Here is a 57,671-nt window from a genome sequence, read left to right as displayed (position 1 = left end):
CGGCCCAGGACCGCTCGTCGAGTTGCAGCCTGGCGAACGTCTCGCCGTGCGCGTTGGGCACGACGACCCGGCCGCTCCAGTCCTGCAGCCGCACCGGCTCGTCGTGGAGGTCGACGAGCTCGCGTCCGACCTCGACCAGCGTGTCGTCGTACGCCGTGACCAGGAAGCGGTGCGGCCGGACACCGTCGCGCACCAGCACGGGCACGTCGCCGTCGCGCTCGACCCGGATCGTGTCGTGCCCCGACCGCCGCAGCCAGAGCTCTGCCCAGTGGCGGACGTCGCGGGGCGAGGCGTCGTCCAGGGCCGCGATCAGGTCGGCGAGCTGCGCGTTGCCCCAGCGGTGCCGCGTGAGGTGGGCGTTGACCCCGGAGAGGAAGTCGTCGTCTCCGGTCCAGGTCACGAGCTGGCGCAGCGCGGATGCACCCTTGACGTAGGAGATCGCGTCGAAGTTCGTCGAGGCGGTGTCGACGTCCGGCACGTCCTCCGGCAGTGGCGCCACCGGGTGCGTCGAGCGACGTCGGTCGGCGACCAGGGCGCGCGGCTTGTGGCTGACCTGGAAGCCCACCCACGAGCCGGCGAACCCGGCCGCCTCCTCGCTGACGCGGAACCCCATGTACTCGGCGAACGACTCGTTGAGCCAGATGTCCTCCCACCACGTCTGGGTCACGAGGTCGCCGAACCACATGTGCGACATCTCGTGCGCGATGACCATCGCCCGGTCGCGACGCTCGACCTCGGTGGTCCGGCCGCGTGGCAGGAGCTCGTCGCGGTAGGTCACGCAGCCGGGGTTCTCCATGGCGCCCCAGTTGAGCCCCGGCACGAAGACCTGGTCGTAGGTGTCGAAGGGAAACGGCTCGTCGAAGAGCCCTGCGTAGTGGTCGAAGCACTGCTCGGTGATCGTGCGCAGCTCGTCGAGCTCACGGTCCAGCTCGCCGGCCAGCGACGCCCGGGCATGCCAGCCCATCGGGATGCCCGCGTGCTCGAAGGTGCGCGAGTGCCAGGGGCCGGCGCACAGGACGAACAGGTCGATCGGGATCGGCGGCGTCGGGGCGAACTCCCAGGCGCCCCCCTGAGCCGCCACGAGGCGGCCGTTGGACACGACGGTCCAGGAGGGATCCGCCACGACCCGCAGCGCGATCGGCGCCTTGAGGTCGACCTGGTCGAAGCACGCGAAGACCCGCTGGGTGATGTCGATGCCGACGTAGGCCGACACGTACCGCTCGCCGTCGGCCGGGTCGGTGAAGGTGTGCATCCCGTCGCCGTCGGTGACGTAGGGGAGCCGCGCCTCCACGACCACCTCGTTGCGCTCGCCGGTGCCGGTCAGGAGGCCGTCGAGCGCGATCCGCGCTCCGTCGTACGCCGCAGCCACGACCGTGCCGTTGACCGTGACCATCACGTCCTGGCCGTGGTGCAGCTCCAGGAAGGTCTCGGGCGCGCTGGAGGCGAAGCGCACGACCGACCGGCTCGCGAACGTCGTGGTGTCGGTGAGGTCGATCTCGAGGTCGTAGGACACCTCGGAGAGCTGCGCGGCACGCGCCCGGGCTTCGGCGAGCGTCAGGGAGGGCACGCCGCCAAACTACGGCGGCGGCGCGAATTCGCAGGCGAAGGCCCGGTCTCGTTAGACTTCTGCGGTTGCCTCGGCGAGGGAGCCCGGACGTCCGGGTTCCGTGATCGACAGGGCGGGCGCTCCCACGGGTGGTGCCTCCGCGATCGCGTCGAGGCCCGAGACCCGAGCACAGAGGAGCAGCACCCCATGGCCACCGAGAAGATCACCGCCGAGACCCGCAACGAGTTCGGCAAGGGCGCCGCGCGGCGCATCCGCCGCGACGACAAGATCCCCGCGGTCCTCTACGGCCACGGCAACGACCCCGTGCACGTGACCCTGCCGGGCCACGACACGATGATGGCGCTCAAGCACGGCGGCTCCAACGCGCTGCTCGAGCTCCAGATCGACGGCAAGCCGCAGCTCGCGCTGACCAAGGCCGTCCAGATCGACCCGATCCGCCGGGTCATCGAGCACATCGACTTCGTGGCCGTCCGCCGCGGCGAGAAGGTCACCGTCGACGTGCCCGTCCACGTCGTCGGCGACGCCGCCTCCGAGACCGTGGTGGTCACCGAGAACACCACGGTGCAGATCGAGGCCGAGGCCACCCACATCCCCGAGAACATCGAGATCTCCATCGAGGGCCTCGAGGCCGGCACCCAGATCCTGGCCGGTCAGCTCGAGCTCCCCGAGGGCTCGACCCTGCTGGTCGACCCCGAGACGCTGATCGTCAACATCCGCGAGCAGCAGAGCGAGCAGGCCCTCGAGGCCGAGCTCGAGGAGGCCGAGGCCGAGGCCGGCATCGAGCGCGAGGAGTCCGACGAGGCCGCCGCCGAGTCCGCCGAGGGTGGCGAGTCCGCCGAGGGCGGCGAGGCTGCTGCCGAGGGCGACGCCGCGTCCGAGTGACGGAGACCGACCGGTCCGATCCCGGGGCAGAGCCCTGGGTCGTCGCGGGACTCGGCAACCCCGGCCCGACGTACGCCGGGCACCGGCACAACGTCGGCTACCTCGTCGCCGACGAGCTGGTGCACCGGATGGGTGCCTCGTTCAAGGCCCACAAGGCGAGCCGCTCGGAGGTCGCGGAGGGCCGCCTGGCCCCGGTGCCGGGCTCCGGCCGGCCGGGGCCGCGCGTCGTCGTGCTCCGGCCGCGCTCCTACATGAACGAGGTGGGCGGCCCGGTCAAGGCGCTGCTGTCCTTCTACAAGGTCGGCCCCGAGCGCCTGGTCGCCGTGCACGACGAGCTCGACATCGCCTTCGACACGATGCGGGTCAAGCTCGGTGGCGGCGACAACGGCCACAACGGCCTGCGGTCGATCCGCGGCTCGCTCGGCACCGGCGACTTCTACCGGGTCCGCGTCGGCATCGGCCGCCCGCCGGGCCGCCAGGACCCGGCCGACTTCGTGCTGTCGAACTACTCCAGCGCCGAGCGCAAGGTGTTGCCCTTCCAGGTCGACCGGGCCGCCGACGCCGTCGAGGCGCTGGTCACCCTCGGCCTCGCCGAGACCCAGCAGCGCTTCAACAGCTGACGGTCCGCCGGCGTGCTGCCGGGGGCTACAGCACCGGGGTCCGCCAGCCGATCTCGTGGGCCATGCCGACCGCGGCGAGCTGGGAGGACACCTCGAGCTTGGCGAGGATCGACTTCACCTGGGTGCGGACCGTCGCCTCGGAGACCACGCTGAGGCCGGCGATCTCACGGACCGCGCGGCCCTTCATCAGGTGGCCCAGCACCTCGCGCTCGCGCACGGTGAGCAGCTCGAGGCGCTCCTGCAGGCCCTGCGCCTCGAACCGGTGGCGGGTCCACTCCGCGACGAGCTCCTCGCGCTCCTCGCGGTCCATGACCGGCAACCCCGCAATGATCCGGCGCACCGCCGCGAGGATCTCGCTGAGCGGCTCGGACTTGGAGAGCACCTTGCGGGCGCCGGAGCGGATCGCGTCGCCCCAGCGGGCGCGGTCGGTCGAGCCGGTGACGACCACGACGCCGGCGCCGGATCCAGCGAGCGGCTCCACCAGGCGTACGCCGTCGCCGAAGCGGCCCAGGTCGAGGTCGAGCAGCACCACTCGCGGGCGCTGCTTCAGGATTGAGGCGACCAGCGTGCCGGGGCTCGACGGGTCGGCTGGCGCCTCGACCCTGCACACGTCGTAGCCCTCGGCGGTGAGGGCGAGGTCGACCGCCTCGGCGAACAGCCGGTGGTCCTCGACGATGAGGACGCGGTCGTCAGCTGGCTCGGGCGACTGAGGCATCGGCGATCACCTCCTGCACCGCCGCGGGGAGGTGGAACGCGAACGACGCGCCGGTCTCGCTCGGCACCAGCTCGAGCCGGCCGCCGAGCTCGCGGGCGAGGTCGGCGGCGACGTGGAGGCCGATGCCCTGGCCGGGTGAGCCCGGCCGGCTGACGCCCCAGTCGAAGAGCCGCGCGCGCACGTCGGGGGCGATGCCCGGACCCTGGTCGGCGACCGTCACGACCACCGCGTCGTGGTCGGGATCGCGGGTGACCCGGACCGTCGCGGCGTCAGGGCCGCCGTGCACGGCGGCGTTGTCGAGCAGCACGTTGACGACCTCGGCGATGTCGTCGGCGCGGCCGAGCGCGCGCAGCGAGGACGGCTGCCAGTCGACCACCCGGCCGCGCGCCAGGTGGGAGACCACGATCTGGCCGATCACCTCGTCGAGGTCGACGGCGCGCCGCGTGCGCACCCGGCCCCCGACGAGGCGCTGGAGCCGCTCCACCTCGGCCAGCATCATCGCGGAGAGCGCGTCGCTGCGCTCGCCGGAGATCCCGGTGGTCAGCAGCTCCTGGGCCGAGGCGATCCCGGCCACCGTCGCAGTGATCTCGTGCCGCCGGGCCTGGTCGGCGCGCAGGGCGTCCTCCGCGGTGGCCAGCCGTCGTTGCAGGTCAGCCTTCAGGTCGTGCTCGTGCTCCACGGCGTGGTGGACCGCCCTCGCCGAGGCGCCCAGCCCGAGCGCTGCGGCGACCACGCTTGCGCCCAGCGTCAGCACGCCCGCCCCCGACCAGTCCGGGATGACACTCGGCGCCCACGCGCCCAGCGACAGCGCCGCGAGCGCCGCGACCACCAGCACTGCGGCGGTCCGCCCGCCGCTGCCGGTGATCCGCCACCGCGTCCAGAGCAGGACGGCGCTCGTCAGCGCGGCCGACCCGAGGACCAAGCCGCACGCGCGCGACGACGGCCCGACCAGGCCCGCGGCCAGGACCGGTGCGAGCACGACGGCGGGCACGACGGCAAGCGCGACCGCCGGGATGTCCCGGTGTCGTGCCCACACTCGCGCGGACGCGCGTGACTGCTCCATCCGGATCCCCCCACAGGCTCCGTCGTTGGTCCTGCCCCGTCGTATGCCGTCCCCGTGCCTTCAGCGTGCGACTCCGGCACTCTAGTACCGAAATCTAGGTATGGGAACTAGTCCCGGGCGGGCCGAGGACTAGGCCGAACGGAGGACGGGCGCCAGGGCTGCCTGACGAGCCGCGCGCGTCACTAGGGTGGGCGGGTGACCTTCGACGCCGGTACGCCGCCTGCAGACGCCGACGACCACATGCTGTCCGGCTGGCTCGCGGACGCGGCCGGTCGCCGGCTCCTCGAGGTCCGGCAGGAGGGGCTGGAGGGCCGTGAGCTCAAGGACGCCGGCGACCGCGCCGCGCACGAGCTGTTGGTGGCGCTGCTCGCCGAGCACCGTCCCGGCGACGCGGTCCTCTCCGAGGAGGGCAAGGACGACAAGGTCCGGCTCACCTCCGACCGGGTCTGGATCGTCGACCCGCTCGACGGCACCCGGGAGTTCTCCGAGCCGCCACGCGACGACTGGGCGGTCCACGTCGCGCTCTGGGAGCGCAGCGCCGACGACCTGACCGTCGGGGCGGTGGCGCTGCCGGCGCTCGGGCAGACCTTCACGACCGGCGACGGTCTCGAGCTGGCTCCCGCCACGGCGACCAGGCCCAGGATCGCGGTCTCCCGGAGCCGCCCGCCGGCGTTCACCGACGGGCTCGTGGCCGCGCTGGGCGGCGAGACGGTCGCGATGGGTTCGGCCGGCTTCAAGGTGCTCTCGGTGGTCCGCGACGTCACGGATGCCTACGTGCACGCAGGCGGCCAGTACGAGTGGGACTCCGCCGCTCCCGTCGCGGTCGCTCGGGCCGCCGGGCTCTTCACCTCCCGCGTCGACGGCTCCCCGCTGCGCTACAACCAGGACGACGTCTACCTACCCGACCTCGTGGTCTGCCGACCCGAGCTGGCGGACCGGATCCTGGCCCACCTGGCCGAGCACGGCACCGACTGAGCCGTCGCACCGAGCGAGCCGCTCAGTAGGCACCGCGCCGACCGACCACGGCGACCGTGGTGCGCAGGGCGATGGCGAGATCCATCCGCCACGACCAGTTGTCGACGTACTGGAGGTCCAGCCGGACGGTGTCCTCCCACGGCAGGTCGGAGCGGCCGGAGACCTGCCAGAGCCCCGTCATCCCCGGCTTGATCGCCAGCCGGCGGAGGACGTCGGGGTGGTAGCCGCGGACCTCCGCGGGCAGCGCGGGCCGCGGACCGATGAGGGACATCTCGCCGCGCACCACGTTCCAGAGCTGGGGCAGCTCGTCGAGCGAGGAGGCCCGCAGGAACGAGCCGACCCGGGTGATCCGCGGGTCGCGCTTGATCTTGAAGAGGACACCGTTCTGGTCGGACTCGTTGGAGTCGGCGAGGTGCTCGCGCACCGCGTCGGCGTCGTTGCACATCGTGCGGAACTTGTAGACCATGAACAGCCGGCCGTCCCGGCCGACGCGGGTCTGCCGGAAGATCGCCGGGCCGGGCGAGTCGGTGCGCACGAGCAGGGCGATCACGCCGAGGACCGGGCTCAGCACGGCCAGCAGCGCGGCCGCCGCGAGCCGGTCCACGACTGCCTTGGCGCCTGCACCCAGGCCCGACAGCCGTGCCGGGCGCACGTGCACCAGCCCGGCGCCACCCACCCTGGTGGGCACCAGCCGTCCGGGAGCGACGTCGCGCAGCCCCGAGCTGACCAGGAGGTCGATCCCGGCGTCCTGGAGCCACGCCCCCCAGCGACGGAGCTCGGCGTGTCCGACGTCGGGTCCGGGGACCGCGAGGACCGCACGAGCCGCGTGGGTGCGCGCCGCGGCCATCAGGTGGTCCTCGATGCCGATCAGGACCGGCATGCTCCAGCTCTCGTTGAGGTGCTCGAGCTCGCGGTCGCTGCCGGGCTCCGGCAGGCAGACCGCCACGGGGGCGAACGCCGACCGGCCGCGCTCGCGCCCGAACTCGTGGAGCAGGGCACGGACGCCGTCCCCGTGCCCCACCAGGAGCACCGGGACCGGCTGCCACGGAGACGCGAGCGCCACGACCCAGCGCGCGAGGGCGGTCACCGCAGGCATCCCCGCCGCCAGGAGGAGGGCGGCGAGCGCCAGCTCTCGCATGCTGCCGGCGGTGGCAGCGCCGGGCGCCACGGCGACGACGACCCACAGGGCGAGCGCCAGCGAGACCGAGGCGCGGACCAGCGCCCGGACAGGAACGCCGCGTGAGCCCGAGCCCACGCGGTCGTGCCCACCCGAGACCGCCACGACCCACGGCCAGGCGAGGACCACGGCGACGCTCGTCTCCGGCAGCCACGCGGGCAGGGTCGCGTGCACGAGGGCGGCCGCAACGCCGGCGGACAGCGTGTCCAGGACCAGCGCCACGGCCGACAGGTGTCGGGAGGGGAGGGGGCGGGCGGACGGCTCGTGCGGGAGCGCGACGGCGACTGCTGTCGCGACCGGCGCCGGTCCCGTTGTGAGCGTCATGGCCCTCCACCCCCTGGAAGTCCGCTCAACCTAGGAAGGGGCCTGTGCCGGTTCATCACGCATATGAGGCATGTTCCGCGGCATTTCCCGGCAGGCCTCTCAGCGGCCGGCCGAGGGCGTCAGCGGGTCAGCTGTGGAGGCTTCCAGCCGACCCGGTGGGCCAGCCCGACGGCGGCCAGCTGAGAGGTCACCTGGAGCTTCGCGAGGATGGACTTCACCTGGGTGCGCACGGTCGCCTCGGCCACCACGCACTCGGTGGCGATCTCCCGGACCGTCTGGCCCCGCATCAGGTGGGCAAGCACCTCCCGCTCGCGGACGGTCAGCGCCTCGAGCCGCGCGGTGAGGTCCACGGTCGCGGCCCGCTCCTTCGACCACTCCCGCAGGAGGTCCTCCCGCTCCTCCAGCGTCATCACCTGGAGCCCCTGGTTGATGCGCCGGACGGTCGCCAGGATCTCGTTGAGCGGCCTGGACTTCGGGAGCACCTTGCGTGCACCGCACCGGACCGCCTCTCCCCAGCGGGCCCGGTCGACGGATGCGGTCACCACGATGACGTTGACGCCCGCCCTCGCGAGCGGTGCGATCAGCTGCTCGCCGTCGCCGAACTGCCCGAGGTCGAGGTCGACGAACACCACCCGGGGGCGACGCCGCAGGACGGCGGCGATCAGTGCGCCGGGCGACTGTCGCTTCTCGGGCACCGTCACCCGCCGCACGTCGTACCCCTCGACGGTGAGGGACAGCTCCAACGACTCCGCGAAGAGGACGTGGTCCTCGACGATGACGATGCGGAACTGGCTACGCGATGTTGCAGACGACATCGACCGCGCTCCTTCGCGGGAGGCGAGCGACGAACGTCGCACCGGCGTGGTGGTCCTCGACGAGCTCGATGCACCCGCCGCGGTCGGTCGCGAGGCGGTGCGCGATCGCGAGGCCCAGCCCCTGGCCCGGCGACGTCGAGCTGCGCACCTCGGACTCGAACAGGTGGTCGCGCACCTCGGGCGCCACTCCGGGGCCGCTGTCGGAGCACATCACCAGCGCACCGCCGTCCGCGGCGGTCACCGAGAGCCGGACGGGACCGCGCCCGCCGTGCCGGGCGGCGTTCTCGAGCAGGATGTTGACCAGCTCGGCGAGGTCGTCGGGGTCGGTGAACGCGCGCTCGTGGCTGGGGAACCAGCGGACGTCGCGGCCGCGTGCGTGGTGGCTGACGACGAGCGGCTCGATCACCTCGTCGAGCTCGACCTCGGCGTCGCCGGGCGTCCTCGGCCCGGACGCCCGCGCGTCCATCAGGCGCTCCAGGCGCTCGAGCTCGGCGTCCAGCATCGACTCGAGGCGGCGGCGACGGGAGGCAGGCACGGCCGTGCCCTGGCGCATCACCCGCGACGCGCTGGCGATGCCGGCCAAGGTCGAGCCGACCTCGTGGAGCAGCTCTCGGTCCTTGCCCTCCGCCTCACGCACCTCCGCGAGCGAGCGCTGGAGCCAGGTCACCTGCTCCTCGCGCTCGTTGATGGAGCCCCTCAACAGCCCCTGCGTCATCGAGCAGATCATCAACGCCGCGGCGACCTGGGCCGCGGTCGCGGCGGTGGTGACCATCACCGGCAGCAGGCCGGGCTCGAACGCCAGCTCGCCGGCGGTCAGCAGGGCGACGGCCGTGGCCAGCTGCCGACGGACCCGCGGGTCGACCGTCCGGCGCTGCAGAATGCTCCAGACCAGCGCACAGGCGGCCAGGACCACGGCGGTCACGGAGACCGCGACGCTGGTGGCGTCGCTCGGCGCCGGTGGCGCCAGCCTCGGGACCGCGGAGCTCGCGACGACCAGCAGGGATCCTGCCGCACCACCGAGGAGCGCGGGGTCGCCGGGCACGTCGACCCGCTCGGACACCAGCGTCATCAGGAACAGGACGCCCAGGATCACCAGCAGGGTCGCGTAGGGCCAGTGCGCCCGCTCGAGCTGCCACGACCCGTAGGCGGTGACGGTGAGGACCAGACCGTGGGAGGCCCCCAGCACCAGGCCGATCGTGAGCCAGCCGCTCAGTCGCACGTCGAGGTCGCCGGGGCGCTCGACGCTGGAGACGCGCCAGCTGAAGTAGTGCAGCACCGCGGCGCCCAGGATCAGCGTGAAGGCGATCATCTGCGCGACCGGCAGCATGGCGCTCGCACCGGCCGGTCCGTCGGAGTACGTCGCCAGCACCAGTGTGCAGACGATCGAGGCGGCGGCGACAAGAGCCGCCGTCCGTCCCGCGGGTCGCTCGTCCCGAGTGGCCATTTTCCCCCCAGATCCATGCATGGCCGCGCCCCGAGCGCTGCTGCCCGACGGGTCATCCGTCGCGATGTCTGTCTCTCAACTTGGCGTACTACCAGCCGTCCTCGGGATCAGGAGCCCACTGGTGTGAGAGCCCAGGAAGCCGGGGAAGGTGGCCGTCCATTGGGGGATCGAGACTCAACGTAGATACCCGATCAGGGGGACGGAATGACCCGATCAGGCCATTTGCACTACCGAGGGTGACCATATGGCCGTGCCGCCGTCCACCCCGGAACGTGTCACCAATTGCGGTGATCTCCGCCTCTCCGTGCTGGACGCTGCGGCCTTCCACCACAAACCTTGAGGAGCACGGACCGGGGCGACGGGTGCCGTCTCGCGGGGTCTGGCCGTGGTGAGGGAAGGGGTGATCCGTGCCGGGGCGTGGCGTGCGCGAACCAGGCCACGGGTATCCGCGAGTGGCGGTGGCGTCCGACCAGCGACTCGTCGCGGAGTCCGTGGCGGCCGCCCTGCGCGACCGCTCGTTCGACACGGTGGTGGTGCGGTGGCCGGAACCGGACTCGTTCGCAACGGGCGAACGACGTCCATCGCGACGAGGGCGCCGGCGTTCGGCGCCGTCGCCGGATGCCGGTCTGGTGCTGACCGACCTGAGCCGCATGGAACAGGTCCGCGCCGCGCGCATCCTCGTCGGCAGCCTGGACGTGCCCTGGCTGGTGCTGACCCACGCGTCGAGGGGGCCGGCGTGGGGGGCGATGTACGAGCGCGGCGCGACCCTGGTGCTGCCGGACAGCACCGGGCTGGACGCCACCGGTGAGCTGGTCGCCGACCTCGCCCGGGGCTGGCTGCCCGACCTGTCCCGCCGGGAGCGCCGGCAGCTCGTCCACGCGTGGCACAGGTTCGAGTCGGATCGCTCCGAGATGGAGGCACGGCTGCAGAAGCTCAGCGACCGCGAGGAGGAGGTCCTGCAGCAGCTCCACGACGGCGTTGCGGTGCGCGCCATCGCCGAGCAGTCCGAGGTCGCGGAGACCACGGTGCGCAGCCAGGTCAAGTCGATCCTGCGCAAGCTGGAGGTGAGCTCGCAGATGGCCGCGGTCCTGGCCTACGACGAGATCGTCACCGACAGCATCGACCCGGACCTGCACCGCGTCAGCTGACCCGGCCGGCCCGGCGTCCCCGAAATGGGTGATGGTGTCGCGCACCCGCCGACCGGGACCCGACACGTCACCATGCTCGCTGTCGTGGCAGTGGTGGCAGTCCTCCGGGTCGCCGGACCGGCGCGCCCCGAGGCGGCGTGACCGTGCACGCCGTCGTGGCCCCCGACGGCCTGACCGCCACCGCCGCGGTCCCGCACGACTGCGTGGTCGTGGTCGACGAGGCCGCGACACCGAGCGGCCGAGCCCTGGCCCGGGCGGCGGCCGTGCTCGAGCGAGAGCCGTCCGTCGGCACCGTCTTCATCGACGTCGACGGCAAGACCCGTGAGGGCGTCCAGCCCGGCGCGCGCTGGCTCCGCGAGGCTGCCGCGCGCGGCACCGACACGGTCGGCGCGCGCTGCGCGGTGCTGCGTCGAGCCACCTTCGAGGCCGCCGGCCAGCAGGGTCTGGGCACCCGGCGCGGTGAGCTCTCCTTGTGGCTGCGGGCCGCGGCCCTGGCGGACGTGGCCCACGTCGCCGAACCGCTGCCGCTGACGCAGCTCTCCTCGGCCGCCTCGCCGTCGGCCCACCGAGCCACCGGCGCGGTCGGTCAGATCACCGAGCTCCACGAGCGGGCTCGTGCGTTCCACGAGCTGTTCGAGGGCTTCGCCCCGCTGCGCGGCGAGCCACGGCTGCGCACCGCGACGTACCGAGCGCTGGCGCACAGCATCCGCAGTCGCGCGTGGGTGGCGGCGTACGAGGGCGACTCGGTCGAGGCGTCGCTCTGCCTGCACCTTGCGCGCGACGTGAACCGCTGGCGACGGCAGCGGCTGCCCTGATGGACGCGCTGCGGCTGCCTGAGGGACCGCTCGACGTGCTGTGCGTCGGCGCGCACCCCGACGACGTCGAGATCGGGTGCGGCGGCACCCTCCTGCGACTGGCCGAGCGCGCGGAGCTGACCGTGACGGTCGCGGTGTTGACCGGGACGCCGGAGCGGGCCGCCGAGTCGACGGGGGCGCTCCAGGAGCTGGTGCCGGGGGCCAAGACGCACTTCGCGGGACTGCCCGACGGCCGGCTGCCGACGCACTGGGAGGCGGCCAAGGAGCACCTCGAGGACCTGGCGCGGCACTGCCGGCCACAGCTGGTGCTGACCCATCGCGTCGACGACGCGCACCAGGACCACCGCACGCTGGGCGTCATGGTGACCACCGTCTGGCGCGACGCGCTGGTGCTGCACTACGAGATCCCGAAGTGGGACGGCGACATGGGTGCGCCCTCGCACTACATCGGGCTGACCCGCGAGCAGGCCCGCCGCAAGGTGGACGTCCTCAACCGGCACTTCCCGAGCCAGCACGCCCACGACTGGTGGGACGACGAGGTCTTCCTCGGGCTGATGCGCCTGCGCGGGATGGAGTGCCGGAGCCCGTACGCCGAGGCGTTCCACGTGGCCAAGGCGCTGGTGGAGGTCTGACCACGATGCAGGTCGACGCGGTCGGGCTGGCCGACGTGCTCCTGTTCCGCCCCGCGCCGCACCGGGACGATCGCGGGTTCTTCACGCGCACCTTCGACGCGGACGTGGCGAGGGCGCACGGGCTCGACCCGGCGTCGTTCGTGCAGGACTCGCAGTCACGCTCGGGCCACGCGACGCTGCGGGGCCTGCACGGACGGAGCGGTGCCGGCGAGGCCAAGCTGGTGCGGTGTGCCCGCGGGGCGATCCTCGACGTGGTCGTCGACGCGCGGCCGGGCTCGCCGACGTTCGGGCAGCACCAGGCCTTCCGCCTGGACGACGAGCAGTTCTGGATGCTCTACGTGCCGCGGGGGTTCCTGCACGGCTTCCAGGTGCTGAGCGAGGTCGCCGACATCTGCTACCGCATCGACCGCGCCCACGATCCCGCCGAGGACGTCTCGGTGCGGTACGACGACCCGGACCTCGCCATCGCCTGGCCGCTGCCGGCCGACACCCTCAGCCCCCGCGACCGGTCCGCGGGCTCGTGGCGCAACCTCACCGCGGTCGATGTCCACGGCTGAGTCCGCCTCCGACGCCCACCGCTGCCGGGGCTGTCGGTCGCCCCACGGCGAGGTCGTCCTCGACCTGGGTGAGCAGCCGGCCGCCGACCACTTCCCGCCCACCTCCGACCCCGGGCCGGACCCGCGCCACCCGCTCGCGATGTGGTGGTGCGCCGACTGCGGCCTGGCACAGCTGATGGCCGACGCCACCGTGGCCGAGGAGCCGCGAGCGATCGAGCCGCGCGCCGCCGTGCTGCAGGCGCACGAGGCCGTCGCCGACCTCCTCGGCGCCGGGCTGATCGAGCCGGGGGAGTTCGTCGAGTTCGCCAGCCCGCACGGCGGCTCCTGGGCCGACGCGCTCGTCGAGCGCGGCTTCCGGCCCGCCTCGGGCTCCCAGGCTTCGGTCGTGATCGACGTCTACGGGCTGATGCACGACCGCGACCAGGCCGCCGGGCTCCGGGCCCGCGCCGACGCGCTGGCCGATGACGGCGTGCTGCTCCTGCAGTTCCCGACCTACGCCGCCACCCTCCGGCGCCGCGAGTGGAACGCCCTACGACACGGCCACTTCGCCTACCACAGCGTCCCGGCCGCGCGGCGGCTGCTGGCCGACGTCGGGCTCTCCGTCGTCGCGGCCCGCAGCTACCCGCTCTACAGCGGATCGGTGCTCCTGCTCGCCTCACGCAGCGGTGCGGGCCCGGCCCACGAGGCCGCGGCGCTCGAAGATCTGCACCGCGCCGAGCTGGCCGCCGGCGTGCTCGACGTCTCGGCGATGGCCACGCTCGGAGCCGCGCTGGAGTCCGACGTCTGCTGGCTCCGAAACTGGGTAGCGGACCAGCCCGACGGAGCCTGGCTCTACGGCGCCGGCTCCCGCGCCGTGGCCGTCCTCGCCGCCGCCGACCTGCCTCCCGGTGCCGTCGCCGGCATCGCCGACGGCGCTCCCGCCAAGCAGGGCCGCCGCATGCCCGGCACCGACATCCCGGTGGTATCACCCGAGGCGATGCTGGCCGACGACCCCACGAGCATCCTGCTCATGCTCCCCGACCTCTCCGACGAGCTGCGCGACGCCTGGCCCGCGCTCGCCGACCGCTGGGTGGTCTACGGTCGGCACTGACCACGCGCCATCCCAGGCGGCGACCGCCACCTGTGAAGGTGCGGGGCATTCCGCCGCGAACGACGCGGCGCACTTTCGAGAGCCGGCCACCGGCCAACTTCCGGACCTCGACCGGTGGTCGATCTAGCCCAGACGCGGTCGAGCCCGTCGACCCACAGAGTGCGACGGGCTCGGCCGGGTCAGGGCGGGGTCAGAAGACCTCGAGCTGGGGGAGCGGTACGACGAGCTGGGCGCCCCAGTCGCGGGCGTACTCGAGCTGGGCGGAGATCTCCTCGCGGAGGTTCCACGGGAGGATCAGGATGTAGTCGGGCTTCGTCTCGGCCAGCTTCTCCGGGGCGTGGATGGGGATGTGGGTGCCAGGCAGGAACATGCCCTGCTTGAAGGTGCTGCGGTCCACCGTGTAGGAGAGCAGGTCCTCGCGGACGCCGGCGTGGTTGAGCAGCGTGTTGCCCTTGCCGGGGGCGCCGTAGCCGGCGACCGTCCTGCCCTCGCGGCGGGCGGCGATGAGGAACTCCACCAGGTCGTCGCGGGCGGCGCTGACGACGTCGGCGAAGCCGGCGTGGCCCTCGACCGTGTCGAGGCCGGCGGCGCGCTCGTCGGCGAGCACCTTGGCGACGCGCTCGGTCGGCTCGGTCGCGGTCGCGGTCGGCATCGACCAGGTGCGCAGCGAGCCGCCGTGGGTCGGCAGCTCGTCGACGTCGACGACCGTCAGGCCGGCCTCCGCGAGCACCCGCTGGGTGGTGAGGAGCGACAGGTAGGAGTAGTGCTCGTGGTAGATCGTGTCGTAGAGGCGGTCCTCGATCAGCCGGAGCAGGTGCGGGATCTCGATGGTGACCGTGCCGTCGTCCTTGAGCAGGGCGCGGAGGCCGCGCGCGAAGTCGACGATGCTCGGCACGTGCGCGAAGACGTTGTTGGCCGCCACCAGGTCGGCCTGGCCGTACTGCGCGGCCACCGCGGTGCCCGTCGCCTGCCCGAGGAACTCGCAGACCGTGTCGATGCCCTTGGCGCGGGCCACGTCGGCGATGTTCGCCGCCGGCTCGATGCCGAGGCAGCGGATGCCGCGGTCGCGCACGTGCTGGAGCAGGTAGCCGTCGTTGCTGGCGACCTCGACGACGAACGAGTCCTCGGTGAGCCCGAGCCGTTCGACGGCCCCGTCGACGTAGCGCTTCGCGTGCGCCACCCAGGAGTCGGAGTAGGACGAGAAGTAGGCGTAGTGGCTGAAGATGTCCTCACCGGAGAGGTACGCCGGGAGCTGGACCAGCAGGCACGACGAGCAGATCCGCACATGCAGGGGGTAGAACGTCTCACCCCGGTCGAGCCGGTCGGCCTCGAGGTAGCTCTCGCACGGCGGCGACATGCCGAGGTCGACGAAGGTCTGCGTGAGGTCGGTGCCGCAGAGGCGGCACTTGGGGACGATCATCGCCGACCTCCTCTCGTTCGGGCGCGGGCGCAGGGCTGTGGACGCTGCTGACGCTAGGAGCGGGGTGGGGCACGGATGCCCGACTCGCGGCGACGTACCCGGAATGGGGGATCGCGTCTAACCCCTCAGGCGCTTGGCGAGCTGGGCCGCGCGGCCGCGGAGCCGGCGGCGAGGACCCGGACGATGCGACATGACCCGGCTCGGGAAGTCGCCGCCGTGGTCGGCGCGGATGCTGGTGCGCGCCTGCAGCCAGGCGCCGGGCCGGGCCCAGCCGCCGTCACTGGTGTAGACCCGGCTCGCGCCGGTCCGGCGCAGGGCGCTCACGACGTGACGGTCGTAGGAGCCGAACGGCACCGCCACCTCGGTCACCTCCGCGCCGATCACGCGCTCGAGCGTCTGCCGCGCGCGCACCAGCTCCTCGGCCGCGGGCGCACCGACGGGGTCCCGGCCCAGCGTCCGCCAGTCGCGGTGCCTCCACCCGTGCGAGCCGATCACCATCCCGGCGGCGTGCAGCTCCCGGATGTCGGACTCGTCGAGGCGCCCGGGCTCTCCCATCAGCCCCGCGCAGGGGTAGAAGCGAGCGGTCAGCCCGCGCTCGAGCAGCATGGGCAGGCCGATCTCCAGGTCGGAGATGTTGCCGTCGTCGAAGGTGATCACGACCTCCGGGCGCCCGACCGCGGCGTCGAGCAGGCCCTCGAGCTGCTCGACCGACACCCAGACCTCGTCCTCGCCCTCCTCCAGCGGCCGGGTCGGTACGCCGACGCCGTGGACGTTGACGTTGCAGACCCACCGCCCGCCGTCGGCTCGCGTCATGGCGCCGCCGGCTCCCCGTGGATCTGCAGCTGGCTCTGCAGGCGGAAGAGCTCGGCGTACCGCCCGTCGCGGCTCACCAGCTCGTCGTGGGTGCCCTGCTCGACGATCTCTCCCTCGTGGAGCACGTAGATGCGGTCCGCGCCGCGCACGGTCGAGAACCGGTGCGAGATGAACAGCGCCGTGCGGTCCCGCAGCGCGTCGCGCAGGGTCGCGAACAGCTCGTGCTCGGCGCGCGGGTCGAGCGCCGAGCTCGGCTCGTCGAGGATCAGCAGCGGCGCGTCGCGGTAGAAGGAGCGCGCCAGCGCCACGCGCTGCCACTCCCCGCCGGACAGGTCGGTGCCGCCGGTGAACATGCGCGACAGGATCGTGTCGTAGCCGTGGGGGAGTCCCTCGAGCTTCGAGTCGGCCCCGGCTGCGGTCGCTGCCGCCCTGACCCGGAGCGGATCGACGGGACGGTCGATCCGGCCCAGCGCGATGTTGTCCGTCGCCGGCAGCGCATAGCGCACGAAGTCCTGGAACACCACGGCGATGCGCTGCCGCAGGCTCGAGGGGCGGAACGCCGCCACGTCGTGCCCGTCCCACGTGACGCGGCCGCCGTCGGGCTGGTAGAGGCCGGCCAGCAGCTTGGCCAGGGTGGTCTTGCCGGATCCGTTCTCGCCGACCAGCGCGACCACCTCGCCGGCCCGCAGCTCGATGTCGACGCCCTGGAGCGCGTCGCGCGGAGCGCCGGGGTAGCGGAACCGGACATCCTCGGCGCGGATCATCTCGAACCGCTCCGGTGGCTCCTGACCCTCGTCCTCCTCCACGGCGATCTCGCCGAGGGCGAGGAACTGGCGGAGGTCGTCGAGGAAGAGACCCGACTCGAAGATCGACTGCGCACCGCGGAACAGGGCCTGCACCTGGGTCGCCAGCAGCCGGATCGCGACGATCGCCGCCCCGGCCTCGGCGACGCCGATGTCCCCGCGGTCGATCAGCGCGACGAGGGCGATCAGGGTGCCGCCGAGGACGACGGCGGCGCCGAGCTGGCCGACCAGGCTGAGCAACCCGCGACGGATCACGTGCGCGCGCAGGTCCCGCAGGTAGGTGGCGTAGAGGTCGTCGAACCGAGCGGCGAGCCAGGCCGGCAGCCCGAAGGCGCGGACCTCCTTGGCCTCGTCACGCCCGGACTGGAGCACGGTGAAGTAGCCCCGCAGCCTGACCGCGGGCGTCTGCCGGACCGAGAACTCGAACTCGATCCGCGACTCCCGGCTGCTGGTGATCAGCAGCGGGATGCCCGCGATGACGACGAGCGGCAGCAGGATCGGCGAGATCGTGACGAGCGTGACTCCCAGACCGACGCAGGCAGCGAGCGCGCCGGCCATCGACAACAGCCCCGTCGTCACCTGGTGCGGTCGCAGCATGGCGCTGGTCTGCACCCGGTTGAGGCGGTTGTAGAAGTCGGGGGACTCGAAGAAGCGCAGGCCGACCCCGGTCGCAACGCCGAGCACCTTGCCCCACATCGTCCGCGCCACCGACTCGCCGAGGAGCCGCTGCAGCTGGCCCTGGACCGCGCCCGCCACCGCCGCGACGCCCGACAGCGAGGCCAGGACGATGACGGGCACCAGCACGTCGCCCATCACGCGGCCGCCGTCCTGGGCGTCGAGGATGCCGCTCAGCACCTGCTGGATCGTCAGCACCGTGGCGGCGAGCGCGAGCGCCGACAGGATCTGGACGGCGACCAGTGCACTGAGCAGTCGCTTCCCGGAGGACCAGACGAGCACCAGGCTGCTCCGCACGAGCCCCCAGAGCCGGCCCATCGACTTGCTGCCCGACCGGGCGGCGACGCGCAGGGCGAGGGGGTCGGCAGGGACGAAGTCGCCGCTCACGGCAGCGCCTCCGGTCGGCTAGCGTCGCCTCGCGAGGCGAGTGGAGCAGGACGGGAGGTTGCGGTGCGGCACAGGACCGTGCGGCGAGCCGTCGACGCGGTGTGTGTCGCCGTCTGCCGCGGCGAGAGACCCGACGTGCCGGACCTGCCGGGCATCGCGGACGGGCTCGTCCGCGCCGTGCGCTTCCACCGCATCGCTCCGCTCGCGCACGTCGCGCTCCGGGAGACCAGACCCGAGCTCGCGGCGCTGCTCCGCGAGGACCGCGACAGCGCGCTCACGCACCACGTGCGGGCGACGACCTCCCTCGAGGCGGTCGCCAGTGTGCTGGGCGACGTGCGCTGGGTGGTCTTCAAGGGCCCGGTGCTCTCCGAGACGCTCCACCCGGCGACCGGCCTGCGGTCGTACGGCGACCTCGACCTCCTGGTCGCCCCGGGTGACCTGCGCACGGCTTGCGAGCGGGTGCTCGGTGCCGGCTGGCAGCCGCTCGCCACGCGGCACGACCTCCTCAACGACGAGGTGACCGGGGAGCTCGAGGTAGGCCGCCCCGGCAGCACGCTCGTCGACCTGCACTGGTCGCTCGTGCTCTCCGAGACGATGCGCCGCAGGTTCCACGTCCCGACCGCCGGGCTGCTCGCGCGCAGCACCCCGCTCACCATCGGATCGGTGAGCGCGCGCACGCTCGACCCCGCCGACACGCTGGTCCACCTGTGCCACCACGCGGCGTTCTCGGCGGCGATGCGCCTGCTCCACCTGCTCGACGTCGACCAGGCGGCGCGGCGGATTGACGACTGGCAGGCCGTGGCCGACCGGGCTCGGTCGTGGGGCGCGGTGGCGCAGGTCGGGCTGGTGCTCGGCAGGGCCCGGCGTGTGCTCGGCACGCCAGTGCCCGCAGACCTGGACCGCCGGCTGGGGCTCTCACGCGGCTTCGGAGTCCTGGTGTCCACCATCGACGCCGCGTCGCCCACGGCCGCGGTGCGGCGCGAGGCCTCCTGGCCGCGACGGGTGGCACGCGCCGCGCGGCCGAGCGCGACGCGCACGGCCGCCGCGGCACTCAGGAACGGGCTGGTCGGGGCCGTCGACCGAGCCCGGCCTGCGCGTGCCCCGGAGTCGTCGGCCGCGGCCCGGCGCGAGGACGTCGAGGCGTGGATCGCCGCCGTCGAGGTCGTCTCCGGCACGGCCAGCCCGACGCGCTGACGGCCCCCGCCTCGGGTCAGACCCCGGCACACTGCTCTGCCCTCAGTCCGGTGGCGTGGAGCACGTCCGCAGCCAGGGTCTCCGGGAACGGCGGACCCCAGGGCAGCACGGCCGCGTGGACCGGCACCCGGTCGGCGACGTCCGCGAGGTGGTGGAAGGCCGTCCGGCGGACCGAGGCGTCCTGCCAGCCGAGCAGGCGTGGGAAGCGGGAGAGGATCAGCAGCGCCTCCGTCGGCGACAGCCGCGTGATCTCGGTGGTGTGCCGCTCGGGTGAGCGGTCGGGCACGGGCACGACGAGCGCCGCGAGCGGGAGGTCCTCCGTGGTCGCCGGCACGGCGGCGAGCGCCTGTCGAGCATCACCGGTCGTGCGGAGCTGCGGCGCGCTCCCCGCGTGGGCGAACCGCTCGGACAGGTCGTCCGCACCCTTGCGGAGGCGAAGCTCGGTCGCGCCCAGCGAGCAGGTCGGTGGGGAGGCCGTCGTGTCGAGGAGCAGCACGTCGTCGGTGACGAGGCGGGCGCCGTCCGCGCACAGCAGCGTCGCCATCGTGGACTTCCCCATGCCGGAGGCGCCGACGAAGGCCAGCGCGGCGCCGTCGACCTCGACCGCGCTCGCGTGCAGGACGGGCTTGCCGCGCATGGCCAGCACGAACGCCAGCAGCGTCCCGCTGACGAGCACCGACAGCAGGTCGGGGTCGAGGCCGGGGGCGGGATGCACGGTGGCGCGGGTCAGGCCCGGGTCGAGCTCGACGTCGCACGAGCCGAAGAACCGCAGCCGGAAGCCGTCGTCGACGGCGGTGGCGGCGTAGTAGTGCGTGTTCCCGCGCAGGTCGAGCAGCACCCGGCCCGGCGGCATCGCGTCGGTGCGCACGGCCGGCGCGCCGAGCACGAGCTCGAGGTCGACCGGCGCCACGACAGGGGCCGGTCGGCGCACGTGCAGCGGGATCTCCGAACGGACGGTGAGGCCGTAGACGCGGGTCAGCTCGCTCATCGGTCGGCTCCCGTCGGCACCGCGGTGAGGGGTCGGTACGACGACACGGCCCGGCGCGGGTCGACGACGGTGCCGGTGACGACGAGCCACGCATGGGCCCGCACCTCGCCGTCGACCTTGGCGACGCCGAGCTGCAGCGCGGGACGCAGGCGTCGCAGCAGCCAGCCGCACACCAGCGCCTGGCGCAGGCAGGTGTCCCCGAACGGCCAGTGCCGCAGGACGCGCCGGACGGCGTCCATGCGCAGGACCGCCCACCTGGGGAGCAGCACGGCTTCAGCCCGCTCGGCGTAGCTGTCGAACCCGTCGACGGCGAGCGGTGCTCCGAGCGCTCGGGCAAGCCGCGGCAGTGTGGTGGTCCGCAGGCCGACCTCGACCACGAGGGCGACGACGAGTGCGGCGCACAGGTCGGGGATCTCAGCGGCGCGGACGGACGGGATCCTCGATCGTCGGCCGGTCACGGCGTGCCCCCTGTGGCCGCGAGCCAGGCGCTGTGGAGCAGCAGTCCGGTCGCCATCGTCGGCTCGTCGGAGAGCCAGACGCTCCGGAGCCGCTCCACGTCGACGAGCTCCTCGTCGACGCCGCTCCCGTCCCACGTCCGCGCGAAGTCGCGGGTGGCCGCGCCGGCGTTGACCTGGTTGAACGACGCCTTCGTGGTCCGGCCCAGGACTGCCGGAGGCAGGACGTCGGAGAAGAGGGCGTGCATGGTCGCGGTGCGCCCGGGGAAGCCGGTGCGACCGCCGGCCCGCGCCAGGGCTTCCACGAAGCGATGGTCCAGCAGCGGGTCAGCCGCCCGGATGCCGTATTCCGCAGCTGCCGCTGCGTGGTTGTGCGAGATGGTCGCGAAGGGTCGCTGGCGGCTGATCGACCTGATGGCCGCGCCGTAGCCGAGCGGCTCCGCGCAGGCATCGACCGCCAGCAGCCGGACGTGTCGCTCGAAGGCGGCGGGACGCAGCCACCGTCGCTGGACCGTGGTCCGCACCGTCCGCCGTGCGATCTGCTGACGTGCTCGATAGGGGAGCACGGCGAGGGCGGAGTAGCGGATGGTCGCGCGGTCCGGACGGCGACGGCGGCGGAGGACAGCCAGGGGCGTGACACGCCGTGAGCCCAGCACGGCGTCGCCGCCCTCGCCGGTCAGCAACGACCCACCACGGAGGTGCTCGAAGACCACGCCGGTCGACTGCAGCGCCGGTGGCCACAGGACCCCGCGGCTCCAGAGCGCGTCGCGAGCAGTCGGGCCGAGGAGGTCGGACTCGCCGTTGCGGAGCTCGAGGCGGACCCACTCGGTCAGGCCGAGGTGGTCGATCACCGCACGCTGCCAGTCGCTCTCGTCGGTGTCAGGCAGGTCGGGGTAGATGCGCGTGACCGGGACGGGGGGCTCGTGGCCCTCGCGGCGGGCGAGCGCCGTCGCCGCGGCCAGCACGGCCGAGGAGTCGCGGCCGCCGGAGAACGTGACGTAGCAGGGGCCACGGACCAGGGCCGGCCGGATGGCGTCGTCGAGGGCCTCGCGGGGCGTGGCGCTGGATCGAGTCTGCGGCGGTGGCGGGACGGATCCATAGACCCAGCCGGCCGCGACCTCCAACGGTGCGGGGCGGAGGAAAGGGTCAGCAATCGGGCTCCGACGACGACCAGGGGGACGCCGAGACTCCCGGCGAACCCCCCGGTCCCCGCCGAGCGTCACGAGCCTGTGCCGTACGGGATGTCGATGTCGTACCCAAATACGGTAAAGACGAGGTGGTCGTCGTTTCCGTGGAAACCCTGGCCCATCGTCAGGCTCCTGACGGATCCGACCGTCGTCAGCTTCGGCGACTCGTAGTGTTCGTGCACTGGTACACCTCCTTTGCGTTCGTGACTCACCTGCCGCCGGAGACGGCGACGGGATCGGGGTGGCGCTCCCGAGCAGTGCCCTCGAGCAGGCCGTGCGCGTCGAGCTCGCCGACGAACCTCTGCGCGTCCTGCTGCGCCCGCGTCTCAGGGAGGTCGAACGCGTCGGCCAGGGCCTGGACCAGCTGCTGAAGGGTCCGCTCCTCGGTCAGCTCCCTCATCAGCACCGTGCCGCTGGCGTTGGCCGTCAGGTAGGTGGAGGTGCGCAGGTCGAGGATCACCAGGTCGCCGTCGATCTCGCGCCAGGTGATGTCGTCCACACGTAGTCTCATGATCCCCATCCGATGAGGCTGGAACTGCCTGAAATCGCTGATGGGAGGGTAGGCAGCGACGGCGGCTGCAGGCGCCTCCGCGCGGGGCATACTCACATTGGGGTACGACCGTCCGGCGCGTGTGACGTCAGGGGTAGACGGGGCGGTCCGTGGGCCGGTCCTGGGCCCCGTCCACGGCGACGTGGGCGCCGTTGATGCCGCCGGCGCGCGGGCTCAGCAGGAAGCACGCCGCGTCGGCGACCTCCTCCAGCGTCACGAACCGGCCGCCCGGAAGGTTCTCGGCCACGAACCGCGCGTGCGCCTCGGGGTCCGCGGCCTGGGTCCGGGCCCATCGACCGCCCTCGAACTGCACCGAGCCCGGGCTCAGGGTGTTGACCCGGATCCGCTCGCGCGCCAGCTCGACCGCCAGCGCCGGCGCGAGGTGGATGGCGGCGGCCTTCGAGACGGCGTACGACGAGCTGGCCCGCGGCTTCCACCCGCTGATCGACCCGATCACCAGAGCCGCGCCGTTGCCCGACGCCGACAGCCAGGGCACGGCCGCCCGGATCGCGGTGGCCGCGTGGACGACGTTGACCCCGAGGGTGAACATCCAGTCGTCCGCGGTCGAGGCCTGCAGGCCGCCGCCCCGCGACGAGCCGGCGTTGGCGACCAGCAGGTCGAGGCCCTCGCGCTCGGTCGCCGACCGGGTCACGGTCTCCTCGAGCGCGGCCGGGTCGGACACGTCGACGACGTACGGGTGGACCTCCAGGCCGTCGCGAGCGAGCAGGTCGACGGCCTCGGCGAGGCCGTCGGCGTTGCGGGCGGCGATCGACACGACCGCCCCCTCCCGGGCCAGCCCGCGCGCGATCGCGAGCCCGATGCCCCGGCTCGCACCGGTCACGAGTGCCCGTCTGCCGGTCAGCCTCAGGTCCACGACCCCGAAGTATCCCGGCGAGCCGGTCAAAGTCCAGTGCCGCAGGAGGGTCCCCAATGTGAGGTATGCCCGAGCGGTTCCCCGAACCGGTGCGCGGGAGTCGGGTGTCATCACTCCTGGCGACCCAGATCTCGCCCATGCTCTCTGGAGGCTTTCGTGACCAGTGTGATCGTCGACCCGACGTGCACCGACGACGAGCGGCGCCACGCGCTCTACGACGGTGACATCTTCGTCCACACCCACTCCCCGGCGATCCAGGCGTTCGTCGCGTTCACCCGCGGGCTGATCGAGGACGCCTTCGGCGGTCGTGACCCGGAGACGGCGCAGTACGAGATGGACGTCAAGGAGTACGCCGAGGTGCTCGGCTCGTTCAAGCCGACGTTCATCCACCACCCGGAGTCGAAGGTCCACCTCCGCGAGATCCTGGTCGAGCACGGCTGCGACCCGGAGCTGACCTACTTCGACGTGCCGCGGCTGCGCACGTCGACCTCGGACAACTACCTGACGACGGGCATCGCCTACGCGTTCCACCCGCACCGCGACACGTGGTACTCCGCACCGATGATGCAGCTCAACTGGTGGCTCCCGATCTACGACGTGAGCCCCGACAACGTGGTGGCCTTCCACCCGGACTACTTCGCCAAGGGCATCGCGAACGGCAGCGAGCGCTACAACTACTACGCCTGGAACCGCGACAGCCGCGCGATCGCCGCCTCCCAGATCGGCGAGGACACCCGCGACCAGCCGAAGCCGGAGGAGCCGATCGCCCTCGACCCGCAGATCCGGCCGGTGCCGCCGGTCGGCGGGACGATGGTGTTCTCCGGCGCGCAGCTGCACTCGTCGGTGCCGAACACCTCGGGCCGGACCCGGGTCAGCGTCGACTTCCGCGTCGTCCACCGAGGCGACGTCGAGGCCGGCCGAGGCGCCGTGAACGTCGACTCGCACTGCACCGGGACGACCATGCGCGACTACCTGCGCGTCTCCGACCAGGAGCGGCTGCCCGCCGAGGTGATCGCGCCGTACGACGTGGGCGTGCCGGACGAGCTGCTGCAGTACGCGATCTACTCGAGCTGAAGGGCGGGCCTGGTCGATGCGAGTCCTCGTTGCCGGAGATCGCGGCTACATCGGTGCCGTCCTCGTGCCGATGATGATGCGGGCGGGTCACGACGTCGTCGGGCTCGACGCCGGGTGGTACGACGGGTGCGACTTCGGCCCGCAGCCGGGAGGCTACGAGTCACGCACCGGTGACATCCGTGACCAGCGGCCGGAGGACCTCGCCGGCTTCGACGCGGTCGTGAACCTCGCCGCGATCTCCAACGACCCGGTCGGCCACCTCAACCCCGAGGCGACCTACTCGGTGAACGCCCACGGAGCTGCGCACCTCGCGCAGGTCGCCCGCGACGCCGGCGTGCCGCGCTACGTCTTCTCCTCGTCGTGCAGCCTGTACGGCGCCGCGGGCGACGGAGCGGTCACCGAGGAGAGCCCGTTCAACCCGGTGACGCCGTACGGCGAGAGCAAGGTCATGGCCGAGCAGCTGATCGGCAAGTTCGCCGACGACGACTTCAGCCCGACCTACCTGCGCAACGCCACCGCCTACGGGTCGAGCCCGCGGCTGCGTGCCGACATCGTGGTCAACAACCTGACCGGCGCCGCCCTCACGGCCGGCGAGGTGAGGCTGCAGAGCGACGGGTCGCCGTGGCGCCCGCTGGTGCACGCCGAGGACATCTCGCGAGCGTTCCTCGCCGTGCTGGAGGCCGACCGCGAGGTCGTCCACGACCAGGCGTTCAACGTCGGGCGCGACGAGGACGTCGTCCAGATCCGGACGATCGCCCAGGCGGTCTCCGAGCGGACCGGCGCGCCGGTCACGTTCGCCGAGGGTGCCTCGGCCGACAAGCGGGACTACCGCGTCGACTTCGGCAAGATCCAGTCCCAGCTCCCGGGGTTCCACCCCGTCTGGACCGTGGCTGCCGGCATCGACGAGCTCGCGAGCGACATGAGCCGGTACGCGCTCACCATCGAGCAGTTCGAGGACTCGTTCGTGCGGCTGCAGCAGGTCAACCGGCTCAAGGCCGCCGGTCGCCTGGACGACGACCTGCGACGCGTCGGGGCCGACCCGGCGCCGGCGGACTGATCCCTCGGCACCGAGGACCAGCCCGGTGAGCCGCCCCCGAGTCGCCGTCGTCCTGGTGACCTACAACAGCGCCGACGTGCTGCCCGGCTGCCTGGAGTCGATCCGTGACGGGGGCGCCGACGGCGTCGAGCTCACCGACGTCGTGGTGGTCGACAACGCCTCGGACGACGACTCGGCCGAGGTGGCCAAGGCGTTCGACGGGCTGCCGGTCTCGATCGTCCAGCTGATCGAGAACGCCGGCTACGCGGCCGGGCTCAACGCCGGCATCGCGTCGCTGCGCAAGCAGCCACCCGACGCGGTCATGGTGCTGAACCCCGACTGCCGGCTCCGGCCGGACATGCTCGCGACCCTCGCGCGGGCCGTGCGCCTCCCGGACCGCGCCGTCGTCGCGCCCCGGATGCTCAACCCGGACGGCTCCCTGCAGCCGAGCCTGCGCCGGCTGCCGACCGTGAGGGGCGCCCTGGTGGAGTCCGTCCTGGGCGGCCGGGTCGCCGACCGGCTCGGTGTGGGTGAGCTGGTCTTCGACGAGGAGCCGCACGACCGGCCGGGGCCCGTGCCCTGGATCACCGGCGCGGCCCTGCTCATCGCGTGGCCGGTCGTAGATGCGGTGGGGCCGTGGGACGAGACATTCCTCCTCTACAGCGAGGAGACCGAGTACCTGCTGCGGGCGGGCGACCACGGCTGGCGGACGTGGTACGAGCCGGCCGCGGTCATCGAGCACATCGGCGGCGAGTCGGGCACCCGGCCCAGCCTCGCCGCGCTGATGACGCTCAGCCGCGCCAAGCTCTACCGTCAGCGGCACGGCGCGGTCCGGAGCCTCGCCTACTCCGCCGCGCTGGCCGTCGGCATGGCCCTGCGCGCGGCCGCGGGCCAGCGCACCGCCCGGGCCGCCCTCGCGGCCCTGCTCCTCCCCTCGCGCCGCGTCACCTCGCTCGCGCAGCTGCGCTGAGCGGCGTGGGGGTGGGCGGGTCAGGCGCCGCGCACCTTGGCCGCGATGAACTCCGCCAGGGTGCCCACGGTGTCGAAGACCTCGCCGGTGAAGTCGTCGTCGTCGATCACGATGCCGAACCGCTCCTCGAGCGCGACAGCGAGCTCCACGACCGCGAGCGAGTCGAGCTCGGGCAGCTCGCCGAGCAGCGGTGTCGACGCGTCGAACGTCTGCCGGCGGTCCTCGATCGCCAGCACGCGCACGAGGACGTCGACCACGTCGTCGAGCACCCCGTCGAGCGCCCCGTCGAGCCCCCCGTCGCCCGGGGCGGCGGTCGGCAGCTGCGTCTGTGCATCCACGGGCGTCTCCTCCATCGTCGTCTTCTCTCAGACCAGGATCTCGGCCGGGTCGGGGTGGCCGAGGAACCTCGTCGGGCTCGCCGTGAACCCGTACGCGCCGGCCTGGAGCAGCACCACGAGGTCGCCGGGCTCGGTGCGCTGCAGCTCGACGTCGTCACCGAGCAGGTCGAGCGGGGTGCACAGCGCACCGACCACGCTGACCCGCTCGGTCTCGGTGCCGATGCTCTCGGTGCCGGCCGCGACCCGGCCGGTGGTGAGCGGGTAGTTGCGCCGGATCACCTGCCCGAAGTTCCCGGACGCCGCCAGCTGGTGGTGCATCCCGCCGTCGACCACGACGTAGGTCTTCCCGCGCGAGGTCTTCCGGTCGACCACCCGGGTCACGTAGAGCCCCGCCTCACCGACCAGGTAGCGACCGAGCTCGACGACGACGCGTGCCGCCGGGTGCGCCGGCCGCACCTCCTCGGCCACGAGGCGCTGCAGGTTCTCGCCGACGGCGCGCAGGTCGAGCGGCTGGTCGCGGTCGAAGTACGGGATGCCGAAGCCGCCGCCGAGGTTGAGGTAGGTGATCTCCTCGGGCCACTTCACCGCGAGCTCGAGGAGGAGCTGGACGGTCTGGCGCTGCGCCTCGACGAGGATCTCCGCGTGCAGGTTCTGCGAGCCGGCGAACACGTGGAACCCCTCGAGCGCCACGTCGGTGCTCGAGAGCTCGTCCAGCAGGCCCGGCACCTGCTCGACGTCGACGCCGAACTGCTGCGGGCCTCCGCCCATGCGCATGCCGGACCCCTTGACCGTGAAGTCGGGGTTGACCCGGATCGCCACCCGCGGTCGGAGCCCGAGAGCCGAGCCGGCAGCGGCCGCCCGCCGGGCCTCGCCCGCCGACTCGAGCTCCAGCAGCACGCCGGCGGCGACCGCCCGTCGCAGCTCGGCGTCCGTCTTCCCAGGCCCGGCGAAGCTCACGGCAGCGGGCTCCTTGCCGGCGTCGAGGGCCACCTGCATCTCACCGGCGGACGCGACGTCCAGCCAGTCGACCGATCCTGCGACGTGCTGCACGAGCGCGGGCATCGGGTTCGCCTTGACCGCGAAGCCGAGCTCGATGTCGGACCCCAGGGCCGCGCGCGTCGCCGCGATCCGGCGGCTCACGAGGCCGCGGTCGTAGGCGAAGAACGGCGTCGACCCGACCTGCTCGGCCAGGCGATGCAGCTCGATCCCTCCCACGCAGAGCCGACCCTCGTGCACGAACGGCGCCACGTGGTCGTCGACGTTCACGACACCACCTCCTTGCGGAGGAGCACGCGGTCGAACTTCCCGTTGGCGGACCGCGGGACCTCGGGCAGCACGAGGATCTCCGACGGCACCATGAACGTCGGCAGCGTGCGCCGGAGCGCGCCGTCGAGGGTCGCGGTGTCGAGTGCGCTGCCGCGAGGCGCGGTGACCACCAGGAGGACCCGCTGCCCGAGCGCCGGGTCGTCGACGCCGAGCGCGACCGCGTCGCGGACCAGGGTGGTGGCGTAGGCCGCCTCCTCGATCTCCGTCGGGCTCACGCGGTAGCCCGAGGTCTTGATCATCTCGTCGGAGCGGCCGACGAAGTAGAGGAAGCCCTCCTCGTCGGCAACCACCGTGTCGCCGGACCACACCGCGATCTCGGGGGCCCGCCACGACGGCGCCGGGCTCGGGTAGGGGCGGAAGCGCTGGCTGGTCCGCTCGGGGTCGTTCCAGTAGCCGAGGGCGACGAGCGGCCCGCGGTGGACCAGCTCGCCCTCCTCGCCGGGGCGGCAGCGCGAGCCGTCGGGGCGCAGCACCAGCACCTCGGCGTTCGGGATCGCCTTGCCGATCGAGTCCGGGCGACGGTCCACCTCGTCCGGGTCGAGGTAGGTCGAGCGGAAGGCCTCGGTGAGCCCGTACATGAGGTAGGGGCGGGCGTCGGGGAAGATGCTGCGGAGCCGGGCCAGGGTGCTCGCCGGCATCCGTCCGCCGGTGTTGGCGAAGTAGCGCAGGCTCTGCGTGGCCTCGGCGGGCCACGACTCGCCGACCAGCTGGATCCAGAGCGGCGGGACGCAGGTCAGCCCGGTGACCCGGTGCTTCGCGCACAGGCGGACCACGTCACGGGGCAGGAGGTAGTTGACCAGCACCACGTGCGCGCCGCTCGCGAACGCCGTCGTGAGCTGGCTCAGCCCGGCGTCGAAGCTCAGCGGCAGGGCCGCGAGGACGACGTCGTCGGCGTCGTTCTCGAGGTAGCTGCTGACCGACTCCGCGCCGACGAGCAGGTTGCGGTGGCTGAGCACGACACCCTTGGGGCGACCGGTGCTCCCGGAGGTGTAGAGGATGGCTGCGAGGTCGAGGTCGACGCCGGGGTCCCGGTCGGGCTGCCGACCCGGCCCGGCCACCAGGTCGTCGTAGCGATGGAGGGTGACCCGGCCGAACCTCGAACCCGCGCCGGTCTCGCCGGTCTCGGCGGTCGTGCCGTCCACCAGGACCACCTCCCGGAGGTGCTCCAGCTCCTCGGCCTGGTGGGACAGCTGCGCCCACCGCTGGCGCGTGGTGACCAGCACGCGCACGTCGCAGTCGTCGAGGATGTAGGCGACCTGGTCCGGCTTGAGCACCGGGTTGACGGGCACGAACACGCCACCGGCCGCTGAGGTCCCGAAGATCGCGACGACCGTCTCGATGCGCTTGTCGAGCAGGACCCCCACCCGGTCGCCGCTCTCGAGACCGATCTCCCGCAGGCCCGCCGCGAGCGCGCGGCACGTGTCGTGGAGCCGGGCGTAGTCGACGGTCACGTCGCGGTAGGTCAGTGCGGGCCGCTCGCCTCGCAGGGCGGCCTGCTCGGCGAGCAGGTCGTGCGCGTGGACTCTCATGGGCGTACCGGTTCTCTCGCAGCGCGGCTACCACGCCACGCAGGTCAGCTCGCTGTACAGGTCGTCGATCGCGTCGGCACCGACGCTCGCGCTGCGGAACATCTTCGGGCGGGGCTTCTTGAGGCGCAGGGCGAGCGACGGCCGGGAGCCGATGACGCGGAGCTCGCCGAGCACGCAGAGCACGCCGTGGTGCAGGAGGAGGTGGCGGGTCAGCTCGGTGACGGACGCGGCGAACAGCTCGCGGTCGCTCACGTGCAGGATCGAGGCGAACGCCGGCACGCCCTTGCGGCGGTCGTGGCGGAAGATCACGTAGCAGGTCCGGTCGCCGCGTTGCAGCAGCAGGTGGCGAGCCGCAGTCGCGCGCCGGTGGTCCTCGAAGATCACCTTGTCCGCGCCGGTCAGCCGGGACTCGATCACGTCGAGGTCGTCGACGACGCGGGTCCGCCGGGGCCAGGGGAGGGGCCGCGCCGGGATCAGCACCGTGTCGGTGTCGAGCGTGCTGAACCGCAACCGCTGGTTGAGCGGGACCACGGCGCCGCTGGGGGAGAGGTCGGTGAAGCTGTAGCCGGGCTGGGCGAGCAGGGCGCGCAGCATCCGGATCCCGTGGCTGCGGTGCGTCTCGAGCACGCACCACGCGCCCAGGTTGCAGAAGTCCTCCACGGTTCCGTTGACGAGGCGCTGGGAGTAGAACGCGAGGTGGACGCCGACCAGCTCGCCGTCGTGGACCAGCCGGAGACCGTGGTTGGGGGAGTCGACCACCCAGGGAGGCACGATCGAGGCCGCCCACTCCGCGGGGCTCAGCCGCGGGTTGAGGTGCCGGCTCAGGAACTCGCCCACGGCCGGCAGGTCGGCGCGCTCGATGGGCAGCAGGGCCGGCTTCTCGGACACGCCGTCACGATAGGAACGGTCGGCGCCGCCGCAGGCGCTTCTCCGCGCCCGTCCCCAATCCTGGGGAGACCTGGGCCCGGCACCGGCGCTCGAGGGCCGCGCCGCCCGTCCGCGCGCGCGTCGGCGGCCGCCGTCCCCAATTTCAGGGCAGCGCGGGCCCGTCCGGCTCGGGCGGTGCGGTGGCGACCTAGCGTCCTGGCCACGCGTGCCGAGCCCACGTGGACAGGCGAGATCGAGGGGGACGGGGGCGATCGATGACGACGGTGGACGTCGCAGCGACGAGCGGACTGGGTCTCAAGGTGGGCGACCTCGTGGAGGTGCTCAGCGCCGACGAGATCCGGGCGACGCTGGACGAGCACGGCGAGCTCGACGGGCTGCCCTTCATGCCCGAGATGCTCGCTCTCTGCGGACGACGGATGACCGTCCACAAGGTCGCGCACAAGCTCTGCGACTACGTCGGCATGACGGGCATGCGGCGGATGTACGACGCAGTGCACCTGACCGGGTCGCGGTGCGACGGCTCGGCACACGACGGGTGCCAGAACGCCTGCTCGATCTACTGGAAGGAGCGCTGGCTCAAGCGCGTCGACCCGGACGACCCCCTCCCGTCCACGCCCGACGCAGGCAGGCGCGAGCTGCTGCCGCTGCTGGTCCTCAACAGCAGGAAGGAGCCGTTCGACGACGGCGAGACCCGCTGGTCCTGCCAGGCGACGGAGATGCCCCGGGCCGCACCGCAGCGACTGCCGCTCAAGCAGCTCAGCCAGTACCGCGACGACGTCGTGTCCGGGAACGCCGGCGTGCGCGCGGTCCTCACCGCGTTCCTGGTCCGCCTGTTCAACCGCTACCAGGACTTCACCAAGAAGCTCCTGCCCCGGTTCCTGCTGATCCGCGGTGGGCTGCACTGGGGCTTCCTGCAGGGCGGCGTACGCAGCGGTCGCACGCCGACCGAGCACCTCGACCTGCAGCCGGGCGAGCTGGTCCGGATCAAGTCGCGTGAGGAGATCATGGCGACCCTCGACTCGAACCTTCTCAACCGCGGGATGGGGTTCGACGCGGAGATGTCCCGGTTCTGCGGTCGGACCGCGCGGGTCAAGGCTCGCGCCACGCGGCTGGTGGACGAGCGCACCGGCCGGATGCTCACGATGAAGAACCCCTGCATCATCCTGGAGGACATCGTCTGCGAGGGCGCCTTCACGGCCAACTGCCCTCGTGAGTACATCTGCTGGTGGCGCGAGATCTGGCTGGAACGGGTCGGCTAGCGCGTGGTCACCGAGCAGCCCACGCGCGGACGGCGCCGTCCCCAGGTCTCGGTCGCGCTGCCGGTCCGCAACGGCGCGGACACGCTGGCGCCGGTCATCGAGTCCGTGCTGGCGCAGACCTGCGCCGACGTCGAGCTGGTCATCAGCGACAACGCCTCGACCGACGGCACCGAGGACCTCTGCCGCGCGTACGCGGACGCCGACCCGCGCGTCGTCTACCGCCGGCACCCGGTCGACGTGGGCCTGCTCAACAACTTCGTGAGCGCCGCGCAGACCACGACGGGGACCTACGTGCGCTGGATCGGCGACGACGACTGGCTCGCACCCGACTTCGTCGCGCGCGTGCTCGAGGTGTTCCGCGAGGACCCGCGCCGGGTGGTGGTCACCACGGAGCTCGTCTACGGGGACGAGACGGGCGTCGCGTCGGCGCAGGCCGGCTACGACCCCACGGCAATGTCGTCGCCGGACCCGGTCAGGCGTCTCGCCGCGATGCTGCAGATGCTCACGAATGACGTGCCGGGGGTCGACCCGCTCTACGCGACGATCCGCCGCGACCTGGCGGCCGTCCCGAGGCGGAACATGATGCGCGAGGACCAGGTCTTCGCCGTCCGGCTCGCGCTCGGTGGACCGTGGGGGCACATCGCGGCGCCGCTCGCCGGCCGCCACTGGAGCGACGACCCGCCTGCCGCCATCGCCCGGCTGCTCGGCGTCCCGGAGTGGCGGCGACACGTGCGGGTGCTGCTCCAGTGCCGCGAGCTGGACCACTGGATCGCGCGCTCGCCCCTCGACGCGGCGCAGCGGCGCCGGGCGCGCGCGGAGCTCGTGCGGTTCTACGCCCGGGGCAAGCGGAACGCCGTACGCCGCCGGGTCGCCGACGTGGAGCGCCTCACCGGGCGCTCGCCGCGGGCCGCGTCGCACGCGGCGGGGTGAGGCCCATCGCGCGTCGTCCCCTATTCAGGGGACGTCGCACGCGCCGGGACGTGGTGCGGGGGGCCGCCGCCTAGCGTGCTGCGAGGCCACGGGCACGACAGGGACGAGAGGCGCATGGAGTTCTGGAGCACGATCGCCGGCCTGCTCCGGCGCCCGAAGGTGATGGTCCCCACCGTCCTGGTCGCGCTGACGCTCGGCGCCCTCGCCTTCATGGGGACCCCGGTCACCTACGTGTCGAGCACGACGATGGTGCTGACGACGACAGAGTACGGCGGCTCGCAGTCGCTGGACCCCGACGAGCCGACCCAGCTGACCAACCCGATCCTCAACTTCAACTCGAGCCTGTCGACGACCTCGGGCATCCTCATCCAGTCGATCACGACCAAGGAGGCGCTCGCCGAGCTCGGCGCCAAGGGCGGGGCGACCCGGCTCGTCGTCAACGACGGCCGCACCAACCCCGAGCTGCTCGGGCTCGACGGGCCGTTCCTCTACGTCGAGGGCCGCAGCGTGTCCAAGGACGAGGCACGCCGGGTCGTGGTCGACGCCCAGCAGATGCTCCGCACGAAGCTGAACGAGTTCCAGAAGGACCTCAAGGCCCCGGAGAACACCTACGTCTCGCTCATCGACGTCGTCTCCCCGACGGCGCCCGAGGTCGACGCCAGCAGGCCGATCCGGATGGGTGGAGTGACGTTCGTCCTGGGGTTCCTGCTCTGCTTCGGCATCGCCTACCTGCGACACGCGCGACGGGCTCGCAAGCAGGCGAGGGCAGCGGCGGCCGCGGCGGCCGCGGTGCCACCGCGTCCGACGTTCTCGCCGCCCACCGATGCACCGGACCGGGGTTCGCGGGCCGCCCCACTGGTCTCCGAGCGGGGACCCGAGAGGGGGCTGGAGCCGACGATCGTCGCGCCTCCGCTCCGCCGCAGCGCGGAACCGTTCACGGTCCACGCGATGGCGGGTGGGAGCGGCTCGGCCGGGCCGGCCCCGGACGGGTCCACGAGCGAGCACGTGATGGCCCACGTGCCGCTGAAGGTGACGGGGAGGTCTCGGCGCCGGTGACCACGAGCACGCGTCCGCCCTCCGGCGACCCGGCCGGGTGAGGCACGGTGGACTTCTGGGGGACCGTCGTGGTCCTGTTCCGCCGCTGGTACGTCACCGTGCCCGCGTTCTTCGCCACGCTGTTCCTGGCCTTCCTCGCATTCTCGGCGGTGCCGATCCAGTTCGAGTCGGGCGGCGTGCTGGTGCTGACCACCCCGCTCAACGGCGGCACCGAGTACGAGTCGCCGGACCACACCGACTCGGTCACCAACCCGATGATGAACTTCGACCAGAGCCTGGGTCTCACCGCGTCGCTGGTCATCCAGCAGCTGCGCAGCCGGGAGACCGCCGAGGCGCTCGGCGTGCATCCCGGCGGCACCACGAGCTACGAGGTCAACAACGGCACCTCGAACCCCGAGCTGCTGCAGTCGGGACCGTTCATCTTCATCAAGGGCACCGGACCGAGTCCCCAGGACGCCAAGGACATGGCGGACCGGGTCGCGGCCAGCGCACAGGCGATCCTCGACCAGCGCCAGAAGGAGGTCAACGCTCCGGCCTCGACCCACATCGAGGTCGAGGTGGTCGTGGCACCGACGGCCGGCCTGCCTCTGCTCGGCAGCCCGCTGCGGGCGGCGGCGGGTGTGGGCGCCCTCGCCGCGCTCGTGGGACTGGTCGCCGTCTACGGCTTCGAGAACCTGGTACAGCGCCGGCAGCTCCGTCGTGCCCGGAGGCAGCAGGCGGGCGCCGCGGACGGAGCGGCCGCGACGGTCCGTGACCGCGTGGCCGCGGAGTCCTCGGTCGTGGAGCAGCGCGACCCGGCACTCCTGGTCCGGGCGGGCGCGAGGCCGGGGGAGCCGTGACCGTCCTCGACGCGCGCGTCGAGGGAGGCGGGAGGACGCGGCCGGGACCCCGGCCCGCCGATGCGACGACGATCCTCGCGCTCTTCGTCGCGCTCCAGTTCGTGCTGCCGTCACGGCTCGTCCTCAACTACCTCCCCCTGTCCCTCTCGCCCGCGTCGGGCGTCGCGCTCTTCCTCGGTGCGCTGTGGCTGTGCACGCAGATGACCACGACGCTCGGAGCGGCGAAGGGCCGCAGCCCGGTCCGCACGATGCTCTTCGCCTACGTCGTGGTGCTCGTGGCGTCGTACGCCAGCTCCGCCATGAGCTACCTCGACCCCGACGAGCGCGAGCTGGCAGACACCACCCTGGTCCGGGTCTTCGCGCTGATCCTCGTGGGCGTCGCGGCGGTCGACGGCATCCGGAGCCTGGGCCGGCTGTACTTCCTCCTCCGGGTGGCCGTCGTCTGCGCGACGCTCGTCGCCGTGTTCGGCATCCTGCAGTACCTCGCCGGCTTCGACGTCACGCCGTACCTGCGGCTCCCGGGGCTGCACTTCTGGGAGCAGACCAACTCCGTGGGCGCCCGCAACGGCCTGACCCGCGCGGCCGGGACGACGTCGAACCCGCTGGAGTTCGGCGTCCTGTGCTCGATGATCCTGCCGCTGGCGATCCACGCGACCCTCCACGCCAGGCGCGAGGCCCGCCGGGTCGCTCCGTGGGCGGCCTGCGTCGGGCTGCTGGCCACCGGCCTGATGTTCTCGGTGTCCCGTTCGGCCATCATCGGCGTGGCCGCCGCGACGTTCGTGCTGTTCCTGGGGTGGCCGGCCCGTCGCCGGCTCTGGATGATCGCGACGGGGGTCGGGTTCGTCGCGGCGATCGGGATCATGGCGCCGGGGCTCCTCAACACCTTCCGCACGCTGTTCCAGGACGCCGGCCAGGACAGCAGCGTGCAGTGGCGGCTCCACGACTACGACACCGCCCGCCAGCTGATCGCGCAGCACTTCTGGCTCGGCCGGGGGACGGGCACCTGGTACGCGCCGAAGCACGAGATCTTCGACAACCAGTACCTGCTGACCCTCGTCGAGAGCGGCCTCCTCGGGCTGGTCGCCTTCGTCGGCATCTTCGTCGCCGGCCTCTACGCCGCGGTCCGGGTGCGGTTCCTCTGGTCGCGCGGCCCGGCGGCGGGGACCCACGACCGGGACCTGGCCCTCGCTCTCGCCGCCTCGCTCTCGGTGGTCTTCCCGTCGTTCGCCACGTTCGACTTCCTCGCCTTCCCCACCGTGTCGGCGACGGCGTTCCTCCTGGCGGGGATCGCGGGCGCACTGCTGAGGGTGGCCAAGGCAGAGGCGGTCGGCGAGCCGGCCGACCCGCACGCCCTCGTGTGATGCGCCGCCGCAGCAGCCTGGCCGTCGTGGCGCTGGTCGGGGGGCTGGTCGTGGGGCCGGCCGTGGCGGCGCTCGCCCTGCGGGGCTCGGTCCCACCCCTCGATCGCGCCTCGGCGCAACGTCCGCGCGACGACGCGCCCGCCGTGCCCGCCGCGCCGGCCCTCGCCCGTCCGACGGCCGACGGCACCGGCCGGCCGGCTCCGGCCGGGCGACCCGGCCCGGGCAACACCGGCGTCCCCGAGGGCACCACCCTCACGCCGTACACCGGCCCGTGCACCGTCACCGAGCCCGGAGCGGTCATCGAGGCGAGGCGGATCAGCTGTCCCGCGCTCCTGGTCCAGGCACCCGAGGTCACGATCCTCGCGAGCTCGATGCGCCGGGTCGTCGTCGACACCGACGTCGACCGGTCGTGGTCGCTGACGCTCACCGACTCCGAGGTCGACGGCGGCAGTGAGGACCTGCCCGCCATCTCCAACGGCAACGTGACGGTCGTGCGCTCGGACGTCCACGGCGGCCACAACGGGCTCGAGTGCCAGGAGCACTCGGGCTGGTGCGTGCTCCGGGACTCGTGGGTCCACGACCAGTGGCGGCCACCGTCGGGCGACGTGCACCTCGGCGGCGTGATGCACCTGGGCAGCCAGGTGCCCTGCCTCGGCACCGGTGGCGCCTGCGTGGAGATCGTGGGCAACACGATCGTCTGCGACGCGCCGGTCAACGCCGACGACGGCGGCTGCACGGGCGCCGTCAACCTGCTGCCGCAGTGGGGGCCGCTGACGGGGGCCGTGGTGGTCGGGAACCACATCGGCGCCAACCCGGGTGCGGCGTACTGCACCTACGCCGGTGCGGGCATGGAGTACCCCGCGACCGGCGTCGTCTACCGGGACAACGTCTTCGAGCGGGGTAGCAACGGGACGTGCGCGGCGTACGGGCCGGTGACGAACTTCGACGCCGCGCCCGGCAACGTGTGGGAGGACAACCGGTACGACGACGGCACGGAGATCCCGCCGACGCGCTGACGTGCCGGGTCGCTCAGCCCCGGTCGAGCGCGGCCACGAGGTTGATCGCGAGCGCGACCGCGCTGGAGGGTGGCGTGCCCCCACCGGTGACCAGCGCGTCGAGCCACTCCCTGCTGAGCACGCCGAGCCCCTCGAGCGGGGTCAGCGCTGCGGGGTCCTCGCGCCAGTGCGCGACGACCTTCGCAGCGAGGACCTCGCCACCGGCGGGCGGCCGGGTCTCGCGGCGGAGCCGCTGGAGCGCCTTGCTGCGCGCCTTCCTCAGGGTGGCCGCCGTCTGCAGGGTGGAGTTGCCGACCGAGCGCTGCGCGTAGGCCTCCGGCGCCGGCCGACCGTCCAGGGGGAGCGAGCCCAGCTCGGCGTCGAGCTCGAGCTGCAGCCGGCTCAGGAACTGCGAGCTGCGCTTGTCGAGCGGGTGCAGCGCGGTCGCGACCGAGATGAAGCGGTCGTCGAGCATCGGGTTGACGATCTCGCGGTCGAGGCTGCACGCGGTCTCGGTCACGCCGGCCCACCGCTGCATCCGGTGGTGCAGGTAGAGGTCGTCCGTGGCGGCCATCCACGGACGCCCGGTCTCGCTGAGCACTCGGACCACCTCCTGGGTGGCGAACTCGCGGGCCCACCGCCCGAAGGCGGGGTCGAGCGCCTCGACGGGGACGGACTCGTTGACGAACATCCGCCAGTGCGCGAGCCGCTCGGCACGCCTGGCAGACACCGGAGCCGCGGTCGGCAGGCCGAGGTAGTAGAACCCCCGGGCGACCTCGCCGCCCAGACCCGAGATGCGGGGTCCGGGTTCGGACCGCGACTCGGCGACGGCCAGTGCCGCGTGGGCGAGCGGGTCGGCCGAGTAGTCGAGCCGGTGGGCGGCCTCCAGGCACAGCGCGTACGCCCGGGCCGGGTCGAGCTCGTCGAGCCCGGAGAGCGAGAGGATCTCGTGCTGCATCCCGAAGCGCCTCGCGAGCGCGGCGGCGATGTCGACGTCGGGGTCGCCGGCCCGCCCGAGCGTGACCACCCGCAGCCCCCGCCGCCGTGACCGCGGGATGGCGCTGAGGAGCAGGCGCGAGTCCTGCCCGCCGGTCAGCTGCAGGCCGGCGTCGGGGTGGTCCTCGAGGTAGGCCGTCAGATGGGTCCGCAGCACGCCGGCGGCCACCTGGACGGCGTGGACCAGGTCGACCGGTCGCGCCGCGTCGCAACCCCGGTAGGACGAGATGGTGACGTTGCCGTCCTCGAGCGTGGCGACCCGGCTGGGTCCGAGCTTGGTCACCCCCTCGAACAACGTGCGCTGGCCCAGCTGCCACCCGAGCTGGCTCTGCACCGCGACCGCCTCGCGGTCGAGGCCGGAGCCCAGGTGCTCGGCGCACGCCCGGCTCGACGTCGAGACGATCCCCGCGCCGTCGCGCTGCGCGTGGAACACGTGTCGGAAGCCGAGGTGGTCCGTCGCCACGCTCGTGCCGCCCGACGGCAGGGGGACGGCGGCGGCGAACGTCGGAAGGACCTCGGCCAGCGCGGACGGGTCGGTGAGCAGGAGCCGGCGTACGTCCTCCAGCGACAGGTCGTGCTCGTGCCGGCGGACCGAGGCGCACAACACCCGTGCCTCGTGGTCGCCCGGGCCGTCGGGAGGTCCCCACGTCGCGGTCTCGCCGGTGCCGGACCGGACCGTGAAGCCGCGGCGGTCGACGAGCTGAGTGTCCATGCGAAGCCCTCCGCTCAGCCGCGCCCGGACGCGGTCGCCATGGCCTGCCTGCTCGACCCGTCGGTGCCCCACGACACCTCGGCCCGGCGGACCCTGCGCCACCAGACCTGCACGCGCTCGGCGCCCACGAGGGCGAGGTAGCAGCTCGCGTCGACGGCGCCGATCCTGCGCGTGCGGAGGAGCACCACCAACGAGCCGAGCCCGAGGCGGCCCTCGCTGCGCGGCAGGCCGAGGGCGTCGAGCTGCTGGTTGCCCTGGCGGACGCGCAGGCGGCGGCGCAGGCTGGCAGCGAACGTCGTCGTCGGCCGCACCACGCTCACGGCGCCGGTCGAGACCACACGCTCGCCGGGGGCGAAGCTCCGGTGCACGAAGCCGTCGTCGGAGATCACGTCCGGGAACGGCGCCACCCGCGCGTGACCGGCCTCGTTGAGGCAGTAGACGCCGGCCCCTGCCAGCCCGCGGCGGTCTGCCATCAGGAGGTCGTGCACCTTGTGCAGGCGGCGCGCGGGACCGCGCACCGCGGAGAGGTCGTAGCGCGGCGCCGGCGAGGTGGCCAGCACCCCGGGCCGGGCCACGGTGCTCACCAGGACGCGGACGGCGTCGGCGGTCAGGTCGACGTCGGCGTCGGCGTACAGCCGGGGGAACGTCGACGCCACCTCGTCGCCGAGTCGCAGCGCGTGCGCCTTGCCCGGCACCGGGGTCTCGATCACGCGGACCCCGTGCTCACGGGCCACGCGGGCGGTGCCGTCGACGCACGCGTTGGCCACCACGATCACCTCGAGCTCGTCGGCCCCGGCGCCGTCGAGGAGCGTGGTCAGGCCGCGCGCGAGCACGGCCTCTTCGTTGTGGGCGGGGATCACCACGCTCGCTGTGTATCGGTCCATCTCACCCCGCCCGGCGCCGTCGGGCCCTCAGGCGATGCTGGGCATGTCGACGGGCACGATCGGTGCGCCACCGGGGTTCGGCCGGTCCCGCCACAGCGCCCACGGGCTGCAGCCGCGGCGGTAGAGGTCCTCGAGGTGGCTGCGCTCCTTCAGGGTGTCCATCGGCGCCCAGAACCCGTCGTAGGCGACGGCGCGGGTCCGCCCCTCCTTGGCCGCCTTGACGCAGCCGTCCATCACGAGGTCGTCGCCCTCGTCGAGGTAGTCGAAGATGCCCTGGCGCAGGACGAAGTAGCCGCCGTTGATGCGGAACGGCAGGTCGCCGGCGGGCACCAGGCCGGTCACCTTGTCGTCGGTGTCGACCTCGACGACGTGGAAGGAGTCGCCCGGCTTGACGGCGATGAACTGTGCGACGGCGTCGGTGTCGGTGAACTGGTCGATGAGGTCGTTCATCGGGGCGTCGGTGAGGACGTCGCCGTAGTTGGCGAGGAAGTACTCGTCACCCTCGAGGTAGGGGCGCACCCGGCGCAGCCGCTCCCCGATCGGGGTGTCCATGCCGGTGTCGATGAAGGTGATCGTCCAGTCGCTGATGTCGGTGCCGAGCATGTCGACGTGCTGGCCGCCCTTGGTCAGGACGAAGTCGTTGGACGCGGTCTCGCGGTAGTCGAGGAAGTAGTCCTTGACCGCCTCTGCGCCGTGGCCGAGGCAGAGGATGAACTCGGTGTGACCGAAGTGCGCGAAGTACCTCATGATGTGCCACAGCACCGGCCGGCTGCCGATCGGCATCATCGGCTTGGGCAGCGACTGGTTGTCGGCGCGCATCCGCATCCCGAGCCCGCCGCAGAACAGCACGACCTTCATCCGCACGTCCCCTTCCCCACAGGTCTCCCGATGTGGCGGAGCGGACGCCGTGGTCATCCCCCAACGCCACGGCCGTCCGCTCCAGCACCCACTACACGGGTGGCGTCAACGCGCATCGCGGCTTTGGCGAGGCTATGGCCGATATTGGGTACGCCGCCGGGGCGGAGCGGGCTCGCCCACCTCCTGAGGGCCATCGGGTCTGCATCCTGCGCTTCGAGACCGGGCTCGGCCCCGGCCGACGGCGCCCGCGACCGTTATCACGCGACAGCCCGAGTGCATCCCCCACATCAGGTAAGAATCGCCACCGACCCCGCGGTAATGCCCAGATGTGGGGGGCGTCGGCCGCAGTCACCTCTGGGGACGTGGTTACGTCGCGTGCTGGTCATCAACCCCCGGGTGGCCATCACCTCAGGAGCATCTGTGCACCATCCCCATCCCCAGTCCCACGCCGCTCGGCACCGGAGGCCGGTCACGCCTGTTCGGACGAAGGCGAGGCACAGGTCCCTGCTCGTCGCCGTCGTCGCCCTCGGGCTCGCCGTCGGTGGCGCCATGACGGCGGTGGCGTCCGTGACCGAGCGTGACGACCCCCGGCCGTCGACCGCCCAGGTGTACAGCATCTGGCCCGAGGACGCCGTTCCGAAGGTCCCCACGGGTCGGGACCCCCGGCGCACGACCGTCGGGGTCAGGTTCGTCGCGGGCGAGGCCGGGTCGATCAGTGCCGTCCAGTTCTACCGGTCCTGGCGCAACCGAGGCCCGCACACGGTGCAGCTCTGGTCGGACACCGGTCACCTGCTCGCCCAGCAGGTCGCACCCCTGTGGCAGCTGCCGGGCTGGGTCACGGTCAGGTTCGCCGAGCCCGTGCCGATCGAGGCCGACCGGCCCTACGTCGCGTCCTACGTCGCCCCGCACGGGAGGTACGCCGCCGACACCGGCGTCCTCGGTGACGGGTTGACCAAGACCACCAGGTCGCTGACCGCGCTCCAGGGCGTCTACACCCATGGCGATCGCATGCCGAGCCGCACGTGGCAGCGGGCGAACTTCTACGTGGACCCGGTCTTCGTCGAGCCCGGGTCCGACCCGACGGGCACCGACAGCCCGACGCCGACCCCGACCGCCACGTCGACGGAGTCGGACAGCCCCTCGTCGACACCGACCAGTCCGTCGTCGTCTCCCTCGTCCGCGAGCAGCACACCGACGCCGACCCCGACGGCCACCTCGACGACTCCGACCCCGACGACCACTCCGACGACCACTCCGACGACCACCCCGACGGCCACCTCGACCACCCCGACGGCGCCGACCACGTCCGCGACTCCCACGGTGACGCCCACGACGCCGACCGCGTCGCCCACGGCGCCCTCACCACCACCTCCGCCCCCGCCGCCGCCGCCGACCAACGAGGGGTGGCCGGGGCCGGACAACACCGGCGTTCCCGCCGGCACGACGCTGACGCCGTACACCGGTCCGTGCACGATCACGGCGGCCGGCACGGTGATCGACTCGAAGACGGTGAGCTGCACCCTGACGATCCGCGCCAGCGGCGTGGTCATCCGCAACTCGCTGATCAACGGCAAGATCTACAACGACGAGGACGCCACGGGCTTCGGCTTCACCGTCGTCGACACCGAGATCGACCTGGGCGACCGCGCCGGCACCGGCATCGAGAACACCGGGTTCACCGCTCTCCGGGTCGAGGTCCGCGGCGGCAACAAGCTGATCAACTGCTGGCTGGACTGCACGGTCCGCGACTCGTGGGTGCACGGCCAGTTCACCGACGAGACCGGGTACTACCACGAGTCCGGGATCCGGATGGGGTCCGGCGGGACCATCGTCCACAACAGCATCGCGTGTGACGCTCCCGAGGTGCCCCCGGACGCCGGCTGCTCGGCGCCCCTGACCGGCTACGGCGACTTCGGGCCCGTCGAACGCAACCTGATCCAGGACAACCTGTTCCTCGCGTCCACCGGCGCCACGTGTGCCTACGGAGGATCCTCGGCCGGCAAGCCCTACAGCGACGACGCCAACAACATCCGCTTCATCGACAACGTGTTCCAGCGTGGTCCGAACGGGCGGTGCGGGTCGTACGGGCCGATCCTGGACTACGACCGCAACGCGCCGGGGAACGTCTTCCGCGGCAACACCTACGACGACGGCACACCGATCACGGCCTGACCGAGGTGCCGCCCCGGGCGCTCCGGGGCGGCTCCCTCACTTTGGGGAAATGCGGTCCGGGCCGTTCGCCCGGCCCGCGCCCGCCGTGAGGGTCCAGCCATGACCTCGACGTCTCGCGCCACGAGGATCGCCGTCGCCGGGATCGGCAAGATGGGTCTCTCGCACCTCGCGATCGTCAACGCCCAGCCCGACCTCGAGGTCGCGGCGGTCTGCGACGCGTCCGGGATGGTGCGCGGCGTGCTCGAGAAGTACACCGGCGTCGTCACCTACGACGACTACGACCGCATGCTTCGCGAGGTCGAGCTCGACGCGGTGCTGATCGCCACACCGTCCCGCACCCACGCGAGCATGGTCCGTACCGCGCTCGAGCGGGGCCTGCACGTGTTCTGCGAGAAGCCGTTCACGCTCGCCGTGCAGGACGCCACGGAGCTCACCGCCCTCGCGCGGAGCAAGGGCCTCGTGACGCAGGTCGGCTACCACAACCGCTTCGTTGGCCCCTTCGCCGAGGTCAAGCGGCTGCTGGATGCCGGCGCGATCGGGACGGTGACGCACGCCCTCGGGGAGGCCTACGGGCCGGTCGTGCTCAAGCCCAAGGGCGGCACGTGGCGCAGCCGCAAGGAGGAGGGCGGCGGCGCGCTCTACGACTACGCCGCCCACCCGCTCAACCTCCTCAACTGGTACTTCGGCGGCGCGACGAGCGTCGGCGGGACGGTGCTGAGGCCGATCTTCTCCCGCGAGACCGACGACGAGGTGCACAGCACGATCCACTTCGCGGGCGGGGAGAGCGCGAACATCTCGGTGAACTGGTCCGACGAGTCGCACCGCAAGATGACGACCCGCATGACCATCTGGGGCACGGCGGGGCGGATCTTCGCCGACCGGCAGGAGATCCAGGTGTTCCTGCGCGACGGCGCCGCGGTGCCGGAGGGCTACGAGCGCGGCTGGAACGTCCGCTACGGGACCGAGCTCACGGGCGGCGTCGGCTTCTACCTGCGCGGCGAGGAGTACAGCGCTCAGATCGAGCACTTCGCCGAGCGCGTGCGCGAGGGCCGGACCGACGGCGTCAACGGCTTCGAGAGCGCGGCCGAGACCGACCGCGTGATCGCGATGCTGATCGCGGACGCCGCGACCGCCGCGCCGACCCTCGCGCCGACCCCCACGGCGACCCCGATGGCCGGCCCCCGGCACGCCGAGGTCCGGAGGCCCCGGCGCCGGGTGCGGTTCCCGTGGGGAGTGCCGCAGCCGGCCGTGCAGCTCGAGCTGCGGGAGGGATCGTGATGGACCGACTGCTCTTCGGCGACAACCAGTTCTTCGGCGTCAACCACATGTCGGAGGAGAAGGCACGCGCCCAGGCGATGCGGTTCCAGTCGGTCGACGCCGTGATGGGGGTCCTCGACGCGGCCTACGACGCGGGCGTCCGGACGTTCATGTGCACGACGCACGACCGGGTCGGTGAGATCGCTGACCGCGTCCGGCTGGACCGCGAGCGCTACGCGGACTTCGCCTTCTACCCGTGCATGCCGTACGCCCACAAGTACGCGAACGCCGTGACCGAGGACGGGATGCTCGGCGCGGTGAAGCGGTTCCTGCCCGGCGAGGGACTGATGAACGCGGCGATCCGCGGTGGGTCGTCGATGGCCCGCAAGGACATCGACGGCATCACCACGCTGCTCATCGACGCGGAGATGAAGATGTTCCAGGGACTCCGCACCCCGGTCGTGTTCCTGCAGAACGTGATCGTGGACCTGTTGCTGGGGCTGGGCTTCAACGCCGCGTTCCGGGTGTTCGCCGACCACGTGCGCGAGCGCTACGGCGCCGAGCCGGGCTTCATCACCATGAACCTCCCCGCGTTGGTCCCGGTCCTGGAGGCGCAGGGCATCGAGGACCCGATCGTCTGCTCGAACATCAACAAGCTCGGCTTCCGCATGTCCGGTGGCGTGGCGGCCTACGAGCGGACGCTGCGTGAGCACCGGTTCCGCGCGATCGCGATGTCGGTCTTCGCCTCGGGGGCGATCCCCGCGGAGGAGGCGATCGAGTGGGTCTGCGCGCAGCCCAACCTCGAGTCGATCGTGTTCGGGGCCTCGAGCGAGCGCAACATCCGGCAGACGCGTGACCTGGTGGCACGGCATTGGGACCTGCAGCCGGTGCTCGCATGACCACCCTGCTGGTCGCGTCCACCGGCGGTCACCTCAAGCAGCTCTACCGCCTCCACCGTCGGCTCGAGGGGGTCGAGGGCCCCTTCCGCTGGGCGACGTTCGACACGCCCCAGAGCCGCTCCTTGCTCGCCGGCGAGGACGTCGACTTCGTGCACTTCGTCGGCGGGCGCGACCCCGGCAACGTCCTGCGCAACGTCCCGTTGGCGCACCGGATCCTGCGGACCCACGACGTCCGCGCGATCGTGAGCACCGGCTCGGCCGTCGCGTTGCCCTTCTACGCGCTCGGCCGCAGCCGCGGCCTGGACCTGCACTACATCGAGAGCGCCGCGCGCAGCGACGGCCCGTCGAGGACCGCGGGCATGATCGCCCGGATCCCGGGCGTGAACCTGTATGCGCAGTACCCGTCGTGGGCCGACGGGAAGTGGGCGTTCCGCGGTGCCGTGTTCGACTCCTTCGCCCTCGCCGGGCAGGCGCGCCCCGGCAGCCGGGAGCTGCGCAAGGTGGTCGTCTCCCTCGGCACCTTCAAGGACTACGGGTTCGAGCGGCTCGTCCGGCGGTTGCTCGAGATCCTGCCCGCGGACGTCGAGGTGCTCTGGCAGACCGGCGACACCGACGTCAGCGGTCTCGGCATCCGGGGCCACCACACCCTCCCGGAGCACGAGCTCTCGCAGGCGATCCGCGAGGCCGACGTCCTCGTCGCCCACGCGGGTGTCGGCGCCTCGCTGATGGCGTTGGAGCTGGGTCGCTGCCCGGTGCTCGTGCCGCGCCGCGTCTCCCACGGCGAGCACGTGGACGACCACCAGACCCAGATCGCCGGCGAGCTCTCCCGCCGCGGCCTGGCCGTGACCGCCGACGCGGACCGGCTGACGCTCGACCACCTCGCCACCGCCGCTGCCACCCGGGTCACTGCGCCCGCGCAGGAGCCGCCGTTCGTGCTGGCCGGAGGCCGCTCCCATCCCCAACCTTGGGGAGGCCCGTCGCTGCAGCGGGACCGCCGCGAAGCCCGCACCTAACGTGCCCCGTGGCCACACCGACGTGGCACCGGGTCAGGGCTGAGGAGCGAGCGATGACCGACCAGCAGCTGGCGAGGCCCGCCGTGACGACGGGTCCGGCCGCGCTGGCGGAGCCGGACGTGGGGTCGGACAGCGCCTCGGCGATCGGTCGCCGCGCGGGCCGAGGGCTGGGCTGGGCGCTCGTCGGCACCCTGGTGTTCAAGGCCGGGTCGTTCGTCATCAGCCTGGTGATGGTGCGGTTGCTCGCGCCGCACGACTTCGGGCTCTACGCGGTCGCGCTGGCGGCCAACGCCTTCCTCATCCACGTCAACGACATGGGCATGATCGCCGCCACCGTCCAGTGGCGCGGCGACATCAAGGAGATGGCTGCCACCGCGCGCACGATGGCGATCGGGTTCAGCCTCGGGTGGTACGCGTTGTTCTGGTTGGCGGCGCCGTTCATCGCCGACCTCGCGAACAGCCCTGACGCGACGCTGCTGGTGCGGCTGATGAGCCTGACGATCATCCTGGACGGCGTCACGTCGGTCTCGGTCGGGGTGATCCAGCGCGAGTTCCGCCAGGACCGGCTCATGATGGCGATCGCCATCGGGTTCGTCTTCAACGCCGCCGTGAGCGTGACCCTGGCCGTCCAGGGGGCCGGTGCCTTCAGCTTCGTCCTCGGCGCGATCACCCAGTCGCTGGTCGTCGGCGCGCTGGTCCTGCGGATGGCCGGCGTGCCGGTGCGTCTGGGGCTTCGGCGTGACATCGCGGCCCGCCTGCTCGTCTTCGGCACGCCGCTCGCGCTCGGCCTCGGGATCGAGTCGGTGCTCATGTACTCCGACGCGTTCATCGTGGGTCACCAGCTGGGGACCGACACCCTGGGCTTCTACCTGCTCGCCTTCAACATCTCGAGCTGGGTGCCCGGCATCGTCGGGGTCGCGGTGCGCTACGTGTCCATCCCGGCGTTCTCCCGGCTGTCGGAGGGGGACCACGACGACTTCGCGCTCGGCGTGCACCGGACTCTCGTCGTCCTCGTGGGGGTCGTCGCGCCGATCGCGGCGGCGATGGCCACGCTCTCGCCCGCGATCGTCGACGTCCTCTACGGGAGGGAGTGGGCGCCGGCGGCCGATGCCCTCCGCTTCCTCGCCTTCGTGATGGTGGCGCGGATGTTCACCGCCATGGTCTTCGACATCCAGACCGGACGGGGCAAGACCAGCGTGACGATCACGCTCAACCTCGTGTGGCTCACGACCCTGGTGCCCGCGCTCTGGTACGGCACCAGTCGCGGCGGCATGCAGGGGGCGGCCGCGGGTCACGCGGCCGTGGCGCTGCTGGTGGCCATCCCCTTCGCGGCATGGATGCTGCACCGCTCCGGCGTCGACATGCGACCGGTCCTGCGCTTGCTGGCGCGACCGGTGCTGGCAGCGGTCGCGGCCGGAGCCACGATGCTCCTCGTCGCGGTGCCCCTCGACAGCCCTGCGGCGACGCTGTTCCTCGCCGGGGGGTGCGGATGCCTCGTCTACGTCCTGCTCGCGGTCCCCGCGCAGGGGCGCGCGATCGTCCGGGACCGGGTGGTCTCCGCGCTGGCGTCACGGCGGCCCGTCCGGGGCTGACCGCAGCCCCGACGATCGGCAGAGCTCCGCTCATCGCCCCAGGTCCCGGGAAGAAAGCGTCGTATATCCCTCATATGGGGGGATCGTCCGGGACGCGAACGTGGGTTAGTGCGGGGAGGTGACAAGGAGGCCCTCGATGCACCCACGCAGGACGCTCGCCTGTCTGCTTGCGGCGCTGGCAGCGATCGTCGCCGGCCTGCTCGCGACACCCGCCCCGGCCGCGGCGGACTCGTTCCCCGACTCGGGGTTCGCCACGCAGCGGGTCGCGACCCTGGCGCCGTTCACGTTGGTGGGCATGGCCTTCGCCCCCGACGGGCGGATGTTCGTGTGGCAGAAGAACGGCGTCGTCCGGGTGATCAAGAACGGCCAGCTGCTGCCGACCCCCTTCATCGACCTGAGCGCCAAGGTGAACACCTTCGACGACCGCGGGTTCTGGGGCCTGGCCTTCGACCCGCAGTTCGCCAGCAACGGGCGGGTCTACCTGAGCTACACCTTCGAGAACGCGGGCAACCCGAACAGCAGCGCTCCTCGCACCGCCCGGCTCACCCGGGTCACGGCGGACCCCGCGAACCCCGACGTCGCGCTGGCGGGGAGCGAGACGGTCATCCTCGGCAGCGTCGGCACCCCGCCGTGCAGCAACCTGCCGGCCACCGCCGACTGCATCGGGTCCGACGGCGGCTCCCACACGCTCGGGTCTCTCCACTTCGACCACGACGGGACACTCTTCGTCGGAGTGGGGGACGGCTCCGACGGCGATGCGAACTCGTTGCGTGCCCAGGACCTCAACAGCCCGAACGGGAAGATCCTGCGCATCAACCCCGACGGTTCCGCCCCGGCCGACAACCCCTTCTACGACGGCACGAACTCCTGGCGGTCGAGGGTGTGGCTCTACGGCGTCCGCAACCCCTTCGGCTTCACGCTCCAGCACGACAACGAGGAGATCTTCTTCGGCGACGTCGGGTGGAACACCTGGGAGGAGGTCAACCACGGCGGCGCCGGGTCGAACTTCGGCTGGCCGTGCTACGAGGGCAACGGTCCGCAGCCGTGGTTCCAGAGCAACTTCCCGGCGCAGTGCGCGCTGACCGGCGTGACCCCGCCGTTCCACACCTACAACCACAGCACGGGCTCCGCCGTGATCGGCGGCCCGATCTACGACGGCACGGCCTACCCGGCGCAGTACCGCGACAGCTTCTTCTTCGGCGACTACACGGGACAGTTCATCAAGCGGGTGGTCCTCGACTCCGAGCACCACCCGGTCTCGGTGCAGTCGTTCGCCACCAACGTCGACAGCCCGGTCTCACTGACCCAGGGTCCCGACGGCCTGATCTACTACCTGTCGTTCGCCACCGGCGAGATCCGTCGCATCGTCTACAACGGCCCGGTCGCGAAGGCGGCGGCCACGCCCACCTCCGGGCCCTCGCCCCTGCCTGTCGCCTTCTCGAGCGCGGGGTCGAGCGCTCCCGGGGGCGGGAGCTTGTCCTACCTGTGGGACTTCGGGGACGGCACGACCTCGACGGCCGCCAACCCGTCGCACACCTACACCACCGAGACCCCCCAGCGGTTCGTGGCCCGGCTCACGGTGACCTCCCAGTCCGGGGCGACGTCCAGCGACACGGTCGACGTCACCGTGGGCAGCCTGCCGCCGACGCCGACCATCACCGCGCCGTCGAGCGGGACGACGGTCGTGCCGGGCGACACCATCACCTACGCCGGGTCGGCCACCGATCCGGAGGACGGACCGCTGGGCGCCGCCGCCCTGAAGTGGACGGTGCTGCTCCACCACAACGCCCACGTCCACACCTTCGTCGCGGGAAGCGGCTTCGGCGGCAGCTTCCAGGCCGAGGACCACGGAGACATCGGCACCTTCAGCTACGAGATCATGCTCGAGGCGACCGACAGCACCGGGCTGAAGTCGACCACCAGCGTCAGCGTCGCGGTCGGCAACGACTCCACGGCGCCGTCGGCACCGACCGGACTGACCGCGACCGCCAGCACCGGTCAGGTGGCGCTGTCCTGGGCGCCGTCGACGGACAACGCGGCGGTCGCCGGCTACCGGGTCGAGCGCTGCCAGGGCGCCGGCTGCACGACGTTCGCCGAGGTCGGGACGCCGACGTCGACCACGTTCACCGACACGGGTCTGTCGGCATCGACGACCTACCGCTACCAGGTGCGTGCCGTCGACTTCTCCGGCAACCTCGGCGCCTACTCCTCGATCGCCGCGGCCACCACGCCGGACGCTCCGGCCACGCCGCCCGGTCTCGTCGGCGCCTGGGGGTTCAACGAGGGTGCCGGCACCACGGCCGCCGACGCCTCCGGATCGGGCAACCCGGGCACCTTGCAGGGTGGCACGGCGTGGTCGGCGAACGGCCGGTACGGCGGCGCCGTCAGCTTCAACGGCTCGACCGGCCTGGTCCGGGTCGAGGACTCGGCCTCGCTCGACCTGACCGCCGGGATGACCCTCTCGGCCTGGGTGATGCCCAGCGTCGCCCAGACCGGGTGGCGGACGATCATGCAGAAGCAGTCCGATGCGTGGTTCCTCAATGCCAGCAGCGGGGCGGGGGCGTTGGTGCCCGCCGGTGGCGGGACGTTCGGCTCCAGCACCCCCTACGTCGCCGGTGCGACGGCGAACCCGGTCGGTGCCTGGACCAACGTGGCGCTGACCTACGACGGGGCCACCCTGCGGCTGTTCGTCAACGGGGTCCAGGTCGCCACTCGTCCGACGACGGGCGCCATCCAGGCCACCGCCAGCCCACTGTGGATCGGCGGCAACAACCCCTACGGCGAGTACTTCACCGGGCTGATCGACGAGGTCCGCGTGTACAACCGCGCGCTCACCGCGACCGAGGTCCAGACCGACATGAACACGAGCATCCTGCCCGCGGGCGAGGACACGACGGCCCCGTCGGCCCCGTCGGCGCTCTCGGCCACGCCGGTCACCGCGACGCGGGTCGACCTGGGGTGGACGGCCTCGACCGACAACGTCGCGGTGACGGGCTACCGGGTCGAGCGGTGCCAGGGTGCGGGCTGCACCGACTTCGCCCAGGTCGGGAGCCCGACCGGGACGTCGTTCAGCGACACCGGGCTGACGGCGAACACGAGCTACCGCTACCGGGTGCGGGCGGTGGACGCGGCCGGCAACCTGGGCGCCTACTCCGCGCCGGCCTCGGCGACGACGCCTGTCGTGGGGGACACGACCCCGCCGAGCGTTCCCACGGGGCTCACCGCGACCGCGGTCGACGCGAGCCGGGTGGATGTCGGCTGGACGGCCTCGACCGACGACGTCGGGGTCACGGGCTACCGGGTCGAGCGGTGCCAGGGTGCGGCCTGCACCGACTTCGCGCAGGTGGCGACACCGAGCGGCACGTCGTTCAGCAACACCGGGCTGACGGCGAGCACGACCTACCGCTACCGCGTGCGGGCGGTGGACGCGGCGGGCAACCTGAGCAGCTACTCCTCGATCGCCTCGGCGACGACGCCCGCGACGCCGCCACCACCGACGGGGCTGGTCGGGGCGTGGGCGTTCGATGACGGGTCCGGCACGACCGCTGCGGACTCCTCGGGCAGCGGCAACCCCGGGACGCTGGTGAGTGGTGCCACCTGGTCGACGCAGGGCCGGTACGGCGGGGCGTTGAGCTTCAACGGCACCAACGGGCTGGTCCGGGTCGCCGACTCGGCCTCGCTCGACCTGACCTCGGCCATGACGCTCTCGGCCTGGATCCGCCCGGCCGCCACCCAGAGCGGCTGGCGCACGATCATGCAGAAGCAGTCCGATGCCTGGTTCCTCAACGCCGGCAGTGGCGCGGGGGCGTTGCGCCCAGCGGGTGGTGGGACGTTCGGTGGGTCCACGCCGTACATCGCCGGTCCGACCGCCAGCCCGGTCGGCGCCTGGACCCACGTGGCGCTGACCTATGACGGGACGACGTTGAGGCTGTTCGTCAACGGCATCCAGGTCACGACTCGGGCGACCACGGGGGCGATCCAGACGACCGCCAGCCCGTTGTGGATCGGGGGCAACCAGCCCTACGGGGAGTTCTTCAACGGCCTTATCGACGAGGTCCGCGTCTACAACCGCGCCCTGTCGCAGGCCGACATCGCGGCCGACATGGCCACCGGCATCGTGCCGACCGGGGCGGACACCACGCCGCCATCGGCGCCCACCGGCCTGTCGGCCACCGCGGTCAGCGCGACGCGGGTCGACCTGGGGTGGACGGCCTCGACCGACAACGTCGGGGTGACCGGCTACCGGGTCGAGCGGTGCCAGGGTGCCGGCTGCACCGACTTCACGCAGGTGGGGACGCCGACCGGGACGTCGTCGAGCGACACCGGCCTGTCGCCCTCGACCGCCTACCGCTACCAGGTGCGGGCCGTGGACGCGGCCGGCAACCTGAGCGCGTACTCCTCGATCGTCGGGGTGACGACGCCGGCCGCCCCGGACACCACGCCGCCGTCGGCGCCCACGGGGCTCTCGGCCACCGCGGTCAGCCCGACGCGGGTCGACCTGGGGTGGACGGCCTCGACCGACAACCTCGCGGTGACGGGCTACCGGATCGAGCGGTGCCAGGGTGCGGGCTGCACCGACTTCGCCCAGGTGGGGACACCAGCGGGGACGTCGTTCAGCGACACCGGGCTGACCGCGAGCACGACCTACCGCTACCAGGTGCGGGCCGTGGACGCGGCCGGCAACCTGAGCAGCTACTCCTCGATCGTGGCGGCGACGACCCCTGCCGCGCCCGACACCACCGCGCCGAGTGCGCCCACGGCCGTGTCGGCGACCGCGGTCAACGCGACGCGGGTCGACCTGGGGTGGACGGCCTCGACCGACAACGTCGGCGTCACCGGCTACCGGGTCGAGCGGTGCCAGGGTGCGGGCTGCACCACGTTCGCCCAGGTGGGGACGCCGAGCGGGACGTCGTTCAGCGACACGGGACTGTCGCCCTCGACCACCTATCGCTACCGAGTGCGGGCCGTGGACGCGGCCGGCAACCTGAGCGCCTACTCCTCGATCGTCGCGGCGACGACCCCTGCCGCGCCCGACACGACGCCGCCGAGCGCGCCTACCGCGTTGACGGCGACCGCGGTCAGCCCGACGCGGGTCGACCTGGGGTGGACGGCCTCGACCGACAACGTCGGGGTGACGGGCTACCGGGTCGAGCGGTGCCAGGGTGCGAGCTGCACCGACTTCGCCCAGGTGGGAACGCCGAGCGCGACGCCGTTCAGCGACACGGGTCTGTCACCGTCGACGACCTACCGCTACCGGGTGCGGGCGGTGGACGCGGCCGGCAACCTGAGCACCTACTCCTCAATCGCGGCGTCGACGACGCCGGCGCCCCCCGACACGACTCCACCGTCGGCGCCGACAGGGCTGACGGCGAGTGCCGCTCCCGGTCAGGTGAGCCTGAGCTGGACGGCCTCGACCGACGACGTCGCGGTGACCGGTTACCGGGTCGAGCGATGCCAGGGTGCGGCCTGCACCGACTTCGCGCAGGTCGGGACACCGACCGGGACGTCGTTCAGCGACACGGGTCTGGCGCCCTCGACCACCTACCGCTACCGAGTGCGGGCGGTGGACGCGGCGGGCAACCTGAGCAGCTACTCCTCGATCGCGTCGGCGACGACGCCCGCGACGCCGCCACCACCGACGGGGCTGGTCGGGGCGTGGGCGTTCAACGAGAGCGCCGGCACGACCGCTGCCGACTCCTCGGGCAGCGGCAACCCCGGGACGCTGGTGAGTGGTGCCACCTGGTCGACGCAGGGCCGGTACGGCGGGGCGTTGAGCTTCAACGGCACCAACGGCCTGGTCCGGGTCGCCGACTCGGCCTCACTCGACCTGACCTCGGCCATGACGCTCTCGGCCTGGATCCGCCCGGCCGCCACCCAGAGCGGCTGGCGGACCATCCTCCAGAAGCAGACCGATGCCTACTTCCTCAACGCCGGCAGTGGGGCAGGCGCGCTGCGCCCAGCGGGTGGTGGGACCTTCGGCAGCTCCACGCCGTACATCGCCGGTCCGACCGCGAGCCCGGTCGGCGCATGGACCCACGTGGCGCTGACCTATGACGGGACGACCCTGAGGCTGTTCGTCAACGGCACCCAGGTCACCACTCGTGCGACCACGGGCGCGATCCAGACGACCGCCAGCCCGTTGTGGATCGGGGGCAACCAGCCCTACGGGGAGTACTTCAACGGCCTGATCGACGAGGTCCGCGTCTACAACCGGGCGCTCACCGCGACCGAGATCTCGGCCGACATGAGCTCTCCCATCTCGGGCTCGTGACCCCGGGGCTCGTCGTCCCCACGCACACGGTCGACACAAACACAGTCGACACAAACACAGTGGGCCCTGCCCGCCCGCGGGCGTGATGATGGCGCCATGGCCTCCTTCGTCTCGCACACGACCATCGACTGCAGCAACGCCTACGAGCTCTCGGAGTGGTGGAAGCCCGTGCTCGGCTACGTCGACCTCGAGGGTGACCCCAACGAGCCGGGGCACGAGGAGTGCATGATCCGCGACCCCGAGTCGGGTCACCAGCTGCTCTTCATCGAGGTGCCGGACCCGCTCAGGGGCAAGAACTGGCACCTCGACGTGCGCCCCCGCGAGCGCAGCCGCGACGACGAGGTCGCGTGGCTGGTCGACTACGGCGCCACCGTGGTCGCCGACCATCGCGGGATCTACGGCGAGGGCAGCGGCTGGGTCACCCTCGCCGACCCCGAGGGCAACCAGCTGTGCGTGCTGCGCTCCGAGGCCGAGCTCGCCGCCCAGCAGGCCCAGCAGTCCTAGCAGTCCGAGCAGTAGACAACCGGCGCGTGGAGGACCCGCGCTGACTGTCGGCACCGGCTCGTAGACTCGAAGGACCACCCCCACCGCGCGCGGATCGGGGGCTCTCGTGTTGTGCCCCCACCCTTCTGAGACAGGCTGCCGATGACTCTCTCCGGACTCTCCGACGCCGTCCTCGCCGACCCGACCCTCGACGAGGCGATCTCCGACGCCCGCGGCGGCATGGTGCGCGCGCTCGACCTCACCGGGCCGGCGGCGGTGCGACCGTTCCTGGTCGACGGGCTGGTCCGGGCCGACCGCACGGTCCTCGCGGTGACGGCCACCGCCCGGGAGGCGGAGGACCTCGTCGAGGAGCTCGGCTCGCTGCTCGACCCCGACACCGTCGCCCTCTACCCGAGCTGGGAGACGCTGCCGCACGAGCGGCTCAGCCCGCGCAGCGACACCGTCGGGCGACGGCTCGCCGTGCTCCGCCGGCTGGCGCACCCCGACTCGACCGATGCGGTCCACGGCGCGCTCAAGGTCGTCGTCGCGCCGGTCCGCTCGGTCCTCCAGCCGCAGGTCAAGGGGCTGGGCGACCTCGAGCCGGTCGAGCTGGTGCCGGGCCAGACCGCGCCGATGGACGACGTCGTCCAGCGCCTCGCCGACGCGGCGTACTCGCGGGTCGACCTCGTCGAGCGGCGCGGCGAGTTCGCGGTGCGCGGCGGCATCGTCGACGTGTTCCCCCCGACCGAGGAGCACCCGCTGCGGGTCGAGTTCTGGGGCGACGACGTCGAGGAGATCCGCAGCTTCTCGGTCGCCGACCAGCGCACCCACGAGACGCTCGAGCGACTGTGGGCTCCGCCGTGCCGCGAGCTGCTGCTGACCGACGAGGTCCGCAAGCGGGCGTGGGAGCTCGGCGAGCAGCACCCGCAGCTCGTCGAGCTCACCGACAAGATCGCCGCGGGCATCGCCGTCGAGGGCATGGAGGCGCTGACGCCCGCCCTGGTCGACGAGATGGAGCTCCTCGTCGACCTCCTGCCCGACCGCACCCACGTGCTCGTCGTCGACCCGGAGCGCGTGCGCCGCAGGGCCCACGACCTGGTCGCGACCAGCGAGGAGTTCCTCGGCGCCAGCTGGGCCGCCGCGGCCAGCGGAGGGGAGTCGCCTATCGACCTCGGCGCCGCGTCCTACCGCGCGCTCGGCGACGTCCGCGCCCACGTGCTCGCCGCCGGCCAGAGCTGGTGGACGGTCAGCCCGTTCGGGCTCGCCGACGACACCGCGGAGCTGGTGCCGGAGACCGACTCCGACCTGTCCGGCGTCCCCACCCGCACGCTCGCGATGCAGGGCGCGGAGGCCTACCGCGGCGACGTCGACCGGGCGTTCAGTGACCTCGCCCGCTGGCGCGCCGAGGGCTTCCGCACGGTCGTCGTCCACCCCGGCCACGGCCCGGCCCAGCGCACCGTCGAGGCACTCGGCGAGCGCGACGTCGCGGCCCGGCTGGTCGACGCCCTCGACGACCCGCCCGCCGCCGACGTCGTCACCGTCACCTGCGGCGCGCTCACCCACGGGTTCGTCGACGAGGCCAACCGGCTGGTGCTGCTCACCGGCGAGGACATCTCCGGCCAGCGCGCCTCCACGCGCGACATGCGCAAGATGCCGGCCCGGCGCAAGCGCCAGATCGACCCGCTCGAGCTCGCCGCGGGCGACTACGTCGTCCACGAGCAGCACGGAGTCGGCCGGTTCGTCGAGATGCGCCAGCGCGAGGTCGCCGGCGCGACCCGCGAGTACCTCGTGCTCGAGTACGGCGCCAGCAAGCGCGGCGGCCCGCCCGACCGGCTCTACGTGCCCGCCGACGCGCTCGACCAGGTGACGCGCTACGTCGGCGGCGAGCAGCCCAGCCTCGACCGGCTCGGCGGCGCCGACTGGAACAAGCGCAAGGGCCGCGCCCGCAAGGCCGTCCGCCAGATCGCGGCCGAGCTCATCAAGCTCTACGCCGCGCGGCAGGCCACCCAGGGCCACGCGTTCGGCCCGGACACCCCGTGGCAGCGCGAGCTCGAGGACGCCTTCCCGTTCACCGAGACCCCCGACCAGCTCACCACGGTCGACGAGGTCAAGGGCGACATGATGCAGACGGTCCCGATGGACAGGCTCGTCTGCGGCGACGTGGGCTACGGCAAGACCGAGATCGCGGTGCGCGCGGCGTTCAAGGCGGTCCAGGACGGCAAGCAGGTCGCGGTGCTGGTGCCGACCACGCTGCTGGTGACCCAGCACCTCTCGACGTTCCAGGAGCGGATGAGCGGGTTCCCGATCCGGATCGAGGGCCTCAGCCGCTTCCAGACCGACAAGGAGGCCCGCGCAGTCATCGAGGGGCTCGGCGACGGCACCGTCGACATCGTGGTCGGCACCCACCGGCTCCTCAACCCCGACATCCGCGTCAAGGACCTCGGCCTGATCATCGTCGACGAGGAGCAGCGGTTCGGCGTCGAGCACAAGGAGCAGATGAAGCGGCTGCGCACCTCCGTCGACGTGCTCTCCATGTCGGCGACCCCGATCCCGCGCACGCTCGAGATGGCGATCACCGGCATCCGCGAGATGTCCACGATCACCACCCCGCCCGAGGAGCGGCACCCGGTGCTGACCTACGTCGGCGCCTACGAGGACCGCCAGGTCACCGCCGCCGTGCGCCGCGAGCTCCTCCGCGAGGGCCAGGTCTTCTACATCCACAACCGGGTGCAGTCGATCGAGAAGGCCGCCGCGAAGATCCGCGAGCTGGTGCCCGAGGCGCGGGTCGCGGTCGCCCACGGGCAGATGGGGGAGCACCAGCTCGAGCAGGTGATGCTCGACTTCTGGGAGAAGTCGTTCGACGTGCTGGTCTGCACGACGATCGTCGAGTCGGGCCTCGACGTCTCCAACGCCAACACGATGATCATCGAGCGCGCCGATACCCTCGGCCTCTCCCAGCTCCACCAGCTCCGCGGACGGGTCGGCCGCTCGCGCGAGCGCGCCTACGCCTACTTCCTCTACCCCGCCGAGAAGCCGCTCACCGAGACCGCCCACGAGCGGCTGGCCACCCTGGCCCAGCACTCCGACCTCGGCGGCGGCATGGCGATCGCGATGAAGGACCTCGAGATCCGCGGCGCCGGCAACCTGCTCGGCGGTGAGCAGTCCGGCCACATCGCCGACGTCGGCTTCGACCTCTACGTCCGGCTCGTCGGCGAGGCGGTCCACGAGTTCCGCGGCGACGCCGAGCCCGAGCTCAACGAGGTCCGCATCGAGCTGCCCGTCGACGCGCACCTGCCGCACGACTACATCCCCTCCGAGCGCCTGCGCCTCGAGATGTACAAGCGGCTGGCCGAGGTCCGCTCCGACGATGACGTCGACCTGCTGCTCGAGGAGCTCAAGGACCGCTACGGCGAGCCGCCCGTCGAGGTCACCTCGCTGCTCCTCGTCGCCCGCTTCCGCGGCCGCGCCCGGCGCGCCGGCGTCGGCGAGGTCACCCTCGCCGGCAAGAACGTCCGGTTCGCCCCCGTGACGCTGCCCGAGTCGCGGGTCGTGCGCCTCCAGCGCCTCTACCCCAAGTCGATCGTCAAGGCGCCGGTCTCGACGATCCTGGTGCCTCGCCCGCACGTCGGCGGCGTGATGGGCAAGCCGCTCGACGGCATCGCGCTGCTGGAGTGGGCGCACGGCGTGATCGATGCGGTCGTTGATCCTGCTGTCTGATACCCCCGCGAGCTTCGGCCCCCAGTCCGTGGCGCCAGCTTCGCGG

The 57,671-nt window shown here is 72.6% G+C and carries 48 protein-coding genes (1 of these 48 cut by a window edge); 26 read left to right on the top strand and 22 right to left on the bottom strand.

Translation table 11 applies throughout. The features are described from left to right. Positions 1–1,567 carry the 5' portion of an aminopeptidase N gene (gene pepN, locus G514_RS0118390; RefSeq protein WP_028652947.1) on the bottom strand. The gene continues 836 nt to the left of window position 1, outside the view, so 1,567 of the gene's 2,403 nt are visible here — the first part of the coding sequence; its start codon is at positions 1,565–1,567; its stop codon lies beyond the left edge, outside the window. A gap of 186 nt (positions 1,568–1,753) precedes the next feature. On the opposite strand from pepN, the gene G514_RS0118385 reads away from it, so the two are divergent. Both G514_RS0118385 and pth read left to right on the top strand, forming a co-directional pair. Next, positions 1,754–2,449: a 50S ribosomal protein L25/general stress protein Ctc gene (locus G514_RS0118385; protein WP_028652946.1), complete on the top strand. Its 696-nt coding sequence runs from the start codon at positions 1,754–1,756 to the stop codon at positions 2,447–2,449. Then, entirely contained in the window at positions 2,446–3,069 is a 624-nt protein-coding gene (gene pth, locus G514_RS0118380; protein ID WP_028652945.1) for an aminoacyl-tRNA hydrolase, read from the top strand. Before G514_RS0118385 ends, pth begins: the two co-directional genes overlap by 4 nt. A gap of 25 nt (positions 3,070–3,094) precedes the next feature. Here pth and G514_RS0118375 read toward each other — a convergent pair whose 3' ends face one another. After that, positions 3,095–3,784, bottom strand: a complete 690-nt coding sequence (locus tag G514_RS0118375) for a response regulator (protein ID WP_028652944.1) — start codon at positions 3,782–3,784, stop codon at positions 3,095–3,097. Then, the gene (locus G514_RS0118370) at positions 3,759–4,847 is read right to left on the bottom strand and encodes a sensor histidine kinase (RefSeq protein WP_157544976.1); all 1,089 of its coding nucleotides are present in this window, start codon (positions 4,845–4,847) and stop codon (positions 3,759–3,761) included. Before G514_RS0118370 ends, G514_RS0118375 begins: the two co-directional genes overlap by 26 nt. 195 nt (positions 4,848–5,042) lie before the next feature. Between G514_RS0118370 and G514_RS0118365 the strand changes: the two genes are divergently transcribed. Further along, complete coding sequence (locus G514_RS0118365; protein ID WP_281167629.1) at positions 5,043–5,822, top strand: 3'(2'),5'-bisphosphate nucleotidase CysQ; 780 nt, start codon at positions 5,043–5,045, stop codon at positions 5,820–5,822. 22 nt (positions 5,823–5,844) lie between these two features. On the opposite strand, the gene G514_RS0118360 is transcribed toward G514_RS0118365, so the two are convergent. The 3 genes from G514_RS0118360 to G514_RS0118350 all read right to left on the bottom strand — a co-directional run bounded on the left by G514_RS0118360 (position 5,845) and on the right by G514_RS0118350 (position 9,582). Beyond that, complete coding sequence (locus G514_RS0118360; RefSeq protein WP_084152201.1) at positions 5,845–7,323, bottom strand: exopolysaccharide biosynthesis polyprenyl glycosylphosphotransferase; 1,479 nt, start codon at positions 7,321–7,323, stop codon at positions 5,845–5,847. A gap of 119 nt (positions 7,324–7,442) precedes the next feature. Next, on the bottom strand, positions 7,443–8,138 hold the full coding sequence (locus G514_RS0118355; protein WP_028652940.1) for a LuxR C-terminal-related transcriptional regulator: 696 nt from the start codon (positions 8,136–8,138) through the stop codon (positions 7,443–7,445). Continuing rightward, complete coding sequence (locus G514_RS0118350) at positions 8,116–9,582, bottom strand: sensor histidine kinase (RefSeq protein WP_169576495.1); 1,467 nt, start codon at positions 9,580–9,582, stop codon at positions 8,116–8,118. Before G514_RS0118350 ends, G514_RS0118355 begins: the two co-directional genes overlap by 23 nt. A gap of 650 nt (positions 9,583–10,232) precedes the next feature. On the opposite strand from G514_RS0118350, the gene G514_RS29480 reads away from it, so the two are divergent. The 5 genes from G514_RS29480 (at position 10,233) to G514_RS27685 (ending at position 13,824) form a co-directional block, all read left to right on the top strand. Then, complete coding sequence (locus G514_RS29480) at positions 10,233–10,730, top strand: helix-turn-helix transcriptional regulator (protein ID WP_157544974.1); 498 nt, start codon at positions 10,233–10,235, stop codon at positions 10,728–10,730. 137 nt (positions 10,731–10,867) lie between these two features. Next, positions 10,868–11,545 (top strand): hypothetical protein, encoded by a 678-nt coding sequence (locus G514_RS0118340; RefSeq protein WP_028652938.1) that lies wholly within the window; start codon positions 10,868–10,870, stop codon positions 11,543–11,545. Then, positions 11,545–12,177, top strand: a complete 633-nt coding sequence (locus G514_RS0118335; protein ID WP_028652937.1) for a PIG-L deacetylase family protein — start codon at positions 11,545–11,547, stop codon at positions 12,175–12,177. Before G514_RS0118340 ends, G514_RS0118335 begins: the two co-directional genes overlap by 1 nt. A gap of 5 nt (positions 12,178–12,182) precedes the next feature. Continuing rightward, a complete protein-coding gene (locus tag G514_RS0118330; protein WP_028652936.1) occupies positions 12,183–12,734 on the top strand; it encodes a dTDP-4-dehydrorhamnose 3,5-epimerase family protein in 552 nt (183 codons plus the stop codon). Beyond that, a complete protein-coding gene (locus G514_RS27685; protein WP_036565174.1) occupies positions 12,721–13,824 on the top strand; it encodes a class I SAM-dependent methyltransferase in 1,104 nt (367 codons plus the stop codon). Before G514_RS0118330 ends, G514_RS27685 begins: the two co-directional genes overlap by 14 nt. A 190-nt stretch (positions 13,825–14,014) precedes the next feature. Here the strand turns inward: G514_RS27685 and G514_RS0118320 are convergent, their stop codons facing one another. From G514_RS0118320 to G514_RS27680, 3 genes are all read right to left on the bottom strand, one after another. Then, positions 14,015–15,244, bottom strand: coding sequence for a class I SAM-dependent methyltransferase (locus tag G514_RS0118320; RefSeq protein WP_028652935.1), 1,230 nt, complete (start codon positions 15,242–15,244; stop codon positions 14,015–14,017). Positions 15,245–15,361: 117 nt separating this feature from the next. Then, the gene (locus tag G514_RS0118315; RefSeq protein WP_028652934.1) at positions 15,362–16,057 is read right to left on the bottom strand and encodes a polysaccharide deacetylase family protein; all 696 of its coding nucleotides are present in this window, start codon (positions 16,055–16,057) and stop codon (positions 15,362–15,364) included. Further along, a complete protein-coding gene (locus tag G514_RS27680; RefSeq protein WP_036565171.1) occupies positions 16,054–17,922 on the bottom strand; it encodes an ABC transporter ATP-binding protein in 1,869 nt (622 codons plus the stop codon). The genes G514_RS0118315 and G514_RS27680 overlap by 4 nt, the downstream gene beginning before the upstream one ends. Positions 17,923–18,057: 135 nt before the next feature. On the opposite strand from G514_RS27680, the gene G514_RS0118305 reads away from it, so the two are divergent. Next, complete coding sequence (locus G514_RS0118305; RefSeq protein ID WP_028652933.1) at positions 18,058–19,116, top strand: nucleotidyltransferase domain-containing protein; 1,059 nt, start codon at positions 18,058–18,060, stop codon at positions 19,114–19,116. Positions 19,117–19,132: 16 nt separating this feature from the next. Here the strand turns inward: G514_RS0118305 and G514_RS27675 are convergent, their stop codons facing one another. The 6 genes from G514_RS27675 to G514_RS0118275 form a co-directional block, all read right to left on the bottom strand. Beyond that, positions 19,133–20,104 (bottom strand): phosphoenolpyruvate carboxykinase (ATP), encoded by a 972-nt coding sequence (locus G514_RS27675; RefSeq protein ID WP_051247683.1) that lies wholly within the window; start codon positions 20,102–20,104, stop codon positions 19,133–19,135. Further along, a complete protein-coding gene (locus G514_RS29475; RefSeq protein ID WP_051247681.1) occupies positions 20,101–20,562 on the bottom strand; it encodes a lasso peptide biosynthesis B2 protein in 462 nt (153 codons plus the stop codon). Before G514_RS29475 ends, G514_RS27675 begins: the two co-directional genes overlap by 4 nt. After that, positions 20,559–21,683 carry an asparagine synthase-related protein gene (locus tag G514_RS0118290; RefSeq protein WP_036565168.1) on the bottom strand — a complete coding sequence of 375 codons (1,125 nt, stop codon included), beginning with the start codon at positions 21,681–21,683 and terminating at the stop codon, positions 20,559–20,561. Before G514_RS0118290 ends, G514_RS29475 begins: the two co-directional genes overlap by 4 nt. Positions 21,684–21,778: 95 nt before the next feature. Further along, positions 21,779–21,928: a lasso RiPP family leader peptide-containing protein gene (locus G514_RS31380; RefSeq protein WP_169576492.1), complete on the bottom strand. Its 150-nt coding sequence runs from the start codon at positions 21,926–21,928 to the stop codon at positions 21,779–21,781. Between the two features lie 26 nt (positions 21,929–21,954). Then, complete coding sequence (locus G514_RS27665) at positions 21,955–22,257, bottom strand: PqqD family protein (protein WP_051247755.1); 303 nt, start codon at positions 22,255–22,257, stop codon at positions 21,955–21,957. A 127-nt stretch (positions 22,258–22,384) separates the two neighbouring features. Continuing rightward, positions 22,385–23,170 (bottom strand): SDR family NAD(P)-dependent oxidoreductase, encoded by a 786-nt coding sequence (locus G514_RS0118275; RefSeq protein ID WP_028652931.1) that lies wholly within the window; start codon positions 23,168–23,170, stop codon positions 22,385–22,387. Between the two features lie 156 nt (positions 23,171–23,326). Here G514_RS0118275 and G514_RS0118270 point away from each other — a divergent pair, with 156 nt between their 5' ends. Genes G514_RS0118270 through G514_RS27660 form a run of 3 tightly spaced genes read left to right on the top strand, consistent with a single transcriptional unit; the run spans position 23,327 to position 26,250 of the window. After that, a complete protein-coding gene (locus tag G514_RS0118270) occupies positions 23,327–24,244 on the top strand; it encodes a phytanoyl-CoA dioxygenase family protein (RefSeq protein WP_028652930.1) in 918 nt (305 codons plus the stop codon). A 16-nt stretch (positions 24,245–24,260) separates the two neighbouring features. Beyond that, the gene (locus G514_RS0118265) at positions 24,261–25,301 is read left to right on the top strand and encodes an NAD-dependent epimerase/dehydratase family protein (RefSeq protein WP_028652929.1); all 1,041 of its coding nucleotides are present in this window, start codon (positions 24,261–24,263) and stop codon (positions 25,299–25,301) included. 25 nt (positions 25,302–25,326) lie between these two features. After that, a complete protein-coding gene (locus G514_RS27660) occupies positions 25,327–26,250 on the top strand; it encodes a glycosyltransferase family 2 protein (protein ID WP_036565166.1) in 924 nt (307 codons plus the stop codon). Positions 26,251–26,270: 20 nt separating this feature from the next. On the opposite strand, the gene G514_RS0118255 is transcribed toward G514_RS27660, so the two are convergent. Genes G514_RS0118255 through G514_RS27655 form a run of 4 tightly spaced genes read right to left on the bottom strand, consistent with a single transcriptional unit; the run spans position 26,271 to position 30,331 of the window. Continuing rightward, positions 26,271–26,588 carry an acyl carrier protein gene (locus tag G514_RS0118255; protein WP_211222172.1) on the bottom strand — a complete coding sequence of 106 codons (318 nt, stop codon included), beginning with the start codon at positions 26,586–26,588 and terminating at the stop codon, positions 26,271–26,273. Positions 26,589–26,615: 27 nt separating this feature from the next. After that, entirely contained in the window at positions 26,616–27,854 is a 1,239-nt protein-coding gene (locus G514_RS0118250) for a pyridoxal-dependent decarboxylase, exosortase A system-associated (protein ID WP_028652927.1), read from the bottom strand. Then, positions 27,851–29,443 carry an acyl-CoA ligase (AMP-forming), exosortase A system-associated gene (locus tag G514_RS0118245; RefSeq protein WP_028652926.1) on the bottom strand — a complete coding sequence of 531 codons (1,593 nt, stop codon included), beginning with the start codon at positions 29,441–29,443 and terminating at the stop codon, positions 27,851–27,853. Before G514_RS0118245 ends, G514_RS0118250 begins: the two co-directional genes overlap by 4 nt. A 27-nt stretch (positions 29,444–29,470) precedes the next feature. Next, positions 29,471–30,331: a hypothetical protein gene (locus tag G514_RS27655; RefSeq protein WP_028652925.1), complete on the bottom strand. Its 861-nt coding sequence runs from the start codon at positions 30,329–30,331 to the stop codon at positions 29,471–29,473. A gap of 254 nt (positions 30,332–30,585) precedes the next feature. Here G514_RS27655 and G514_RS0118235 point away from each other — a divergent pair, with 254 nt between their 5' ends. The 6 genes from G514_RS0118235 (at position 30,586) to G514_RS27645 (ending at position 36,792) form a co-directional block, all read left to right on the top strand. Further along, positions 30,586–31,590, top strand: a complete 1,005-nt coding sequence (locus G514_RS0118235; protein WP_051247679.1) for a hypothetical protein — start codon at positions 30,586–30,588, stop codon at positions 31,588–31,590. A 3-nt stretch (positions 31,591–31,593) separates the two neighbouring features. Continuing rightward, entirely contained in the window at positions 31,594–32,520 is a 927-nt protein-coding gene (locus G514_RS0118230) for a glycosyltransferase family 2 protein (RefSeq protein ID WP_051247677.1), read from the top strand. A 114-nt stretch (positions 32,521–32,634) separates the two neighbouring features. Beyond that, positions 32,635–33,576 (top strand): hypothetical protein, encoded by a 942-nt coding sequence (locus G514_RS0118225; RefSeq protein WP_028652922.1) that lies wholly within the window; start codon positions 32,635–32,637, stop codon positions 33,574–33,576. A gap of 47 nt (positions 33,577–33,623) precedes the next feature. Continuing rightward, positions 33,624–34,415, top strand: a complete 792-nt coding sequence (locus G514_RS0118220) for a hypothetical protein (protein ID WP_028652921.1) — start codon at positions 33,624–33,626, stop codon at positions 34,413–34,415. After that, positions 34,412–35,776 carry an O-antigen ligase family protein gene (locus G514_RS27650; RefSeq protein ID WP_051247675.1) on the top strand — a complete coding sequence of 455 codons (1,365 nt, stop codon included), beginning with the start codon at positions 34,412–34,414 and terminating at the stop codon, positions 35,774–35,776. The genes G514_RS0118220 and G514_RS27650 overlap by 4 nt, the downstream gene beginning before the upstream one ends. Beyond that, positions 35,776–36,792 carry a hypothetical protein gene (locus G514_RS27645; protein ID WP_051247673.1) on the top strand — a complete coding sequence of 339 codons (1,017 nt, stop codon included), beginning with the start codon at positions 35,776–35,778 and terminating at the stop codon, positions 36,790–36,792. The genes G514_RS27650 and G514_RS27645 overlap by 1 nt, the downstream gene beginning before the upstream one ends. A gap of 13 nt (positions 36,793–36,805) precedes the next feature. On the opposite strand, the gene G514_RS0118205 is transcribed toward G514_RS27645, so the two are convergent. The 3 genes from G514_RS0118205 to G514_RS27635 are packed head-to-tail and all read right to left on the bottom strand — an operon-like array spanning position 36,806 to position 40,221. Then, positions 36,806–38,479 carry an asparagine synthase-related protein gene (locus G514_RS0118205; protein ID WP_028652920.1) on the bottom strand — a complete coding sequence of 558 codons (1,674 nt, stop codon included), beginning with the start codon at positions 38,477–38,479 and terminating at the stop codon, positions 36,806–36,808. Positions 38,480–38,493: 14 nt separating this feature from the next. After that, complete coding sequence (locus G514_RS27640; RefSeq protein ID WP_051247671.1) at positions 38,494–39,342, bottom strand: glycosyltransferase family 2 protein; 849 nt, start codon at positions 39,340–39,342, stop codon at positions 38,494–38,496. 48 nt (positions 39,343–39,390) lie between these two features. Then, entirely contained in the window at positions 39,391–40,221 is an 831-nt protein-coding gene (locus tag G514_RS27635; RefSeq protein WP_051247669.1) for a sugar phosphate nucleotidyltransferase, read from the bottom strand. Positions 40,222–40,788: 567 nt separating this feature from the next. Between G514_RS27635 and G514_RS29470 the strand changes: the two genes are divergently transcribed. The 8 genes from G514_RS29470 (at position 40,789) to mfd (ending at position 57,625) form a co-directional block, all read left to right on the top strand. Continuing rightward, entirely contained in the window at positions 40,789–42,393 is a 1,605-nt protein-coding gene (locus tag G514_RS29470; RefSeq protein ID WP_169576490.1) for a DUF4082 domain-containing protein, read from the top strand. A gap of 99 nt (positions 42,394–42,492) precedes the next feature. Continuing rightward, positions 42,493–43,671: a Gfo/Idh/MocA family protein gene (locus G514_RS27625; RefSeq protein WP_051247665.1), complete on the top strand. Its 1,179-nt coding sequence runs from the start codon at positions 42,493–42,495 to the stop codon at positions 43,669–43,671. After that, positions 43,671–44,549 (top strand): hypothetical protein, encoded by an 879-nt coding sequence (locus G514_RS27620; protein ID WP_211222171.1) that lies wholly within the window; start codon positions 43,671–43,673, stop codon positions 44,547–44,549. The genes G514_RS27625 and G514_RS27620 overlap by 1 nt, the downstream gene beginning before the upstream one ends. Further along, positions 44,546–45,562 (top strand): glycosyltransferase, encoded by a 1,017-nt coding sequence (locus G514_RS27615; protein ID WP_051247664.1) that lies wholly within the window; start codon positions 44,546–44,548, stop codon positions 45,560–45,562. Before G514_RS27620 ends, G514_RS27615 begins: the two co-directional genes overlap by 4 nt. Before the next feature lie 53 nt (positions 45,563–45,615). Further along, positions 45,616–47,154, top strand: a complete 1,539-nt coding sequence (locus tag G514_RS0118170) for an oligosaccharide flippase family protein (protein ID WP_051247663.1) — start codon at positions 45,616–45,618, stop codon at positions 47,152–47,154. 136 nt (positions 47,155–47,290) lie between these two features. Then, the gene (locus tag G514_RS29465) at positions 47,291–53,425 is read left to right on the top strand and encodes a LamG-like jellyroll fold domain-containing protein (protein ID WP_051247661.1); all 6,135 of its coding nucleotides are present in this window, start codon (positions 47,291–47,293) and stop codon (positions 53,423–53,425) included. A gap of 96 nt (positions 53,426–53,521) precedes the next feature. After that, entirely contained in the window at positions 53,522–53,929 is a 408-nt protein-coding gene (locus G514_RS0118160) for a VOC family protein (RefSeq protein ID WP_028652918.1), read from the top strand. 141 nt (positions 53,930–54,070) lie between these two features. Continuing rightward, positions 54,071–57,625: a transcription-repair coupling factor gene (mfd, locus tag G514_RS0118155; RefSeq protein WP_028652917.1), complete on the top strand. Its 3,555-nt coding sequence runs from the start codon at positions 54,071–54,073 to the stop codon at positions 57,623–57,625. Positions 57,626–57,671 lie beyond the last annotated feature (46 nt).

The organism is Nocardioides halotolerans DSM 19273, assembly GCF_000422805.1.
GTDB classification, from domain to species: Bacteria; Actinomycetota; Actinomycetes; order Propionibacteriales; family Nocardioidaceae; genus Nocardioides; species Nocardioides halotolerans.
Note: the sequence above shows the minus strand (reverse complement) of the source record. Positions and strands in the feature narration are given on the sequence as shown.

Bases quoted from the DNA above. Each gene is read 5' to 3' on its own strand.
- G514_RS0118385 (WP_028652946.1), top strand. From the start codon at position 1,754: ATGGCCACCGAGAAGATCACCGCCGAGACCCGCAACGAGTTCGGCAAG.
- G514_RS0118375 (WP_028652944.1), bottom strand. From the start codon at position 3,784: ATGCCTCAGTCGCCCGAGCCAGCTGACGACCGCGTCCTCATCGTCGAG.
- G514_RS0118370 (WP_157544976.1), bottom strand. From the start codon at position 4,847: ATGGAGCAGTCACGCGCGTCCGCGCGAGTGTGGGCACGACACCGGGAC.
- G514_RS0118360 (WP_084152201.1), bottom strand. From the start codon at position 7,323: ATGACGCTCACAACGGGACCGGCGCCGGTCGCGACAGCAGTCGCCGTC.
- G514_RS0118355 (WP_028652940.1), bottom strand. From the start codon at position 8,138: ATGTCGTCTGCAACATCGCGTAGCCAGTTCCGCATCGTCATCGTCGAG.
- G514_RS0118350 (WP_169576495.1), bottom strand. From the start codon at position 9,582: ATGGCCACTCGGGACGAGCGACCCGCGGGACGGACGGCGGCTCTTGTC.
- G514_RS29480 (WP_157544974.1), top strand. From the start codon at position 10,233: ATGGAACAGGTCCGCGCCGCGCGCATCCTCGTCGGCAGCCTGGACGTG.
- G514_RS0118335 (WP_028652937.1), top strand. From the start codon at position 11,545: ATGGACGCGCTGCGGCTGCCTGAGGGACCGCTCGACGTGCTGTGCGTC.
- G514_RS0118330 (WP_028652936.1), top strand. From the start codon at position 12,183: ATGCAGGTCGACGCGGTCGGGCTGGCCGACGTGCTCCTGTTCCGCCCC.
- G514_RS27685 (WP_036565174.1), top strand. From the start codon at position 12,721: ATGTCCACGGCTGAGTCCGCCTCCGACGCCCACCGCTGCCGGGGCTGT.
- G514_RS0118320 (WP_028652935.1), bottom strand. From the start codon at position 15,244: ATGATCGTCCCCAAGTGCCGCCTCTGCGGCACCGACCTCACGCAGACC.
- G514_RS0118315 (WP_028652934.1), bottom strand. From the start codon at position 16,057: ATGACGCGAGCCGACGGCGGGCGGTGGGTCTGCAACGTCAACGTCCAC.
- G514_RS27675 (WP_051247683.1), bottom strand. From the start codon at position 20,104: ATGAGCGAGCTGACCCGCGTCTACGGCCTCACCGTCCGTTCGGAGATC.
- G514_RS27665 (WP_051247755.1), bottom strand. From the start codon at position 22,257: ATGAGACTACGTGTGGACGACATCACCTGGCGCGAGATCGACGGCGAC.
- G514_RS0118265 (WP_028652929.1), top strand. From the start codon at position 24,261: ATGCGAGTCCTCGTTGCCGGAGATCGCGGCTACATCGGTGCCGTCCTC.
- G514_RS0118245 (WP_028652926.1), bottom strand. From the start codon at position 29,443: ATGAGAGTCCACGCGCACGACCTGCTCGCCGAGCAGGCCGCCCTGCGA.
- G514_RS0118235 (WP_051247679.1), top strand. From the start codon at position 30,586: ATGACGACGGTGGACGTCGCAGCGACGAGCGGACTGGGTCTCAAGGTG.
- G514_RS0118225 (WP_028652922.1), top strand. From the start codon at position 32,635: ATGGAGTTCTGGAGCACGATCGCCGGCCTGCTCCGGCGCCCGAAGGTG.
- G514_RS27645 (WP_051247673.1), top strand. From the start codon at position 35,776: ATGCGCCGCCGCAGCAGCCTGGCCGTCGTGGCGCTGGTCGGGGGGCTG.
- G514_RS0118205 (WP_028652920.1), bottom strand. From the start codon at position 38,479: ATGGACACTCAGCTCGTCGACCGCCGCGGCTTCACGGTCCGGTCCGGC.
- G514_RS27635 (WP_051247669.1), bottom strand. From the start codon at position 40,221: ATGAAGGTCGTGCTGTTCTGCGGCGGGCTCGGGATGCGGATGCGCGCC.
- G514_RS27625 (WP_051247665.1), top strand. From the start codon at position 42,493: ATGACCTCGACGTCTCGCGCCACGAGGATCGCCGTCGCCGGGATCGGC.
- G514_RS27620 (WP_211222171.1), top strand. From the start codon at position 43,671: ATGGACCGACTGCTCTTCGGCGACAACCAGTTCTTCGGCGTCAACCAC.
- G514_RS27615 (WP_051247664.1), top strand. From the start codon at position 44,546: ATGACCACCCTGCTGGTCGCGTCCACCGGCGGTCACCTCAAGCAGCTC.
- G514_RS0118170 (WP_051247663.1), top strand. From the start codon at position 45,616: ATGACCGACCAGCAGCTGGCGAGGCCCGCCGTGACGACGGGTCCGGCC.
- G514_RS29465 (WP_051247661.1), top strand. From the start codon at position 47,291: ATGCACCCACGCAGGACGCTCGCCTGTCTGCTTGCGGCGCTGGCAGCG.
- G514_RS0118160 (WP_028652918.1), top strand. From the start codon at position 53,522: ATGGCCTCCTTCGTCTCGCACACGACCATCGACTGCAGCAACGCCTAC.
- mfd (WP_028652917.1), top strand. From the start codon at position 54,071: ATGACTCTCTCCGGACTCTCCGACGCCGTCCTCGCCGACCCGACCCTC.